Genomic DNA, 53,835 nt, shown 5'->3' on the forward strand with positions numbered 1-53,835 from the left:
CGACAGTTAGTTGTATAGGGTGCAATAAGGGGTCGTCTATAGGAATGGTTACTTCTTTTTTGATTGAGGTATAGAGGAGTGCAGCCTCGCAAGCTCCATTACCACTTTCTTCTGTGGTGTAATACACCATTTTTGAGGTAGGTACAAATGATAGTTTTTCATTGTTTTGCAACTTTAAAGTATAATCAAAAGAATCGTTTTTCTTCTTTCCTTGTGGTAACAAAAAAGTATGTTCTACCACCCCTTCTGGTAACTGAAATACTTTTTTCACGCCTCCTAATGAAAATATAGGAGTAATACCTTTAGGTAATTGCACTTTTAAATACGATTTTTCACCCGTTTGGAATGTTTTATCTTTTGTATTTATTATAGCCTTGCCTTTATATAGTACTTCATCAGTTATTTTTCCAGTTATTTTTCCTTTTTGGTAGGACAATTTGTTTAATACTGTATAGTTAGAAACTATCTTTTTAGTTATTTCACTAACTTGAAAGAAACCTTCAGTTGAGAAATCACTTCCCCAATAAACTTGATATTGTATAGGGGTTGATGAAAAACAATTGTCAATCTCATATTCTTGAGCGAGAGAGAGTTCAGCATCCTCTTCTTTTTTCAATAGTTTTACATTTATTTTGTACAAATACAATCCTTTTTTAGCAAATTCTTTAGGGACTGCTGTTTCAGGAGTGAGCAGATGGTAGTTAAGTCCTTTTTTGTAATAAAGAGCTTTGTTTTTTATGTTATCGGGATATTGTATAGACAGGTAAAACTCCTTTATATAACCCTCACCTAGATTTTTCACAGTCAATCCTCTTCTATTTTCTCCTTTGGAGCCTACCTCTATAGGATCTATTGCTGTGGTTAATTTTGGGAATTTGAGCTGGTAAAATTCTGAGGTTTGTTTTTCTACTGTTTTACCTCCAAGTATAGCTTCTACTACATCACTATAATTTACATTGGCTTTTACTTGTTTATTAAAATTTCTATGAATTAAAATTTTCACAACACTTTCGGGGGCAGCTGTAATTATAAAAATAGGTTGATTAGCTGTAGAAGTTGTTGTTTTTTCTATCTTGACAGAAGTTTTTTCTTGTTGAGGTATTTCTATTTTTGAATAGCTTATCCCTTCGGGAAAAGAAACTTTTAAGCCCACTGAGGTCTCTCCTTTAGGTATTTTTATTTCAACCACTAAAGGAGTGGCAAACTTTGACATAGCAATATGAATAGATGTATTAACAGTGAGTTTATTGATAATATTCTGGCTATGAACAGTGCTTATTAAAAAGAAAAGCAGTAGAGTGTTCATAAATATTTGCATTTTCCTACACATTTTCTCGTATCATTTAATAAATACGGTGCAAATATAGGAATTTTTCATTAACAAAACAACAAAAAACATTAAATATTTTTTATCAATATTTAACAAGTATTTTTTAATCAACGATAAACTCTACGCGTTTATTAGCCTGATGTTCTTCTTCGGTACAAGGTACCCCTTTTTCACAACCATTTACCAACTGGGTAGCCCCATAACCTTTGGCGGTGATACGATGGGAAGCAATCCCTTGTTTGATAAGCCATTGTTCAATAGATTTGGCTTGTGTTTCAGTGAGTTCTCTGTTGTATTTATCGTTTCCTCTACTATCAGTATGTACTTTTACAATGATATTTAAGGACGGGTTTTCTTCTAAAAAAGCGACTATTTTAGCCAATTGTACAGCGGCATCTTTACGGATATTAGTATGACCAAAATCGAAGTGAATATTATCAATATTGAATATATTTGCGAGATTATCACCTTTGTTCACCTCAAAAACATTAGGGAACAAGGTATATACTTTTTGTTGAGCTGTAGTTAAAACAATAGGCTGACTCATCAGTTCGTAGTTAGGTTTTTGTATTTCGATATAGGCTTCTTGGAAGTTAGGATATATTTTATTAACAGAAAAGACGAAAAATCCATTTATATCGGTAGTATCGGTGAGAGTTTCGCCATCAGCATTTATCAAGAGGATTTGTGCCCCCTCTACTATAGTTCCTTTCTCGGCATCAGTAACTAATCCCATTAAATCATTAGGGGTAGTATTGGGATGTTTAGTAAAAAGCAATTGCATTTTATCATCAAAGATATTCATTTGCTTTTTAGCTTCACTATTTTTATTAGTTTTTTGCAACAATACAGCATAGCGATAATGCTCTATAGGTTCTAATTGATAACCTATACCTCTCATCAATTTTTGGTAGTATTTAAGTGCTTGCGCCTCGTTATGAGTACTGTAGTAGTAGTTCGCTAAACGCGTAACTACTTCTTGAGTTTCATAACCACACTCTACTACTTTTTGATATAGTTGAGCAGGAATCACTTGAACTTGGGCTGTAGCCAAAGTAATATTGACCAATAACAGCCATAAAACTTTTGTTTTCATATTATTATATCTTTCTTTCCGACTACAAATATACAAAAAATAAATGAAAGTTGTATCTATAAAAGTAAAAAACACCTCTAAAAGTATTAATTTAGAGGTGTTTTTTGAAAAATTTATTAAGGTAAGCCTTATACTTTTAGAAAAGTATGTAAGTTAAACCAAATGTTGCATGACTTCCAAAGAAATTGTTAAACTCATTAATGTTTACCTTAAATTCATTAGAAGCTTCTCCATCTTTTGGTTTAGTAGTATTGAATGATACTACATCAGCTAAACCAAAGTTAATAGCAAGTTTAGGAGTAACAAAATAATTAATACCTAACCCAGCTCCTACACCAAAAGTTGTTGCTTTAGCTTTATCTGTACCACTTCCCGTTTGAAGAGAAGAAAAATCTAATGCTACATTTCCTTGTCCATAGACTTTAAAACGTTGACCTAATTCAAGGAAATAATAACGTCCAAAAAATCCAAAACCAAAATTATTACTTTTGCTTGTTTGGTTTCCTGCTACTTTAATTTTTTCACTACCAACGCCAATTCCTAATCCTACTGCAAATTTATCGGATAAGAAATAACCTGCTTGAGGTGTAAACTCAAAAGTGTTAGTTTTTTTCTCAGTACCACTTGTATTCTCAGTTACTGAACCAAGTTTCAAGTTACCTTCTAAAAAAAGGTTACCTTTTTTAAAGCCAAAATCGCCGTCTTGAGCTGAAGCAATGCCAAAAGCAAATACGGCCACTAATGATAAAATGATTTTTTTCATCGTATAAATGTTTTTAGTTAAAATTTATAAGGCAAAGATAAATCTTATTTTTATATCTACCAAATAAAATGTGAAAAATTTTACACCTTTTTTATAAAATGTTTGAGATACAACATTTTAGAATTACACAATAATTATTTTTTTTTACATTTTTTAATAGGCTTTAGCAAATAGTACACGTTTAGCAGAGGGTTTACCAGAGTAAATGCACACGCCTGCTTCTTCTTTGGCATCCAATGGAATACAACGTATTGTCGCTTTAGTTTCCTCTTTGATACGTTCTTCGGTTTCGGGGGTACCATCCCAGTGAGCTGAGAGGAAACCGCCTTTAGTTTCGAGCAATTCCTTAAACTCATCATAGCTATTTACCTCAGTAATATGAGTGTTGCGGTATTCTAATGCTTTCTTGTAAATATTGTCTTGTATATCCTCTAACAGTTGCTCGATATGAGCAACAATTTGGTCGCCAGCTACTGTTTCTTTGGTAAGTGTATCGCGGCGGGCTACTTCAAAGGTATTGTGTTCTATATCACGTTGCCCTACAGCTAAGCGCACGGGTACCCCTTTAAGTTCGTACTCGTGGAATTTAAATCCTGGTGATTGAGTATCGCGATCATCGAATTTTACACTAATACCGCGTTTTTTAAGTTCTTCGACTAAAGGTTGGATGTGAGTGCGCACTTTCTCTAATTGTTCTTCACCTTTATAGATAGGTACAATCACTACTTGTATAGGAGCTAATTTAGGAGGTAAAACCAATCCGTTGTCGTCACTATGGGTCATAATCAAGGCACCCATTAAGCGGGTTGAAACACCCCAAGAGCTCGCCCATACGTATTCTTGTTTACCTTCTTTGGTAGCATATTTCACTTCAAAGGCTTTGGCAAAATTTTGACCTAAGAAGTGTGAGGTTCCTGCTTGCAAGGCTTTACCATCTTGCATCATTGCCTCTATACAAAATGTTTCATCAGCACCTGCAAAACGCTCACTTTCAGTTTTTAGTCCTTTTATCACAGGCACTGCCATAAAGTTCTCTACGAAAGTAGCATAGACGTTCATCATTTTTTCAGCTTCTTCAAGAGCTTCGGCTTTGGTAGTGTGAGCGGTGTGTCCCTCCTGCCATAGGAACTCAGCAGTACGCAAAAACAAGCGGGTGCGCATCTCCCAGCGCACTACATTTGCCCATTGGTTGATGAGTATTGGCAAATCACGGTAAGACTGAATCCAGTTTTTATAAGTACTCCAGATAATTGCCTCGGAAGTAGGACGTACAATTAGTTCTTCTTCTAATTTAGCTTCGGGGTCTACTATCAATTTACCTTTTTCATTAGGGTCGGTTTTGAGACGATAGTGGGTTACTACCGCACATTCTTTAGCAAACCCTTCAGCATTTTTTTCTTCAGCTTCAAAATAACTTTTGGGAACAAATAGCGGAAAATAGGCATTGGTATGCCCCGTTTCTTTGAACATACGGTCGAGTTCTGTTTGCATTTTTTCCCAAATAGCATAGCCATAAGGTTTGATTACCATACAGCCACGCACGCCTGAAGTTTCGGCTAAATCAGCTTTTACAACCAATTCGTTATACCATTTAGAATAGTCTTCACTACGTGATGTTAAATTCTTGCTCATATATTTTTTAAACTCTTTTATAGATTAGCAGTTCTTCTTCTTGTTTTTGATTTGTGAGGAGTAACGTTAGTATGCTTTGTTTTGTAGTAATACAAACATTTTTCTATGTAAAAATCATTTTGATTGCGAATGAGCCCCGCTACATTATCGTTGAACCAAATTTCGGCTAAACTCGCTTTGAGATATTTGGAAATATCGGCTATATTTCTGTTAAAATCTATTTGGATACGCCTATTTTTCAAGAAAGCGGCAAAGGCTTTTAGCATTTCTTTTGATATTTTATAATCGGTGATGAAATACGCTTTAGAGGGTCGTCTGTTTTGTGATGGATGTTTATCTAAATACTCAAACAAAAAGAAATTGGTAAGCCCCGAATTGAGTACCTCGTTCACCATATAAGTTTCGGGTTTCATATCTATAGGGACATACACATCGGGGTAAATTCCTCCACCTCCATATACCACTTTCCCTTTAGGAGTGATAAACTTCAATGAATCGGGGATAGAAGCTTCATCTATTTCAAAACTTCGGCGCTGGTGGCGCAAGTTATAAGGTTTTTGGATAGAACGCCCTGTAGGGGTGTAGTAACGGGCAGTGGTGAGACGTACTGCTGAACCATCGGGTAAGGGCATTTCGCTTTGTACCAATCCTTTACCAAAAGTTCTGCGCCCTACAATCACTCCCCTATCGTTATCTTGCAAAGCTCCCGCTACAATCTCACTGGCAGACGCACTATTTTCGTTTACTAAGACGAATAGAGGTTTATTTTCAAAAAGACCGCCATCGGTGGCATAAGTTTCTTCAATTTCTTTGCGATTGTTTTTAGTAAATACAATCATCTTGTTTTTATGCAGAAACTCATCGGCAATTTGTATACCTACATTGAGAAAGCCTCCAGAATTGTTTCGCAAGTCTAAAATCAAACTGTTAATACCTTCTTTTTCTAAGGCTTTCAAAGCAGATGTAAATTCATCGGTAGTGGTTTCGGCAAAGCGATTCATACGAATATAGCCCAATGTATCATTCACCTTGTAGAAGCAATCTATACTCCTAATAGGGATAAACTTACGCTCTATAGACAATTTGAAAATACTATCACTGCTTTTGCGGTAGATTGTCAAATCGACTTTAGATTCCATTTCACCTTTAAGGATATTTTTGATTTTATCGGTGTTTAAATGTTTTTTAAACAGCGTATCACGTCCAGCCATCAAGATACGGTCGCCAAAGCGGATACCTTTGTGCATTGCATCGCTCCCCTCAACAGGTTTGATTACAGCAATTGTATCATTATACATATAGAAGCTAATGCCTACGCCAACGAACTTACCACTCATTGTTTCGGCTACCTCTTGAATATCGTTTTTAGAGATATAGGTAGAATGAGGGTCTAACTTGCGCAAAATGCTATTAATTGTAAGATCGACGATACTATCGGTATTTACCTTATCCACATAATCTTCCTCAATATAGTCTATAAGTTTACCGAGTTTTACCTTATAAGGATTTTCGGGTACCGTATCTATATCGGTGATAGGCATAGGCACGGGAGGAGGCGGTTTGGGAATATAAAAGTTCGCTAACTGACGACCTAATATAAGCCCCAATGCCAAACTTAAACCTATAAGAATTGGGAGTATGTAGTGTTTGTTTTTCATTAAATGATATTATTTGCCAAAGGCATTTATTCCGCTGTGTAGCCAAGAGCTAAACTTTTCTACGTCGGGGGTATAACCTACGGGGGGTACTAAGTTTTGTTCGTCGTGCCCCATTAACACGTATAGGGGTTGTGAGTTAGAATGGTAACGCAAGGCTTGGAACTCACTCCATTTTTGCCCTATTGTTTTTATCATTTTACCTTCTCGTATTTTAGAAGGTTTTACTTCATTTTCGGGCAGCTCGTTTTTGTCATCAACTAATAGTGAGATGAGTACTACCTTATTTTTCAAGATGTTCAGTACTTCAGGTTTGCCCCATACATTATCTTCCATCTTACGGCAGTTCACACACGACTTACCTGTAAAATCTAATAACACAGGTTTCCCTACTTGTTTGGCATATTCCAATCCTTGCTGGTAATCATTAAAGGTTACAATGTCATAAGGTTGGAATAAGTGAGCACCTTGTGGCAATTCTTCAGAAGAGGTAACTGTTGTAGCCGTATTGCCTTTGTGTCCCACACCGTAAGGAGATTCGCTGTAATATTGTGGAGGTGGAAACCCGCTGATAATACTTAAAGGGGCACCCCATAAACCAGGGATAAGATATACAGTAAAGGATAAACTTACCAACCCCAATAATAGTCTGCCTACTGAAATACGGTCGGTAGCATCGTCGTGAGGCAAGCGTATTTTTCCAAAAAGGTAGAGCGATAAAGCTCCGAAAATGGCAATCCATATAGCGATAAACACCTCACGTTCTAACCAATGTAAATCCCAAACCAAATCGGCTATGGAGAGGAATTTGAATGCTAACGCCAATTCTAAAAAACCTAATACCACTTTTACGGTGTTCATCCAACCACCTGATTTAGGCAAGGAGTGCAACCAACCAGGGAAGGCTGCAAACAAGGCAAAAGGTAAAGCAATAGCCAATGAAAAACCAAACATTCCCATAATAGGAGCTATCCCCCCTTGTGAAGCTGCTTGTACTAATAACGAACCTACAATAGGGCCTGTACACGAGAAAGATACTATGGCTAACGCCAACGCCATAAAGAAAATTCCGATAAAACCACTGCGGTCGGCTTGGGCATCAATCTTAGTACTCCACGAGCTGGGCAAGGTGATTTCGAACGCACCTAAAAACGAAATAGCAAATACTACCAATATCAAGAAAAAGATAAGATTAAACAAGGAGTTACTCGCTAAAGCGTTTAGCACATCTGCCCCAAAGATAGCTGTTACTACCGAACCTAATAATACATAAATCACAATGATAGAAATACCATAACTTATTGCATTTCTGATGCCTTTAGCTTTTGTTTTGCTCTGTTTGGTAAAATAGCTCACCGTCATAGGTATCATAGGAAAAACACAAGGAGTGAGCAAGGCAGCAAAGCCAGAAAGGAAAGATATAAAGAATATTGTCCACAGACCTTGATGTGAGATAGGGGTAGTAGCAGGAGCTTTTGGCGTTGTTTGGCTTACAGTAGTTGCAGGAACTGTATTATTTGCATCGGTGTTATTACCAAAAGTAAACTGAGGAGTTGCCCCTTGGTTAGCTGTAGCTGTTCCTGAAAGGAAAAATTCTAAATCCACAGTATCGGGAGGCAGACAGTTGCTATCGTCACAACTCATAAACTCAACTTCTGCTTTGATAGAGATAGAAGTAACTTCACCCAATAGTTTAATGCGTTGTTTGAAGACTGCTTGTCTATAGAAATAAGCAATTTCCATATCAAACACCTTATCGTGTTTTACAATAGGTTTAGATTCTTCAGTTTTTCCTACCAACTCAAAAATAGGATCTTGGGTATATTTAAATGAAGTAGGTACCGGTCCGTTAGGCGGGATATTTTGTCCGTAGAGTTTCCAGCCTGCCTCAATGGAAGCTGTTGCTACCAAATAATATTCGTTATCGTTGATTTTTTCAACCGCTGTTTTCCATTTTACAGGGTTGTGTATTTGAGCATTTGCTATAGTTGAAAAAGCAATAAGCAGTAATGTAATGAGTTTTTTCATTCAGTCGTTTTATTTAAGAGTGCAAAATTACAACAAAATAATGATTTGTACAACATTTAAAAATCTCTCAAATTTTCAAATATTTCTTCTTTTTCTTTTATGGTCAGAGAAGTGAGTTCTCCCAAGATATTGAAAGCATCCCAAATCTCTTCTCTTTCCAAAGTATCGATATGATGTTTCTCATCTATTTCATTGAAAATGGCTATGAAATTTTCTAATGTTTTCAAAGCTTCGTCCTTATCTTTGTTAGCTGATAGTTTTTTATAAGCATCAGTATATGCCTTCATTGCTTTTTTAGCTACCGAAGGTTTAGTACCCTCTCTGCCATCCCAGTCTCTTAAGGGATTATCTAAGTTGGCTTTTATCCATTCATCAGTACGGGCTTGTTTAATATCCAGCTCATCAATGCCTTTAAACTCTTTTTTAACCTTATCGGCTACTACTTTGGGTACAGACCATAAGGTGATAGAGCTCAAATTAGGCATTTCAGTTTTCTTTACAAAACTATCAAAATCATAAAGATTTGAAAGCCAAAGTGATTCCAAGTTTCGTAACTTAGTCAAGGCTTCTACGTTTTTTAAAGTGGCATTCTCTCCGTTAATCATCAAGTACTCTAATTTAGGGAAAGCATCAGCAATTTCGGCTATATCTACACTATAATTTTTATCAGAAAATATATTGAGAGATCTAACTTCTCGAAGCCCTTTGAACTTTAGATAGCCACTATTAAAATTTGAAAAGCGAAGGTGCAAAAGTTCTCCCTCAAAAGGACATACAATTTCTTTAATTGCTGAAAAATCACCAAGCGTACAAAGCGTTTGTATATAGCGATTTAGCACTATTTTTTCTATATGACTATCTCGTATGACTATCGAGTATATACCACTTGCTGAAATATCAACAATTGCCTCATTGACTTCTTCAAGTTCTAAATCACTTACTTGTTGGTTTTCTTTCAGAAAAGACTGTAGTTGAGCATCAAAAATACAACTTTCAACCTCATAGGCAAGAGGCTTTTCTTGTAATAAGGCAGTGTAAAAATCCTTATTCTCACTATGAGTGATCTTTATAGTTTTGTTTCGAGGTCTCTGTTCTTTAAAGCTATTTTTAAAATCATCTGGCAATTGATTCCATTGGTATTGCAAAGAAAATTGCTCCATACCAGAGGTATTAAAATGTTCATTTGTAGGGGTTTCAATAGGTGTGCTATTACCTATAAAAATAGGATTGAAAGCCCATAACTCACCTGTGTAGAGGTAAAAATTTGTTGTATGCCAATAGTGGTGGTCTAAAACAAAGGGGTTAGCCTTCTTCAGGGCATCAAGTGTGGGAACTTCTTTGCTGAAAATATCTAAAAGAACAGCTATGGTTCCTCTGCTATCATCTTTTACAACTATCTGTGCCGACACGTAAAAATTCCATCTCTTTAAGTAGAGAGAATATATATCACCTATTTTCAGTTCGTTAGTATTTTTCATATCAATATAGTAAAATCCATAGTTAAATAATTTAACGTGAGTTCAATATAATTAATCACTTAACAATCAGCAAAATATTTTTAATCTCCCACAAAGCCAGCGAGGGCTCACAGCTGGGTATGTGAACACGAATTTACACGAAATTTGGGACTGCATAAAACTCTTCACTTTATATTATCTCACGAATTTTCACCTTACGGTGAATTATTTTGTGAATATATTGTGATACTTTAAAAGTAATTGATTATCAAGGCAATCAACTTTGCCAAAGGTCGTAGCACGACGAGCAATTAAAACTCTGGCAGAGTGTAGCGATGCAAAAGGTTTATAATAGTAGGGCTAATTGCCTTTAGCCCCTACAACATACCTAAAAAGCGAGCCTTGCCATATAGAAGCCATCGTAACCTGATTGATGTGCAAATATCACTTCTTCAGCTTCTAAGCGAAAATCTTTTCCGGCTTCCGAAGCTAAGAATTTCTCTACTTGTTGATGGTTTTCACTCGGCAATATAGAACAAGTTGCATAAACGAGTTTGCCTCCTTTCTTGAGTAATTTACTATATTGTTGCAAGATTTCTTGTTGGGTAGCACGTATCTCGTCTAAAAACTCAGGGCGTAATTTCCATTTGGCATCGGGGTTACGGCGCAATACTCCCAAACCACTACAAGGGGCATCAATAAGTACACGGTCGGCAGTGCCTTGCAAGCGTTTGAGCTGTTTAGGGTCTATCAGTTTGATTTCTATGTTGAAAGCCCCATTGCGGCGCGCTCGGCGTTTGAGTTCTTGCAACTTCTGCTCATAGATATCCATTGCAATCACCTGACCTTTATTTTGCAATAGGTTGGCTATATGGAGCGTTTTGCCTCCTGCCCCAGCACAAGTATCGATTACACGCTTCACGTTGCTATCTATCATCATAAAAGGAGCAACTTTTTGAGAGGAAGCATCTTGCACTTCAAAGAGACCATCGGCAAAGGCTTGAGTTTTAAAGATATTGCCGCGTTCTACTAATTGCAACGCATTAGGATAGTCACGCAAGGGATAAGTAGCCACTCCTTCTTGTTGTAAAAACTGTTGCAAGCGTTCTAAAGAAGTTTTAAGGGTATTGACACGCAACACTACAGGTGCTAAACTATTGAGAGCGTGGAGTTCGTTATTCCAAAGGGTTTCGCCTAACTCTTGTATTCCCAAGGTATCTAACCAATCGGGGACTGATTCGCGGAGTTTTCTCACCTTAGAAAGCTCATCAAACTTGCCTTTGATACGACGGGCAGGGGTATCCTCAAAGTAATTTCCCCAATCGGGCAAAGTAATACTTTTTAGGGTTGCCCACACGGCAAACATACGGCGCAGGTTATGTACTGTAAAGGGTTCGTGTACTTCGGCTATTTCGGCATAGAGGCGTTTCCAACGCACGATGTCATAAATAGTTTCGGCGATGAAAGCTCTATCGCGAGCGCCCCAACGTTTATCTTTTTTGAGTTGTTTTTCAACTACTTTATCGGCATATTGCCCTTCATTGAAGATAAAGGTAAGCCCCTCTATCACGGCATCAACTAAGTTTCTGTGTAATTTCATTATACTAAAAATGAGACGGCAATTTTTTTATTACCGTCTCTTTTTTGAAGGGCGAATTACAATTCGCCCCTACAATATGATACAAAAGTAATTCTAATTTATTTAATTAAAAGAGCTGAGCAGTAAAGGTAAACAAGAAGTTACCATAAGTAGATTTGATTTGAGCATTATCAGTAAGTACACGATCGTACATTTGGTATAGGTTAGTTTGTTTAGCAATATCATAAGAGGCATCTAAACGAATACCACCTAAAGTAACTCCTGCTCCAAACGAATAACCTGTAAGGTCACCTACAGTAGCTATAGCTTTGCGATATGGACTTTGCTCGTAACGATAACCTGCCCGAAGGCTTACATAGTTAGTAGTTGCTGGATTATCTTTGAGCAGTTGGAAAGGAATACGGAACTCTCCTCCTATGCGCAAAGTAGAAGTGTCACCTAAATCATTATTGAAAGCTGTGTTATAGCCTTTCATATTATTACTTGTGTATTTCAGGTTTTCATAAGCTTTATAAGTATAATCTACACTCAGGATAGCTCTTTTCATTATAGTATAAGCAATACTTCCCGTCCAAGCGCTGGGGGTGCGGAATTTATATTCTCGTTCGTACCAAATTTCATCACCATAGCGATTTATAAGGTCTATATCGGTATCCATTTCCTTCCCAGTATTTGTATTGAGTACTGTTGCTTTCAATTCTTGGTGAGATTCTTCTTTCATTGTATACCACGTAGGTGATTGGTAACTAACTCCTAAACGCAAATTTTCAGTAGCTTTTATAATTGTTCCTAATTGTAATGAAAAGCCCTCTCCTTTTGTATTGATATATTGTTGATGATTTGCATAGCGCAAAAATGGATTAGCTGCTTGAAAATCATTATCTCTTAAACTATAAAAAGCTTTTTCATTGATATTGTGAAAATTCAAGTTTAACCCTAAGTTAATAAAATCACCCAACTGTGAGGCAAAGTTGAAATTATACTTATTAGCATAACCAGAACGCTCTACTTCATAGAGCTGTAATCGTTCTAAAGCATCGCCATTTGCGTGATAGGCAGTTTCAGTAGCAGCTCCAGAGTTAGGCGATATCACCTGACTTAAAATTCCTAAATAAGCCATTTGAGCTGCATAACCTTGTCGTTTACCTAATGTAGCGAAGAATTCTCCTATATCTCTTTGATTATTTGCTGTAACGCGGTCGGGACCACCAGAAAAAGTGCCTAAAGGAAAAGGATTTCCGTTGTTGCCATTTGTAGCATAATCAAAAAAGTAGTTATCTATTCCTCGACGATTATAGGCTGAATAAGAGAATTTATCATTATCTAACACTTTTGTTTGTAGATAATTAAATCCGAAGCTTATTTTTTTCCAAGTTTCTGAAACATTAGGTAGTACAAGCACTATTCCAAAATGATTTAGATTAAAATCATTTTTTGTTTGTTTACTACTTCTATCAAGAAAAGTAATATTTCTCTTGTGATTATTATTAGTTAAAGAAAATGAAATTTCTGATCCACTAAAAATAGTACTCCCCGCAGGATTGACATTAATAGCTGAAAAATCACCTCCTAATGCTCCAAAAGCACCACTCATAGCTTTAAAACGAGCTGTTCCTGTAAGATCTTCTGTTCCATAACGAAAGATATCGGTATATTCTTGTGCTTTTACATTAGCTACTAACAAAGAAGCTCCTAAAAATAATATGTAATTAATTCTTTTCATTTGTTTAATAGTATTTATCGACGGTTAGAACTTCTGTATCCTTCATTAGAAGAAGAGCCACTACTATAATTACCTCCTCCACTACTGTAATTACCACTTCCCGAGTTACCATAGTTAGAACTTCTAGCAGAATTCATTCCTGAGTTCATAGAGTCGTAATTTCTTCTGTTTTCATAACCTGTAGGAGGTGTATTGTATTGTTGTTGATTTTGGTAAGAGGGTCGTCCGCTATAATTATTGTTGTTATTGTAGTAACCTTGACTTTGTGAGCGATTATAAGAGCCTCTACCTTCTTCATAACGATTAGCATTACTTCTGTAATTGTCATCTCTTATAATAGCGCGCCCTCTACCACTATATTCTCTTCCATAAGAGCCTTCAGGTTCATAATAGTAATCTCTTGGACGGTAATAGTAATCATAATATCCTCTGTAATAAGGATAATAACCGTAAGGATAGCCATAATAAGGATAATAGCCATAACTATACCCATAATAAGGATAATAACCATAATAAGGGTAGTAGCCATAGTAAGGATAGTAGTCACCATAGTAGTAGTAATTATCCCAATAAGGATCATAATAGTTACCCCAGCCCCAGCCTAAGGATATACTCCAACCAGAACGATAAGGACGGTAGTATGGATAATTATAATATCCATAGTAAGGGTTTGTCCAACTGTGATTGTAGACATTTACATTCACTTGTGAAGGGTTAGAACCCCAACCGCCATAAGAAGAAGTTCCTGAAGCATAGGCATTAGAACGGTAGCTATTTACATCGGTAAAATGGGTAAAACTGCTATCGACAGCAGGATTTTCATACTGTTTGGCTTTATCTCTAAAATAGCTATTATAACCATTGTCGGCATAGCGATTTTCGGGTGGATAATCATAACGTTGAGGAGGCATTTCTCTCTCTACATAACGTGGCCTTTCGGGCACGGGGTCGTTATAAATGCCATCGGCATAGTAGTAGCCGACGCAAGAAGTGAATGTGAATGAAACTACGATTGCCAAGACAAGTTGTTTCACTACACTTGTAAGTTTTGCATTCTTTTTCATAGTCATTTTTATTTTAGTTAATAGAGATGAGTTAATAGTTTATAGTCACAAATCAATTTTTATGCCAAATTCTTTTTGTTTTCAGTCTTCAGTTTTCACTTCTTTGAGCTGAGTTCCCCAAAAAAGAACTTTCTCTCCAAAAGTTTCGGCAGCTTGTTGTAAAAGTTGAGGGATAGTATCTTCAATAAAATGCATTAACTGAGCCGGAGATGAGGTTTCGCAATGTACTGCATAATGTTTTTCGGGAGCGTCTAACAGTTTAAATACTCGTACTTTTTCTATAGTTCCTGAGGTTTTTACTATTGGTAAATAAACGGATTGCAGCCAGTCTTGCCAAGATAAAAACACCTCATCATTCACTACCATCGTTAAATTGTATACATACATAACTGATTTATTTTTTGCAAAGATAAGAATTAATTTGTAACTTTGCCGGCAAATCACCAATAAATTAAAAACGTATGGCAAGCATTCGCATTTTAAAAAAAGAGATCAACTATGTGTTGGGAGATATCATTGACGCTGTGTATTTCACTGGCAAGATGGGCACTGAAGAAGGTAAAGCTCTTGTAGGAGAAATACTAAATGATTTTGACTCACTTATTGATAAAGTAGCTGATAAATCAGTAGAAAACAGAGGCGCTCATCTCAAAAAAGTAAGAAGAGAGTTTGAAGAAAAAGCAGCTATCTTGATTGGAAAACTCAACGCCTTAGCGTAATTTCACTTTGCTAAAGTCGTAATCTACCTTTAGCAAAGTTTTAATTTAAAAAAGAAAACAATAATGAAAAAAACTTTACAATACATTCTTATCAGTGGTGGTGTAGTACTGCTTTCAGGGTTCTTAGTAAACGCTATGTCGGTTAAGAAAGAAGACCAGAATATTTTTGAGCAAGCTGAAGCTGAACTAACTGAAAATCCTCTTGCTGTTGAAGATGCTGCTCACCACAAAGATGATTTTTTTGATAATTATAGAGTTTACGCTATTGACTTACCTGAAAAGTTAGATTTTGCAGGTGAAAAAGTGCCTATGGATGACCCTGATGTATACGAACGATTAGACCGAGAATTTCTCGTAAATGTTTATTGGCAGTCCAACAGTTTATTGTTATTCAAGCGCGCTAACAAATATTTCCCCATTATAGAGCCTATACTCAAACGCAACAATATTCCTGATGATTTTAAATACTTAGCTGTTATAGAAAGCGGGCTCACCAATGCTGTATCGCCCTCAGGAGCTAGTGGTTTTTGGCAGTTTATGAAAGCTGCCGCCCAAGAGTACAGTTTAGAAGTAAGCGATCAAGTAGATGAACGTTACCACTTAGAAAAAGCGACACAAGCAGCTTGTGATTACCTGAATAAAGCTAAACGTAGTACGGGTTCGTGGACAATGGCGGCAGCTGCCTACAACGCTGGTGTAGCAGGAATGAATAAACAGACTACTTTTCAGCAAACAAACAACTACTACGATTTGTACTTAAACAGTGAGACTTCGCGCTATGTATTCCGTATTTTGGCAGTTAAGGAAATAATGAAACACCCCAAAAAGTATGGATTCATTTTTGATAAAAAACACTTATACAACGAATTTCCTACTTATAATGTAATGGTAGATAGCACCATAGAAAATCTTACTGATTTTGCTAAAAGCCAAAACGTAACTTACAAAGAGTTAAAAAATTACAATCCTTGGCTACGCGATAGAAAACTTGACAACAAAGATGGCAAAACCTATTACATCAGGATTCCTAAAAAATAGGAATTAAGAGTTAGAAATTAGAAATTTGTAAGTTTTCTAATCCCTTTTCTTTGGGGGCAAATTGTTGTAATACTTCTGTATTACCATTGGCAAGCCAAAGGTGTTGTGGTATTGCTGTTGTATCTTCGTTGAGCAAATGGTGTTGCAACAGTATATTTCTCGTTTGTTTAGCAACAGCATAGCCCGAATCTATAACTTTGATATGAGCTGGAATGAGTTGTTGTATCTGTGGTAACAAATAGGGATAATGGGTACAGCCCAATACTAAATAATCAATTCCTAAGGCGACCATTGGCAAAAGGTGGCGGCGCAACAATTGAGTCATTTCGGGGCTTTCTATACGTCCTGCTTCTATAAGGTCTACCAGCCCCTCGCCTACTTGTTCTATAATTTCGACTTGTTCTTCTTGTTTTAGATGCTCGCTTGTTTTGGCAAAAAGATCGCTCGCAAGAGTGCTACGGGTAGCTAAAACCCCTATTTTTTTTGTTACACTCTGTAAACTTGCTGGTTTGATAGCAGGTTCGATACCAATAAAAGGCACATCCTTATACTTATTCCTCAAATATGAAATTGCATTAGTAGTACCAGTATTACAAGCTACTACTATAATTTTAGCTTTTTGAGCCAACAAAAATTGAGTATTGGCATCACAGAGTGCTATGATTTCTTCCTTAGTTTTTTCTCCATAAGGAGCATTCTTATTATCAGCTAAAAAGAGAGTACTTTCATTAGGCATTAGGGCATTAACTTCCTTCCAAATAGTAGTTCCTCCTACCCCTGAATCAAACAAACCTATAGGAGCAGTACGAAATGTAATCTCATTCATTTTTCTATTATTTTATATCTATGATAGTGCAAAAATAGAAAAAAGTGTTCAGATAGAGAACACTTTTTTCTGTAAAATAAAACCATTTGTAATATGTAATTCTTCGATTAGAAGCCTAATTTCTTTTTCACACTGCTGTAGAGGTCTTCACCAGTAGCAACAATCACGCTTGAACCAGCACTTGAATCTAACACATATTGCAAGCCTTTTTCTTTAGCGATATTTTCGATAGCAGTTTTTACTTTTTTAAGCAATGGTTCTACGAGTTCTTGTTGTTTTTTTTGCAAGCTTTCAGCAGCTGTTTGTTGAGTTTTACGGATATTTTCTTCCATTGTTTTTATTTCCTCAGATTTTTTAAGGAACTCAGCCTCTCTTGCTTTTCTTTGAGCTTCGGAGAGAGCAGCATACTCATTGTCGTATTTTTGAGCTTTAGCTTGCAATTCTTTGATAGCAGCTTGAATGTCGTTCATATAGCCTTGCTCTAATTTTTTTAACTGAGCTTCAACTGACTTTCTTTCAGGCATTTCTTCCAAGAGTTTTTGCACATTTATATGGGCAACTTTCACTTGTGCAGTGAGCATTGTAGTAGCTCCAAAAAATAGAGCCAATGCAATCATCAATGTTCTAATGTTTCTCATCATCTTGTTTGTAATATTAGTTATTTTAAAATTTTTACTTAATTTGTAGTGCGCGTTTGAGTTCGCACTTCTTGTTGTTTTTGCAAGCGTTCTGCTTGTTCTTTTTCGCGTTGTGCTTTTAGTGCTTCACGCTCTTGTTGCATTTTCTGTACACGCTCAGCTTGTTCTTTTTCGCGTTGAGTTTTTAAAGCTTCACGCTCTTGTTGCATTTTCTGTACGCGTTCTGCTTGTTCTTTTTCGCGTTGTGCTTTTAGTGCTTCACGTTCTTGTTGCATTTTCTGCACACGTTCTGCTTGTTCTTTTTCGCGTTGAGTTTTTAAAGCTTCACGCTCTTGCTGTGCTTTTTGCTGGCGTTCCGCTTGTTCTTTAGCGCGTTGTGTTCTAAAGGCTTCGCGTTGTTGTTTCATTTCCTCTGTTTTGCGCAAACGCTCTTGTTCATACTGTACGCGGCGTTCTTCACGTGCTTTTTCGGCTTCTTTGCGTTTTTTCACACGTTCTTCCACAAACTCAAAATCATAACTTTCTTTCAAGAGTTCTGCCATATCCTTATTACGGTCGGCAGCATTATCTTTTTTCTTCAAGGCACGGAGTACTACTTTGCTAAGATTGTGTTGTTCATTAGAGAACAACATAGTCGCATCGCTTTTTTCAAATATAAAGTCGTACTTACGCATTTTTCCTATTTCTTGGACTATATTGAACACTTGGTCTTGAATAGGTTTGGCGAGCAAGAACTTTTGATTGATATACTCTCCATTTTTAGCGTCAAATTTCTGTTGTTTATAAGCATTGAGATTATATTCCATCAAAGCGATTTCCTCTTCCTTATCTTTTATCAATTCGGGGGTGAGCAAAGCTTTTTCAGCTTCTAACTTATCTTTTTCAGCTTGTATTTTAGTTTGTCGTTTTTCTATTTCTGCCTGCCATTGTTCTACTTGCAATGCAAACTGTTGGTTTGCAACCTTGTAGTCTTCCAAATTAGCCAAAATATAGTCCATATCCACATAGCCTATACGTGAAGGCTTCTGTGCGAATGAAAGTGTTATTGTTGCCAATAGCACTACAAAAAGAACTGGTAACTTTTTCATAGAAAATATCGTGCCAAAAATTAGAATTGTTGTCCAAAAATGAAATGGGTTTGCCAACCACTGCGGTTTGTACTATTGGCCGGATTATCAAAACCATAGCCAAAATCAATACCTAACATACCGAATTGAGGCATAAAGAGTCTCAATCCTAAACCAGCAGAACGCTTGAGTTGGAAAGGATTAAAGTTTGAGAGACCATCGTGTACATTACCACCTTCGGCGAAAGCTAACCCATAGATAGAAGCCATTGGTTTTAGGGTGATAGGGTAACGCAACTCTAATGAGAATTTATTGAATACAGTTTCACCACTATCAGAGGAGAGAGCATAATTCTCATAACCGCGCATTTGTATGTTCTCACGACCATCCATAGAATAATAACCTAAGCCGTCGCCTCCCATAAAGAAGCGTTCAAAAGGTACTATACCGCGATTGTTGTTATAAGCACCGAGATAACCAAAATCGGCACCAAATTTCAATACAAACTTACTATACAAATTAGTGTACCAAGCTGAAGTGAATTTGAGTTTATAGAATTCCAACCAACGGAAACGTTGTTGGTCTATAGAGGCTATCTTATCACTATCGTTGTTAGCAATAGCTTGTGTACGTTCGTCTAACAATTTAGCATAATCCACTCCATTGAACAGAGAGTAAGGAGGAGTAACCTTTGCACTGATGTTGAAACTACTTCCCGTCATAGGGTAGATAGGGTTAGGGCCACTAGAATTACGCGATAGAGCAATAGTGTAAGCAAATGAGTTAGACGAACCATCTTTGAAAGTAAAGAGTCCTAAATTAGGATAGTCTTTCAAGTCGTAGTGTTTATAGGTGAGAGTGTGAGCTATTTGGAAATAGTCGTCGGGGACTCTAAGTCGTTTTGCCAAACCGACGTTAAACTCGGTGATGTATACGCGGCGGCTTTTATCGACATCATAACTTCTGTAACTATAGCCAAATTGTTCAGTACGGCTAAAGGATACTGAGAACTGCACTGGCTGTTTACCTCCCATCCAAGGTTCGGTAAAAGAGAATCCATAAGTGCGATAGTATCTACTCACTTGTAAGCTGAGTGATAAGCTTTGACCATCACCCATAGGTACAGGTCGGTAAGCTTTTCTATTAAATATATTTTTGATAGAGAAGTTGTTGAATGACAGAGCTACTGTTCCGATGAAAGAGCCTCCCCCATAACCACCTTGTAATTGTACCTGACTTGAACCTGTTTCGGTGAGGTTATACTCGATATCTACTGTTCCTGCATTAGGATCGGCGTTTTTAAATTCGGGGTTGATATTTTGTGCATCGAAGAGTTGCAACTGTCCTAACTCACGTACGGTACGCACAACAGCATCCTTACTATATAAGTAACCAGGGCGGGTACGCAATTCGCGATAAATCACATAGTCGTTAGTTTTTTCGTTACCTTTTACTGTTATCTTATTGAAATAAGCAGGTTTTCCTTCTACGATACGAATTTCAAAATTGATAGTATCGTTGACCACTGAGGTTTCTACGGGGTGTACTTGAGAGAAAAGATAACCACTATTTTGGTATAAGTTGGTAATATCTTCGGCATCGGGTTTGGTATTGTCCTGCACACGTTTTTTAAGTAAGACTCCATTATACACATCGCCTTTTTTGATTCCTAAAATTTGGTTAAGTACACGGTCGTTGTAAACGGAGTTTCCAAGAAATCGGATATCACCAAAATAGTAACGTTTTCCTTCTTCCACAGCAATATTTAAACTCACATTACCGTCTTTTTCTTTAATAAGAGAATCACTTACTACACGGGCATCTCGGTATCCTTTTTCTTTATAGAAATCGATAAGATTCACGAGGTCTTCATCGTAATTCTTTTTAACATATTTAGAGCGTTTCCAGAAACGACCGAACTGTATTTGTTTAGTTTTTTTGAGTTTTTTGCGCAACTTAGCAGAAGTGAATTGCTGGTTGCCTTCGAAAACGATTTTGTCTATTTTTACTTTGTTACCTTTATCGATATGTATAAGCATATCGACTCCGTTTGCATCGGTAGTATCTATTTTAGTATCAATAGTTACTTTAGTATTTAGGTAACCGTCTTTTCGGTATTTATTGGTGATATAGTTTCGGGTATTTGCAATCAAACTCTCATTTACTTTCACACCTTTTTTAATATCGGCATCTTTGAGGAGAGTTTCACCTTTTTTCTGACTAACACCAGATATTTTCACATCGACGAGAGAAGGAGTTTCTCTAATAGCTAATTCCAAAAATACAGTATCACCTTCTACCTTTTTAATATAGATATTGATATCGCTAAACAACTTATAGCTCCATAGTTTATGGATAATAGCGCTAAATTTTTCACTGGGAATTTCGATTACATCGCCCACTTTCAAGCCAGAAGTAGTGAGGATGGTTTGTTCGTTATAACGTTTAGCACCAGTAACTTCGATGCCTCCTATGGTATATTTTTTTCCTTGTCCTAATGATATTCTTTCTTCTTCTTGTGCATTCACAAGGCTTACCAAAGCCAAAAAGGCGAGTAATATAATTTTTTTCAGCATAGTTTTACGTAAGTTGTTCGCTTGTTTTTCCAAATCGTCTTTCTCTATTTTGATAATTAAGGAGCGCTTCCTCTAAGTGTTTTTTAGTAAAGTCTGGCCATAGAACCTCAGCAAAATAGAGTTCGGCGTAGGCTATTTGCCATAACAAAAAGTTACTAATGCGGTATTCACCACTGGTACGGATGAGCAAATCTACATCGGGTAGATTATTAGTATACAAATGTTGTTGTATAGTTTGCTCAGTGATTTCATTGGAGGTTAGGGTACCATTTTTCACCTCAGTGGCAATCTGTTTAACAGCGGTGAGCAATTCCTCTCGTGCTCCATAGCTAAGGGCTAAGGTAAGGATAACCCCCGTGTTGTTTTTTAGTTTATCAATAGTAGCGAGCAATGTTTCACGGGCTTTGGGTGGAAAGCGGTCTAAATTGCCTATTGTATTCAATTTTACATTGTTTTTCAGTAGGTTTTCCATCTCTTTTTTTAAGAACTTCACTAATAGTTCCATTAAGGCTTTTACTTCTAAGGCGGGACGGTTCCAATTTTCAGTAGAGAAAGCGTATAAAGTAAGATAAGGGATTTGATGTTCAACACAATATTCCACTACTTGCCTTACTGTTTGTACACCTTTTTCGTGACCGAAAGCTCTGAGCAAACCTTGTTTTTTTGCCCAGCGCCCATTGCCATCCATTATAATAGCCAAGTGTTTCGGGTATTTGGTTATTTCCATTTAAATTTCACTAATTTCTACAATAACAAGGCCATTCTCCAAAAGTATAGGTAAGAGTGAGTCCTGAAAGGGTATACCAATCATAACTTCTACCTATATTGCCAAAAACAAAGGGGCGGTTTTTAGGAGCTGTACCATCTAAGTTGTTGGTAAGGGTAAAGTGGAACATCACCTCACCTGCCAAGATCAATCGGTTTGTAATTTTAGCTTTTACGCCAAAAGCTACAGGTACGGCAAAATCAAAATCTCGTCGTGAGGTATCAATAGCGTCTGTAGGTTTAGGGTAAGCAGGATCAAAATACAAATCGTCGTGCCAAAATCCTGTAATTCCTCCAAAGATATAGGGGGTAATGGGGCGATCGAGCAGGTTTTTGATTTTGTAGCTAAAGAAATGCCATTCGACACCAGCAGTCATATCGGTAACATCGGTACGGAAGGCAAACTGACGATTGCGTTTCCCTGGGATATCTGATTGAGCATCATTACCACTGATAACTGTTTTAGTAATCTGCACACGAGCAGACATACGTTCGTGGAAGTTCCATTTGAACAATCCTCCGAAAGCAAATTCATTAGGGTAGACGTAGTGAGTGCGACCAATATCAGCAATAGGGTTACTTCCTCCTAAGAAGACCCCTAACTCATATCGCTGTGCTGAGGCGAGTTGCGCCACCAATACTATAAATACGATGTATAACTTTTTGTACATATATACTATTCTATGCAAGGCGCAAATATAGGTGTTTTATGCGACATAACACTCATCATTTGTTATTTTTTTGTTTTATTTAACATTTACAACTCTTTAAAAAATACAGTTATACAACTGATTGTTAAATACATACAAACAAAAACTACTCCTTTACAAAAAAATCGCACTACAAGAGTTTGCTACCAAGATTGTGCCAAAATAACAAAATTGGGATATAAAAATGAAAAAAGGTGAGATGGTTACAATTCAATTTTGCCAAAATTCGCATCATAATGGGTGATAGAACTTTGGCAAAATTTTGTGTTATTATTATTTTACGCGTGGATAGCACGATTTTCGGTAGCTGCTAAGGCGGCTTCTTTTACAGCTTCGGTGAAAGTGGGGTGTGCGTGGCAAATACGAGCAATATCTTCGGCACTAGCACGGAACTCCATAGCTGTAACGGCTTCGGCTATCATATCGGCAGCACGAGCTCCAATGATATGTACTCCTAATACTTCATCGGTTTGGGAATCTGCTAAGATTTTCACAAAGCCATCGGTATCCATACTAGCACGCGCACGCCCTAAGGCACGAAATGCAAACTGACCTACTTTATAAGCAACTCCATCGGCTTTGAGCTGTTCTTCAGATTTTCCTACTGAGGCAACTTCAGGCCACGTATAGACCACCCCTGGTATGAGATTATAGTCGATATGAGGTTTTTGTCCAGCGAGTTGTTCTACTACTAATACCCCTTCTTCTTCGGCTTTATGAGCAAGCATAGCGCCACGTACCACATCGCCTATAGCATAGATATTAGGCACATTAGTTTGCAAGCGGTCGTTTACTACTACCCTACCCCGTTCATCTTTTTGTACACCAGCAGCTTCGAGATTGAGTCCACGTGTATAAGGAAGACGTCCAACGGCTACCAAACAGTAATCACCTTCTAAGCTAATAGTTTCTCCTTTAGGAGAGTTTGCTTTTACAGTCACTATATTACCGTCGCGAGTTACTTCGGTTACTTTATGGCTTGTATAGAGATTAAATCCTTGTTTTTTTAGCACTTTAGTAAGCTCACGTCCTAAACCTCTATCCATTGTAGGGATAATACTATCGGTATATTCCACTACGGATACTTTAGCCCCGAGACGGCTGTACACTTGTCCTAATTCCAAGCCAATCACACCGCCCCCTATTACAATAAGATGTTTAGGTACTTCGTTGAGTTTAAGAGCTTCGGTAGAGGTAATCACACGTTCTTTATCGAGTTTGATAAAAGGCAAAGTTGCAGGTTTAGAGCCTGTAGCTATGATGGTATATTTAGCTTCGATAATTTCGGGAGTACCTTCTTTAGGAGTAATTTTAATTTGGGTAGGAGATTCAAAACTACCTACGCCTGTAAAAACATCTACTTTGTTTTTTTCCATTAAGAATTTTACTCCGGTACAGGTTTGTTCAACCACAGCCGCTTTGCGTTCAATCATTTTCTCTAAGTTGAACTTCACTTCACCTGTAATTTCGATGCCGTGAGCCTCAAGATGTTGTGTTGCTTCCTCGTAATGATGGGAGGAGTCAAGTAAGGCTTTAGATGGAATACAGCCTACATTGAGACAAGTACCCCCCAAAGTGTTGTATTTTTCTACAAGGGCAGTTTTGAAGCCCAATTGTCCGGCGCGAATTGCAGCCACATAGCCTCCTGGACCAGAACCGATGATAACGATGTCGTACATTTTCATAATAGTTGATATTTATTTGTCAATTAGTTTTTTACAATTCTATTTGGTACTGCAATATAAAGGTACCTAAGCGAGTACTCACCTTTTTGTCAGTAGCACTAAAAACAGGACGGTTCTCATACGCTAAAGAAAGTTTGCTTTTTTGTCCTTTGAAATAAGTATTTACACCAACAGAATATATATTTATATTGTTATTAAGAGTTTTATAACTTGCAAAACGCCAACTTGCATTAGGCTGTAGACGGATATCAGAATTTTCCCATTTAGGAAGCAGATAACCCAATTGCAAGAACAAGCTCCTGCCTGTACCTACTGCAGGAGAGGCATTACCGGCACCATTGAGTGAAGTTCCTCCTTCAAAAATGCTATTTGCTCCTACAAATCTCACATAATCATTACCAAAATAGATATTATTAAAACCTACATAAGCTGTAATAGCATCATTTCGTTCGGAAATAGGGGTATCCATAAAGAAATCGACTCCTAAATTGAAATAATCGCGATAAGAAGTATCAGTAGTATTGGTAAAAGTTCTCGCTTTAGCTTGATATTCATACCCCAAACCGAGATTCATAATATGTTTATTACCTATATAAGTGCCATTTCCACCACTAGAAGGCAAAAGATTTCCCTCATTATCCCAAAATTCGTATTTTAAGTAAGCTGATGTAAAGGGTTGAGGATGCCCTTTACTATAGCTGAATGAAGAAGGAGGTATAGTTGAGTTTTGCAAGGCCGCAAAATACTCGAATTTACCTAACTGACCTTTGGCATAAACACCTATTCTACGCCCCATATCATCGAAGTGATTGAGTGTATTGAGGTAATAAACTGAAGGGTCGAGGGTGAGCATAGATGCATTAGAAAATCCGTTAGAATAACGCCCTGCACCGAGGAAAGTAGTTTTGGCTATACCAATACTTAATTTTTCGCTAAAAGTATACTGAGCAAGAGCATCGAGGAGACGCAAATTAGCAGTGCGAAGGGTGCTCTGGTTGAAGTTGTTATTTCCTAACAACACATAGAACAACCATTTCTTTTCTACTTGGGCATAGACTCCTAAACGGACACGGCGCACTGAAAAGTCAAACACATTGTTCACCACTTCACCATTCACAGCGGTACCAGGGTTGGTTTCGGTATAACGCGCCCAAAACTGAGCACGAGCGATACCTTGAATGAAAGTATTGCCCTCGTCGTCGAAATTATGACGTAACAACTGAGCTGAAGCAGGCATTACCATCCATAAGGCCACTAAAAACAAAAATACTATCTTTTTCATATTTATGTATTGGGTTAAAGTTATCATACACCCCGCAAAGATATAACTTTTTTCTTATTTATCACATTCTATTTGCAATTATTTCTTATTTTTGCGCTCTAAACGGATTTTACCTCTCATTGAATGAATTACATAGAATACACTTTTACCATTGCCCCTATGGGGGTTGCTTCTGAAATATTAGTTGCCGAACTCGCCGAAGTAGGCTTCGAGAGCTTTGTAGATACCGAAACCGGTTTGCAGGCTTATATACAAGAATCCTTTTGGAATGCTAATATACTCTCTGACATACAGATACTTCACAGCGAGGAGTTCCAAATTACCTACACACATCAAACTATTGAACAGGTGAACTGGAATGAGGAATGGGAAAAACACTTTGAGCCTATCACCGTAGACGATGAGTGTACTGTACGTGCTACCTTCCACCCCGAAGCACATACCCCTTATGAAATTGTTATCGACCCTAAGATGAGCTTCGGTACTGGTCATCACGAAACTACTTATATGATGTTGCAATTCCTTTTAAAGGAAGAACTCAAAGGCAAAAAAGTGCTCGATATGGGTTGTGGTACAAGCGTACTCGCTATTATGGCAGCCAAACGCGGTGCTACTGAGGTACTCGCTATTGATGTAGACGAATGGTGTGTAGAGAACTCTATAGAAAACGTAGAACACAATGGTTGTGAGCACATCAAAGTACAGCTGGGAGATGCTTCCTCACTGGCTAATGAAAAAGACTTCGACCTTATTATTGCCAATATCAACCGTAATATTCTCTTAAACGATATACCGCAGTATGTACCAGCTCTCAAAGCAGGAGGCACTCTCTTGCTCAGTGGTTTTTACAAGGAAGATATACTTCTTATCCGCGAAAAAGCGGAAGCATACGGTTTGCAATACATCGAGAACTTAGAACGCAACAACTGGGTAGCAGTAAAATTCAAAAAACAAGCCTAATGAATACTTTTGCCGATAGAATTATCAACTTCAACACGCATTTAGAGTACAACCAATCCTTGCCTAAAGATTTTGATGTGCTGAATCCTTATATGGATAACCCTGAAACTATGGAGGTAATGCGTGCTTTTTATCACAAATTCTACAACGATAACCGTCAGCGGAAATTCATTATAGGTATCAATCCCAGCCGACACGGGGCAGGGGTCACAGGCGTTCCTTTTACTGATACCAAGCGATTGGAAAGCGAGTGTGGTATTGCAATGAAGTCGGCACATACTCACGAAGTATCATCTGTTTTTATGTATGATATGATAAAAGCATACGGTGGAGTTACTAAGTTCTACAATGATTTTTATATCAATTCTCCTTTTCCTTTGGCTATTGTGCGAAAAGCCTCGGACGGCAAATGGCTCAATGCTAATTATTACGATGAAGAGGCACTCTTCAAATCACTAAAAGACTATATGATAAAAACTTTAAAAAAGCATATCGCCTTAGGAGTAGATACTCAAAAGGTGTTCGTATTAGGCAAAAAGAACGCTACTTTCTTACAAAAATTAAATAAAGAAGCTACTTTATTTGGTGAAATGGTAGTATTAGAGCACCCTCGCTTTATCCAACAGTATAAATCAAAAGAAAAACAGCTGTATATCGATAAGTTTTTGACGAGTTTTGGAATATAGACAATGAAGCAATACGATGTTTTGGTGATAGGTAGCGGACTCTCGGGGCTCTTTTCGGCTTTGCTCTTGGCTAAAGCAGGAAAGAAAGTGTGTATATTGGAGAAAAATGAGCAGTATGGGGGTAACCTGCAAACTTTTGTGCGCAATAATACGCTGTTTGATACAGGAGTGCATTACATAGGAAGTCTCGCAGAAGGTCAGGTGTTATACGAATATTTTAAAGATGTAGGTATTGCCACTCATCTTTCGGTAGAACGCCTTGATATAAACGGCTACGACCGTATTTGTTTTGGCGATACACCTAACGTGATGTATCCTCACGCTCAGGGTTATGAGAACTTCGTGCAACAACTCCTCTCCTACTTCCCCAATGAAAAAAAAGCCTTAGAAGAGTACACCCACACGATGCAATCTATTTGCGATAAGTTTCCACTCTACCGCCATAAGCAAGCAGTAGCCGATTACGATGTGCATACGCTTTCTTTGAAACTCTTAGACTTCCTCAACGATATTACTACCAACAACCGACTCAAAGCGGTACTCTTAGGCTCTAACTTTCTCTATGGAGGCGCTGATGAGCAGACACCTTTATACGTGCACGCGCTATCGGTCAATTCATATATAGAAAGCGCTTGGCGACTCACACAAGGTGGTAGCCAAATCACCAACTTGCTCATTGAAAAATTGCGCCAATATGGTGCTGACCTTTTCAACCAAAGGGAGGTCATAGGGTTTGAATACAGTGAAGGGAATACTATCAACACAGTACTCACCAAGCAAGGAGAGCAGTTTGTCGCAAAACAAATCATCTCGGCTATAGATGTAAAGCAACTACTCAACATCACAGGCAAAACACCTTTTAAGCCTTCTTTTTGCAAACGCGTGCAGGGCTTACAACCTACGGTTGCTGCCTTTTCATTGCATTTGGTACTCAAGCCAAATGCTTTTCGTTACTTGCCCTATAATGTGTATTGGTTTAAGGATAATAACAGTGTTTACCACGCTACTAATTATCCTACTAACAACTTCCCGCTTTCGTATATGCTCTCTATGAATCCTCCAAAGGACAGCAGGGAATATACTGATAATGTTACTATCCTCACCTATATGAACACTGATGAACTGCAACGCTGGCAAAATAGTTTCACGACCAATACCGAGGGTAACCCAAGAGGCAACCAGTATGAAGTTTTCAAAAGTCAGCGTGCTATAGATTTATTAGATGTAGTTGCTCAACAATTTCCTACACTCAAAAGTGCTATTGCTCATTACTACACCTCTACACCGCTTACTTACCGCGATTATATAGGCAACCCCACGGGAGCATTGTACGGCTACAAAAAAAACGCTAACCATATAATGGAAAGCGTTTTTATGCCACAAACTCACATCAAAAATTTGTATGTTACAGGGCAGAGTGTTGCAATGCACGGATTAGTAGGAGTTACTATCAGTGCGGTGCTCACCTACCAAATTTTGATGCGGTCTTCAGGTTTTTTATAAAGTTTATCACCTTCTTTTACATCAAAGGCTTTATACCAAGCGTCTACATTCACAAGCGGACCGAATGAACGGAAATATCCTGGGCTATGAGGGTCGGTTTTTACTTGGTTTGTAAGATATTTATCAGTAGAAAGCGTACGCCATACAGTACCCCAAGAGATAAAGAAACGTTGATCTTGAGTGAAATTACTTATTTTACCTACATTACCTTTGTCTTTTAAGTACATTTGCAAAGCATCAAAAGCGATGTTCACCCCACCGAGGTCGGCTATGTTTTCACCACTGGTGAAAGTACCATTTACAAATACACCTTTTACAGGTTCGTATTGGTCGTATTGTTTAGCAAGGGCTTTGGTAGCGTTCTCAAAGTTCTTTTTATCTTCAGGAGTCCACCAATTTTTTAGATTACCATCGCCGTCAAATTCAGCGCCACTATCGTCAAATCCGTGTGTCATTTCGTGACCTATTACAGCACCAATACCACCGAAGTTCACCGCAGGGTCGGCTTCGAAATTGAAGAAAGGAGGTTGTAAGATAGCCGCAGGGAACACAATTTCATTATACAATGGATTGTAATACGCATTCACTGTTTGAGGCGACATACCCCATTTAGTTTTATCTACAGGCTTGCCTACTTTTTCCAAACTTTTTTGGTAAGCCCATTCACTCACGCGTTGCAAGTTAGCAAAATACACCGTTTTAGCAGCCGGTTCAATGGTCAGTTTAGAGTAGTCTTCCCACTTATCGGGGTAACCTACTTTCACAGTAAATTTATTGAGTTTAGCCAAAGCCTTTTCCTTAGTAGCATCTGACATCCAAGTTACATCTTTGATATGTTGTGCAAAGCTCTTTTTCAGATAATCTACCAAAGTAACCATTTCTTCTTTAGCTTTAGGTGGAAAATACTTTTCTACATACAATTTACCAAAGGCTTCACCCAAAATACCATTGATCACACTTAGAGCGCGTTTGTTCATCGGACGTTGTTCTTGTTGTCCTTGCAACTCCTTGTTGTAGAAGTTAAAAGAAAGCTCATCGAGTTCTTTGGTAAGGTTGCTCGCATTATCAGCTACTAATTGATATTTAAGGTAATCTTTGATAAGAGGCAAGTTCTTTTCGTTGATAAACTTATCATATTGTTTGTACAAACGAATTTCAGAAACAACTACTTTATCAGTGTTCACCCCTACGTTTTTAAGAAACTGAGGTAGATTGAGGTTCTTCACTAATTTGCTGAGCTCAGCCATTGTTTGAGGGTTGTAGCTAAGGTTAGGATTGCGGTCTTCCTCATTGGTGAGCATCAATTTAGCTACCGAGCGTTCAAAATCTACCATTTGTTTAGCTTTCTCAGCGGCTTTATCGTCTTTAAGCACTTTGAAGATAGCCTTTACATAATCTTGATACTTTTGTAAAGCCTCAGTATTCTCCTTGTTATCTTTTTGGTAGTAATCGCGCCCCATACCGATGCTAAAGTTGCCGAGATACACAGTATTCATATTAGAATCCTTCATATCGGCATATACCCCCCAAGCACAGATAGGGTTTTCGCCCTCACGAGTTACCTCTTCCAAATACTTTTGAAGGTCTGTGAGGTTTTTAATAGCCTCAATCTTATTCAAATAACCTTCAATAGGTTTAAGCCCTTCGGCATCGCGCTTTTTCCAATCGATAAACGATTCGTAGAGGTCTTTTATTTTCTGACCTTCAGTACCTTGAGCGAAGTTTTCCTTAAGGAGATTATCCAAGATGAGCAAGCAATTCTCATCGGTTTTCTCGCGCAAAATATGAAAAGAGCCCCACGTAGGTTTATCGGCTGGTATTTTGGCAGTTTTAGCCCACGTACCGTTCACATAGTTGTAAAAATCATCTTGCGGACGTACCGTAGTGTCCATTTCAGCAAGGGAAAGCCCCTTGTCAGCATTTTTGTCTATCATTGCATTTTCTGATTTTTTGTTATTTCCGCCACAAGCAACGATGAGTGCTGCCGACGAAAACAACAGTGCGGTTTTTACTGTTTTTCTCATCATCTTGTATAATGTTTTTGTTTAATGAAGCAAAGGTAAAAAATAATTAGCAATTAACAATAAAGAATATAAAAAAAGCTTTGCTAAACCTTGTAAGAGTTTTAGCAAAGCTTTCTTTTTTCTTATCTTAGATAAGCCATTACTTAATACTGAAATTCAAACCTTTGTGTTCTCCCAATCCGTAATAATGTTTAAAGTTATAGATAAGAGGTTCCCACTCTAATGGATTGATTTTATTACCTTCCATTACCAAATGGTCTTCAGCGTGTACTTGCACAAATTCCAATTCCACAAGTACATAAGCATCGCGGTCATTCACGTTTTTCACTTTAGCTTCTGCCTGAATAGGACATTCGGCAATACGCGGAGGGCGTACTTTTTCTGAAGGTAATTGAGTAAATCCTCCAATACTAAACTTGTCATCAGTATAAGTGTATTTACCCATTTTTTGAGGAGGCACAGGGTTTTGAGCGGTATAAGGGGCAATTGCCTCTACTTTTTCCCACATAGCTGCCGTAGGGAGGTTAAAAACTACCTCGGGCACTTCCATCACATTATGATAAGCCTTGTTTAGTTTTACAAGCGCTATCACAGCATTCGCACCTAAAGTAAAGGTGCTTGAAATAGGCGTTACATCGGCGTTTCCATCTTTATCGGTAGTAGTAAGAAGTACTACAGGAAACCCGTAATAAAACATAGTTGGTAAAAAAGACTTCATACTATTTTTTTATTTGATGGCACAAAAGTAAGAAAAAAACAACAATTGACAATGAAAAGAAAAAAAAACTTTGCCAAAGTTTCAACTTTAGCAAAGTTCATCATTCCTAACTCGTAATTCGTAACTCGTCATTAAAAAAATGCTGCTTTTACTTTTTCAACGAAATCTAATTTTTCCCAAGTAAAGAGCTCTACTTCTATCGTTTTCGTCTTGTGATAAGGCGATGAGAATACTTTGGTTACAACCTCAGGAGTACGCCCCATATGTCCATAAGAAGCAGTCTCGCTGTAGATAGGATTGCGCAATTTTAGGCGTTGTTCTATATCATACGGACGCAATGGGAAGATTTCTTGTATTTTTTTAGCTATTTCACCATCAGTGAGGTTCACTTTGGCAGTACCATAAGTATTTACATACACACCTGTAGGCTCAGCTACCCCTATGGCATAACTCACTTGCACCAATATTTCATCGGCAACGCCTGCTGCTACTAAGTTTTTGGCGATGTGACGCATAGCATACGCCGCACTGCGGTCTACCTTGCTCGGGTCTTTACCAGAGAATGCTCCCCCACCGTGTGCTCCTTTACCACCATAAGTATCTACAATAATTTTGCGACCAGTGAGTCCTGTATCGCCGTGAGGACCTCCAATCACAAAAATACCTGTAGGGTTGATGTGATAAATAATTTTATCGTCAAAGAAAGGTGCGTATTGAGGATACTTTTTAATCACACGCGGAATGAGAATTTTCACGATGTCCTCTTTAATTTTTTGGAGCATTTTCTTTTCGGTATCAAAGTCGTCGTGCTGGGTTGAAATCACAATAGTGTTCACACGCACTGGCTTGTTGTCATTGCTATACTCAAGAGTTACCTGACTTTTAGCATCGGGGCGCAAATAGGTAATCTCCTTGTTTTCACGGCGTAATGCAGCCAATTCTCTCAACAAAGCGTGTGAAAGGTCTAAAGCGAGTGGCATATAATTTTCGGTTTCGTTTACCGCATAGCCAAACATCATACCTTGGTCGCCAGCACCTTGATCTTCAGGTTTTCCGCGATCTACTCCTTGATTGATATCGGGTGATTGTTCGTGAATAGCCGAAAGCACCCCACACGATTTGGCTTCAAACATATAGTCGCTTTTGGTATAGCCAATTTTCTCAATCACGTTGCGCGCGATTTGTTGTACATCGATGTAAGTGTTAGATTTTACTTCACCAGCCAATATAACCTGACCGGTTGTTACTAATGTCTCGCAAGCCACTTTAGAGTGGGGGTCGAAAGCGAGGAAGTTGTCGATAAGTGCATCGCTAATTTGGTCAGCGATTTTGTCTGGATGTCCTTCTGAAACGGACTCAGAGGTGAATAAATATCCCATTGATAATTATGATTTAGCAGGGGACGCCATTGTAAAGAAGAACTGTTTTAGCATTTTTTGGGAAATACCCCAAGAGGTTGCAATCAGTACAAATTTGTCCTCTTTGTTATTAATTGGCGGCAAAATTACAAAATAAAAAACAATAGACAAATAACAACGAACAATTTTTAGTTGCCAAAACTCAGACTTCTTTGAAATCCTATCTTCTTCTAAATTTGTTAATTCACTAATTATTTACTACCTTTGCGCCCTCAATTACTGATAGTTGTGGCATATTGCCTCGTAATAACAACTATTAACTAAATTGCTAACGACTAATTTATACAATGAAAAACATACGTAACTTCTGCATTATTGCACATATCGACCACGGCAAGAGTACTTTAGCCGACCGTTTGCTCGACTTTACCCAAACCGTTACTGAACGCGAAAAACAAGACCAACTTTTGGACAATATGGACTTGGAACGCGAGCGCGGTATTACTATCAAAAGCCACGCTATCCAAATGGAATATGTGTACAAAGGCGAAAAATATATCCTCAACCTTATTGATACCCCAGGTCACGTGGATTTCTCTTACGAGGTATCCCGTTCCATCGCTGCTTGCGAGGGGGCTCTCCTGATCGTAGATGCTGCTCAAAGCATTCAGGCACAAACGATTTCCAACCTCTACTTGGCTCTCGAAAACGACCTTGAAATCATTCCCGTACTCAACAAAATAGACCTACCGAGTGCTAACCCCGAGGAGGTGAAAGACGACATTGTAGATCTTCTTGGCTGCTCACCTGATGAGATTATCCCAGCGAGTGGTAAGACAGGCTTGGGCGTAGAGGCGATTTTGGAGGCTATTATCGAGCGTATTCCTGCCCCTACTGGCGACTCTAAAGCACCGCTACAAGCGTTGATTTTCGACTCGGTGTACAACTCTTTCCGCGGAGTGGAAACCTACTTCCGCGTGATGAATGGCGAAATACGCAAAGGACAGAAAATCAAGTTTATGTCCAACGGCAAAATCTATGATGCCGACGAGGTGGGAACCCTCAAACTCAACCAAGTACCCAAGCAGGTAATTAGCACTGGCGATGTGGGGTACCTTATCACCGGTATCAAAGATGCACGTGAGGTAAAAGTGGGTGATACGATTACCTCGGCAGTAGACGGTTGCAAAGAAGCTATTGATGGTTTTGAGAACGTAAAACCAATGGTCTTTGCTGGAATTTATCCGGTAGACACCGAAGATTACGAAGAGTTGCGTGCCTCAATGGAAAAACTCCAATTGAACGATGCTTCCTTAGTGTTTACCCCCGAAAGTTCTGCCGCTTTGGGCTTTGGCTTCCGCTGTGGATTCTTAGGAATGTTGCACTTAGAAATCGTACAAGAACGCTTGGAACGCGAATTTGGTATGACCGTGATTACTACTGTACCCAACGTAAGTTACCACGCCTTTACCAAAAAAGAACCCGAAAAAGCGATTATTGTAAATAACCCTTCTGACCTTCCTGACCCGTCGAAATTAGACCGCGTGGAAGAGCCATATATCAAGGCGAGCATTATCACCAAATCGGATTTTATAGGACAGGTGATGTCGCTCTGTATTGAAAAACGTGGTGTCATCACCAATCAACACTACCTCACCCCTGAGCGTGTAGAGCTGAACTTTGATATGCCACTTGCCGAAATCGTGTTCGACTTCTATGACCGACTTAAAACAGTGAGCAAAGGCTATGCTTCGTTTGACTATTCACCTATTGGGATGCGTGCTTCTAACCTTGTGAAGGTGGATATCCTTATCAACTCACAATCGGTAGATGCCCTCTCTGCCCTTATCCACGCCGATAATGCTTATAATATAGGCAAAAAGATGTGTGAAAAACTACGTGAGCTGATCCCGCGCCAGCAGTTTGACATTCCGATACAAGCGGCTATTGGGGCTAAAATCATCTCCCGCGAGACTATCAAAGCGCTCCGCAAAGACGTTACTGCCAAATGTTACGGAGGGGATATATCTCGTAAACGTAAGCTCTTAGAGAAACAGAAAGCCGGTAAAAAACGTATGCGCCAAGTGGGGAATGTAGAGATTCCACAAAGTGCGTTTATGGCGGTATTGAAGTTGAATGATTGACCGTAGCACGGTCAGGCAATTATTTTTGCATCTCTACACTTTGCCAAAGTCCCAAAACTTTGGCAAAGTTGAATAGAAAGAAAGTAGAACATATCTTAGGAATTTTGTAATCCTTAATAAATGAAAATATGGGCACACAAAATGTAGAAAACAAAGAAAATATAACATACATAAAAAGTGTAAGTGATTTTTTAAACGAGATAAAAGAGATAGAAAAAAAAGAGATAAGAGAAAAAGAAAATACTTTATTCTATAGGGGACATACTAATGAAACTTATGAATTAAAACCTTATGTTTATCGAGAAGAAAAATTCATTGAAAATGAACATAACATTTATAGGGATATGATTTCTAATGTACCTTATGATTTTAAAGGAAAAAGCACTGTAGAATCATTAGCATTAATGCAACATTATGGAGTTCCTACACGGTTATTAGACTTAACAACCAATCCTTTAGTAGCTTTATATTTTGCTTGTGAAGAATCTAAAATGATCAAAAGAGAAATAGATAAGAAAGGGAGCCCTAAATTCAATAAGGAAGGAGAGTCTCTTTATAAAGAAGAAGATATAGATGGAGAGGTTATAGTCCTTAATATTCCTAACGAAAATATTCGTTACTTTGATAGTGATAGAGTTACTATTTTAGCTAACATAGTAAAGTGTAATGATATTTTTTACACAAATGGAGACTTAGAAAAATACGAACAATATAAAAATGAGTTAATTTTTTTAAAAACAAAGATTGATTTCCTTAGCTATGATTGTTTAAAGGAATTACTTAATTTAACAAACAAAGAAAATTTAAATTCTATTAACATAGACTCTCAAATAAATAATTTTGTGAATCTGGTAAAAAAAATAGATATTTTAACTCATACTGAAACAAATAACAAAATTAAATGTTTTATATCAAATGCCAAAGACACTATAAAAATTAACCATGCTCTTTTTCCTAAAAAAGAAAATATTAATTCCTATTTTGTTGGTAATAATAGCTTTCATTCTAAACTTGAAGATAAAATAATCTCTGCTATTAATGAATTTAATGTAGTTAAAGAGTTAGAAACTCTTCTTGTTCGTAAGAAAAACTTAAGTTTTATTACTAAACTTGAAGATAAAATACTTTCTTTTATTAATGAAGAGATTTCTTGGATTAATATGCGTTATTTTGAAAAATTATTAAATTTTGTAAAAGAGGACAAACCTTATTTTATTTCTGCAATAGACCCAAGAGATATAAATAAAGTTTTTGCAATTAAACCTAAATTAGATAATCCTCGCATCGTAAGACAACAAGGAGCTTTTCTAATATTTGGAATAGAAAAAAAAGAAATTCCTTATTGGGATAAAACCCCAAAAAAAATGTCAAAAGTTCCTTCTGAATGGGTAATAAGAGGAAATGTAGAAATTGAAAAAAACGAATTTGATGAGTTGATAGATACCTCTTCTGAGTCTGGCAAACAGCGAGAAGTCAAAAAAAGATTTATAATTAAAAGTTCACATAAACAAAATATTAAAAATGAATTAAGCAAATTAGGTATAAACAAAAGCACTTTATTCCCTGAAATAGATAAAGTAGCTGATTATATTAAAGAAAAATATACTCAAAAGTAATCTTTCTTGTAAAATAATGAATATGAAAAACTACATTATAGAATTTGAGAATTACGAAGATTTCACACTTGGTGACTTTATTGAAGTAATCAAAAAAATAAAAGGAATTCCTTTAAATGAATTGAAGGTTAAAGACTTAACTTATTGTAATGACGAGTTTATTGAAGGAGGATGTGGAGTATATATTTTTAAAGAAAAAGAGGATATTATTTTGGTAGGAAAAGCTGAAACAGTTTCTTTTACTGAAAGGATAGCTAAGCATTTTGATTTGAGAACAAATGCATGGTTTAATAGATTGCTATATGTAATTTCTATGAAAAAATTAGGTTTTGGAGCAAAAGATGAAAAAGGTTATAGAGAGGCTTCAAAATATGCCTTTAATAATTGTTCTCTTGTATTAATTAATATAAAAAATAATTCTAACACTCAAAAACCTTCTAAAATTAGTATATTAGAAACCGTACTGAGAGGTTCTGCAACCCCACTTAATAAGTTCAAAAATAAAACTTTTGATGCTAATAAGAAGTTGAAAGATATGTTAGGCTGTTAATTAATTTTTTAGAGTATTAAAAAAAATCAAATAGCAAAGTTAAAGATTAATTCATAATATTAAAAATTTTACATAAATATTTTTAGAAATGAGAATTATTAAAAGAAATAAGCATTATACTTCTATAGGTAGCTCTTTATTAGAGAAAAATAGAAATAAAAAAAACATTAATCAACAAAAAATTGATTGGACTCTAATGAGTATCATATCTATACCTATTTTTATTCTTATAGGCTTTATATATTTAGCTTCTTTTTTAGGTGAATTTGGTATTTCTTACGAAATGTACTTTAATATTAATGATTGTATAAAAGTTCTCTATATTAAATTACTATTATACTATTTTCTAATATCAATTGTAGCACTTTTTTGTACCTCACTTTCTTTAGTTATTTTTATTCAAATGGGTAAAAATAGCGTAAGGAATAAAATAACAATTATTAGTGTAACCTTATTAATAATCATTTTTCTATTTTATTTATATTTTCTATACAATTCTAAGCTTTTATCATTGCAATATATAGGAATAATAATTCTATCTTTTGTATTTATTTTTGCCGTATGGTATTACTTAGGAAATGTTTCAACTATTATAATAATAATATCTGCTTTTACTATTTTTTCATATGAAATAGGGATAGAAAGTGCTAAAAATGTAAAAAAAGAAAAACTTACTTATAATATTATATTAAAAGATGGAACTCAAATTTTAAAAGAAGGGGATACTTGTAAATATCTCATTTATAAAACAAGTGAAAATCTTTTTATCTACAATGAATATATAGAGCAAGTAGAAGAATACCCAATTTCTGAAATTCAAAAAAGTTCATTTAGCTTTAAAAAGAATTAAAATACAAAAAAAGTTGTGTAAGTTAATTTCAACCATATTTTATATGCCCATCCTCATTGGCAATAACCTTTTTATCGAAGAGCTCCCAGTAGATTACAATGGGAAGCTGTTAGATCTCGACCCTTATATTGCACCGCTAAATACATTTTTTGATAAGTTAGAGGTAGAATGTGTTAGGGAGTGTAAGTATTTTTGCGACTATTAGCGCATATTATAAAAACCATTGAATCACAATAAAAACACATTTATTTTGTAGAGTGTGTTTTTTTTTTACATTTGCACCATTATTCACCAACAACTATTGTACAATGAAAAGATTGAGTTTCTTATTGTGCCTGCTATGCACACTCACAACCCTTTCTGCACAAACACAGTACACCGTAAAAGGTTTTGTGCATAACGCTTCACTCGAAGGCATTGCCAATGTGGCTATCAAAGTATTAGATGCCGACACAAACTTTATTGTAAGTGAACCTCTTACCGAAGCTAACGGACTCTTTAGCTTTACTTCTTCCCCTCGCAAATTGCGTATTTATATTGAAGGTACTAACGACTATCTGTCGTATACAGGCGAACCTTTTCAGCTGAACAAGTCTATTGAAATGCTTGCTATCGAACTAAAAACATCAGTTGATTTAGAAGAAGTAGTCATTACAGCTCCTCAAAAGAAAGCTGCTGTATATATGGAACAGGGCAAGATTGTGTTTTCACCTAAAAACAGCCTAACACACGCCTCTGGAACGGCTCTCGATGCACTAAAAAGCACCCCAAATGTAGTAGTAGATAGCAAAAATCACCTGAGCATTGGCGGAAAAAGCAATGTATTGGTGCTCATCAATGGGAAACCTACCTATATGCAACCCGACGATTTGGCGAGTTATCTGAAATCTATCCCAATGGCGCAAATCAAAAAAACAGAATTATTGCTCAACCCTCCTGCCGAGTACGAGGCTCAAGGGGGAGCTGGTGCGGTGAACATTGTATTAGATAAAAAAACGGTGGAAGGTACCTTCTTCTCATTGAACAATGGGCTGTCGTATTGGTGGAATCTGCGCCAAAATACGGAACTCCAACTGCAACACAGCGTAAATAAAGGCATATTGCGTTTGGGTTACAATCATCAGTTAGGGCATTACGCAATGGATTACGGCAGCGAGCGCCTACAAAATGGCTTGCGTTATGAAAGTCCCACCGATGATACCGAAAAACGCAAAACTATTGCAGGACATATTGGCTATGACTATTTGCCTGATGAACAACATACTTTAGGCGTGCAACTCTCTGCCAACACGCTATTTGGCAAAGGAACTACTAGCACAACCACTCGCTTTTTCAATGCTGCCAATGTATTGGAAAAAACATTATCGGGCTACAACGATTACTTTATGCAAAAAGCGAACCGCTACAGTGCCAATGCTTATTATACTTTTGCTCCTTCCGATAACGAACGTTACCAGTTAGATATAGATTACGCTTTTTTCGATGGTGGTTCAGGGAATTGGCAACCTAATACTTACCGTTCACCTGCGGGCAATGTGCTTTCTCACGAGTTATATCTTTCCGAAAACGACCGCAAAATACATATCTTCGCTACTTCTTTTCGTTCGGAATTACCGCTATGGGGAGGCAGCCTTACAGCAGGAGCTAAGTACTCACAAGTGTTTTCGGACAATAGCTTTCAGTTTTACAGACACTTGGCTCCCCATAACATTATAGATGTAAACCGCTCTAATGCATTCGACTTCAAAGAGCGTATTTTTGCCGTTTATGCTCAATATCGCTACCCTCTTACCGACCGTTTGTCTGCTGAGGTAGGGGTACGCAACGAAACTACTTTTTCTAACGGACTTTTATTGCCTATTGAGGGCAGTGGAAACAGCCAACAAGAGCATAAAAAACACTATACTAACTTCTTCCCTACCCTGAGTTTGCAATACCAATACAATGATGACCTACAGCTATTTGCAGGCTATAGCACTCGCATCAACCGACCTGAATACCAAAATCTCAACCCGTTTGAATACCTTTTAGACGAATTGTCGTATTGGAAAGGAAATCCGTTTTTAGCTCCTGAAAAAATACAAAAAGCTACCCTTTCAGCTTCGTATAAAAAAACTTCTTTCACAATGACTTACAGCTACTCTACCGACTTTTTTAGCAGTATCAGTGAACCTTTTCAAAGCAACAAAATCATTTCAATTCCTAAAAATATAGGCAGTCAGCACCATTTGCTCTTTTCACTCTATCAAGAACTGAATTGGGGCAACGGCTGCCAAACAACCCTTACCCCTAATCTCAGTTATATAGAGAATAAAGGCACTGTATTAGAAGGTAGCGAGTTACACCTCAATCGTTGGCAGTACAGCCTAACAATGCAAAATTACTTTCGTTTGCCTTGGCAACTCAAAGGCGAGCTCACAGCGGTTTACAATTCGCGCAGATTAGCAGGTATCAACGAGATAGCCAAATCTTCAGGAGGTATAGACCTTGGTTTACAGCGTATTTTCTTAAACAATCACCTTACAGCCACCCTTAGTTTTACCGATATTTTCCACACCCAGCGCTGGGATAGCGAGAGCCATTTGCCTAACTTAGACCTTTATGCTTATGGCAATAGCGAAAGCCGGCAAGTCAAACTAAACCTCACTTATCAATTTGGAAAAGCCAAAGAAGTCCATACAAACGAACTTGAAGAAGTAGAGCGATTATAATTTTTTGGTGTTTTATTTCGGTATAATGGTAAAAAGATATATCTTTGCGGTTGAAATCATCCCTTGAAAAATAAATTATCAGTATATTTCAAGCAAATAAGATAAACCGATGAAAAGAACACTTTTTACCATCATTGCCCTATTGTTCACGGGCTACATTTTTGCACAGACCGATACTTCGGGTAGAAGTCTTTACCGTGCGACTCCTGAGAAGAAAACTGCCTTGAAGCACACCAAGTTAAAGGTAAGTTTCAACTTCAACAACCAAACCCTCAGCGGAGAAGAATGGCTCACCGCTGCCCCTTATTTTTATGCTACCGATAGCCTTATTCTCGATGCCAAGGCTATGCTCATTCACAAGGTAGCCTTAGACCAGAATGGCAAACAACGGGGGCTTTCTTATAGCTATAAAAACAATTTGCTAAAGATAAAACTCAACAAAACCTACCAGAAAGACGAAGCCTATACCATCTATATTCGCTACACTGCTCAGCCTGAGAAAGTAACTGAAAAAGGAGGAGAAGCAATTACCGATGCCAAAGGGATCTACTTTATCAACCCTAAAGGAGAAGCCGATAAGCCTATGCGCCAAGTGTGGACTCAAGGTGAAACCGAAGGCTCTTCTTGTTGGTTCCCCACTATCGACAAACCTAACCAAAAAACAACCCAAGAAATTGAAATCACTGTACCCGAGAGCTTTGTCACCCTTTCTAATGGTCTGCTAAAAAGCAGTGACAAGAAAGGCAATATGCGCACCGACTATTGGGTGATGGATAGACCTCACGCTCCTTACCTCTTCTTTATGGGAGCAGGAGAATTTGCCGTGGTTAAAGATACCCCTTGGCGTGGTACAGTGCCTATTGAATACTATGTAGAAAAAGAATATGAATCTGTTGCTAAACAGATATTTGGCAATACAAGCGAGATGATTACTTTCTTCTCCGAACGTTTTGGCTACGATTTCCCTTGGTCTAAATATGCCCAAATGGTAGTACGCGAATTTGTGAGTGGTGCAATGGAAAATACTACAGCCGTTAGCCACGCCGAAAGCGCTTATCAAACTGCAGGTGCTTTAGCCGACCAAAATTATTGGGAGCCTATCATCGCTCACGAGTTGGCACACCACTGGTTTGGCGATTTGGTAACTACCGAAAGCTGGTCAAACCTCACTGTAAACGAGTCGTTTGCTAACTATAGCGAGTACTTGTGGTTGATGCACAAATATGGCAAAGATGTCGCTGAATACCACTTGAGCAACAACACCCTCCAATACCAACACCGCCCTAACGATTTTGTAAAAGATTTAGTGCGTTTTGGTTACGACTCCCGCGAAGATATGTTTGATTTAGTTTCCTACAACAAAGGGGGAGCTATCTTGCATATGTTGCGCAATTATTTGGGCGATGCTGCTTTCTTTGCAGGACTTACCGATTATCTCAAAACCAATGAATACGGTACTGGCGAAGCTCACCAATTACGCCTTTCATTAGAAAAAGTGAGTGGTAAAGACCTCAACTGGTTCTTCAACCAATGGTATTTCGGCAATGGTAACCCTACTGTAAATATAGAAAAGAACTTCAAAAGAGGTAAACTCACCCTAAAAGTGATACAAACACAAAGTGAAGACCTCTTGTTCCAATTCCCATTGGATATAGATTTGTACATCAACAATCGCGTGATGAGACACACCGTTTGGGTAGATGCTCGCAAAGAAAACGTTTTCACCTTCCCAATGAGAAAAATGCCTACCCTCATAGATATCAACCCTGAAGGAGTGATATTGATGAATGAACAATACCAAAAATCGTGGGCAGAGTACTTGTTCCAAATACAACGCGCTAAATCACTTAAAAGCAGATTACAAGCGGTAAGTGCTCCTACCGAATCTGAAGGTAAAGATATTCTAATTGCGGCTCTCAAAGATCCTTTCTTCCAAATACGCGTACAAGCCTTGCAAAAACTCGCTAACTACGATCTCAACGCCAAAGAAATGGCTATGGTAGAAAAAATTGCCTCTTCCGATCCTCAAAACTTAGCTAAATCGGCAGCAATGTGGGTATTAGCAACCTCTAAGGACAAAAATAAATATACTCCTATATTCGAGAAAAACCTTGAATCTCCTTCAGGGGCTATTAAAAATGCAGCTATCAATGGGATAGCTCGTACTGATCCCGCACGTGCTAAGAGTATTCTTGAAAAAGGAAACATCAAAGATTTCGATACCGATCAATTAGCGGGATTATCAGGCGTTATTGTCGATAACCAAATGGAGCAATATCTCCCCGCAATACTTCCTTATTTTGTATACTATCCTTTCTTTGAAAAAGACACTCCCGACACAGCTGCTAACTTTAAAAAAGGCTATGAATGGGCAATGCATTTAGATAATACCTCACACGTAGAATTATTAACTAAATCACTCAAAGAAATCGCTAAAGATATGGAAAATCCTGCAGCTAAAGAAATGCTAAAAAGCGTATTAGATGAAGGTATTACTATCAAACGCGGCTTAAACCAAACTGAATCTGTAAAAAAACAAATTAAAATGTTAGAAGAGATTAAAGGTATGTTCAAATAATGATTAAATAATTGTTACATACTTTTGCCAAAGTTGACTCATTTAAAGATGCTATTATATCAAAATTAGATATAAAACTTCTTTTGTTAGTAGAAATAAATGAGGTAGAAATTTGGTCGTAGAATCTTTTTATTTACCAATTCTAATTGAGTAATCCATATATTTTTGATTTTTAGTACAATATCATATAAAATATTTGGATTACTCATTTTTTATAAGTTTAAATTACTTCCCTATTTTTTACTGCTTTTTTCAAAGGTCATTCTTCGTCATTCGGTTTTTGTCATTAGTTTTGCGTTTTCTTCAGTAAAAAAACATCTAAAACTAACAATCTTTCAAAAAATATCCTTACAGCGGGTTCTATTTTGATATTCTCTTAAAAATCAAGAATGTTACAAAAAAATGTTAAAAGGTTAATCTTTGTTAATATTTAAACTTTCTCTTGTTCATTACGAAAGATATTGATACTTTTGAGCCGTTAAAACAAATAAAAGTATGAATAATACACGTAAAATCGCTTCGTTTATCTTCTGTTGTCTTTTCCCTTTTTGGCTTGTAGCACAGGAAATAACTATCAAAGGTACCGTAAAAGATCAGGACGGTCTCGAATTGCCTGGAGCAGCTATCGTTATCAAAGGTACTAACAAAGGTATAGCTACCGATGGAAATGGAGCCTTTGAAATTAAAGCTCATCAAGGGGATATTTTAGTATTCTCAACTATCGGCTATGCTCCTAAAGAGGTAAAAGTAGGTAAGGAACGCAACCTAAACATCGTTCTATCTGTTGATGTTCTTCAGCTCGAAGGTACTGAGGTGGTAGCAGTAGCCTATGGTACTACCGATAAAAAATCGTTTACTGGCTCTATGGCTACTATCAAAGCTGAAACTATTCAAGCTAAACAATCTTCCGACGTAGCTAAAACCTTAGAAGGCGCTGTAGCAGGAGTACAAATCTCCACTTCATCGGGGCAACCTGGGAGTAATTCGGCTATTCGCATTCGAGGTATTGGCTCTATCAACGCCTCAAGTGCTCCACTTATCATCTTAGATGGTGTACCTTTTGAAGGAACGCTCAACGCTATCAACAACAGCGATATAGAGAGTGTAAACGTACTAAAAGACGCTTCTTCTTCAGCACTTTATGGGGCACGCGGCGCTAACGGGGTGGTACTCATCACTACCAAAAGTGGTTCTAAAGGGCGCTTATCCATCACTTTAGATAGTAAGCTGGGCTTCAACTATCGCGGTATCCCTGAGTACGATATCATCAGCAGTCCAGGGGAATATTACGAAACCCTTTGGTCTGCTCTTTACAACCAAAACCGCTATGCCCAAAACCAAGCCGACGCCTTAGCGCGTACCAATGCGAGTCAGTCGCTTATTAACAATGTAGGTACAGGTTATAACATCTACAATGTTGCTGATGATCAAGTGGTACTCTCTAACGGCAAACTCAACCCTGCGGCTACTATCAAATATTCCGATGCAACGACCTTCAATCAATGGGAGAAAGCGCTCTTCAACAACCGTGTGCGCAAAGAACACAACCTGAGTATGACCAAAGGCACAGAATACAATAGCTTCTATTTCTCTTTTGGCTATTTAGGTGATGAAGGCTATAATATGAATACTTATTTCAATCGCTATGCTACTCGTTTTTCTTATAAGGGGGATATCACTTCTTGGCTTAAAACCAATGCTTCCTCTATGATTACTTATACTGAACAACAAGGAAGTACAGAAGATGATGGCTATGACAACCCTTTTGCGTGGACGCGCACCATCGCTCCTATTTACCCTATCTATGAACACGATGCCAATGGCAATCGCTTGAGTACTTACGACTATGGGATTACCCGAAAATTCAACGCTAATACCAATCCCGTGGCAACACAACGCGAAAACTTGAACTACAATCGCGATTACTATTTCAATCAGTCGCTTTCATTAGATGCAACGCTACATAAAAATCTTACCCTTTCTGCCAATGGTAATTTCTATGCCAATTTCTACGATGTGAATTACTTCACTACCCCATTAGGAGGAGCTGGCAAGAACTATGGCGGGGCATCTACTAAGTACAAATCGGATAATATAGTGCTAACATTCAACCAATTGTTGCGCTATAATAAGAACTGGGACGACTATGGTTTTGAAGCCTTTTTAGGACACGAAACTTATCTAAAGCGTTTTGGTACCATTGAAGGGTCTAAGAAAAATTTCGTAGATCCGCGCAATAGTGAGTTTAACAATGCGGCTGTACTCAGTTCACTCACTTCATACTCCCGTCGTTATTTTGTAGAAGGCTATTTTGGTCAGATAAATGCTAATTATAAACATAAGTATTATCTCTCAGGCAGTTTGCGCCGTGATGGTTCATCGGTATTTGCACCCGAAAATCGCTGGGGTACTTTTTGGTCGGTAGGAGCATCGTGGTTGCTTAGTGAGGAAAAATTCTTAGAAAAAGCAAAATTCATCGATTTGATAAAACTGAAACTCAGCTATGGGGTGCAAGGAAATGACGAACTTTACTTACCGGGTAGCTACTCACGTTCCTATGTACCTTATATGACACTCTATAGTGTGAGTACCAATGGCAATACACCTGGACTCGTAGCCAGCTATAAAGGTAATCGCAATATCACTTGGGAAGAGAGTGGCAACCTCAATGCAGGAATAGAATTAGCGCTATTTAACAACCGACTCACTTTAGAGGCTGATTATTTTATAAAGAAAACAAATAACTTGTTGTTCGATATGCCACTACCTGCTTCTACTGGTTTTTCTTCAGAACCACGTAACGTTGCCGATATGGTAAACAAAGGATTTGAATTTTCATTAGGTGTAACCCCAATACGCACCGACAAAGTGGAGTGGACTATCTCTCTAAACGGATTGCACTACAAAAATGAAATAACCCGCCTACCTGAGGAACTACGCGAAAAAGGACTCACTCGCGGCTACCAAATATTAAAAGAAGGCGGTAGTATCTACGATTTCTATATGGTAAAATGGGGAGGCGTAAATCCTGTTAATGGCGACGCGCAGTTCTACATCAAAAACACTACCACAGGCGAATACAAGCTAAAAGGTAGTGCCGATTATGATAGCACCAATAGCAAGCAATATGTAGGCACTTCTATCCCCGATTTGCAAGGAGGCTTTGGCACAACGCTCAGCGCCTATAACTTCGACCTTGCCATACAGTTCTCTTATCAATTCGGCGGTAAATTCTACGACTCTCAGTACGCTAACCTAATGCACTCTGGCGACTTGGGTAGAACCTGGCATACTGATATTCGCAATCGTTGGACTCCTGAGAATACTACCTCTGATATTCCCCGATTGGAGTTTGCAAACCAAAAGGTGCTTAGTCTTTCCGATCGTTTTATAGTATCATCAGACTATTTATCGTTGCGCAATGTAAGTTTAGGCTACACTTTCAAACAAGGAATTGTAGAAAAATTAGGACTTACTAAATTGCGTTACTACCTCACTGCCGATAATGTATATTTGTGGAGCAAACGCAAAGGATTAGACCCCCGCACCAGCTTGGCAGGTAGCAATGACTATGCAGTATATAGCCCAATCCGCACGGTATCAATGGGATTAACACTCAATTTTTAAAATCGTAAAAGTTATGAAAAAATATATACTTTCCACCGCTTTTCTATCACTGCTTATTACTGCTTGTTCTAAGAGTGATTTCGACCCTAAGGTAGACGAATACCTCACCGACCAGCGTAAAGAGGAACTCAAAACTAATGTAGAAACCAAAGCCAACTTGTTACAAGTAGAGCTCAACGGTATTTACAACAACAATGTAGCCGAACAAAGCAGTTATGACGATTCATTCGGACTCAAGTCTATCCATCTGTCATCAGACCTTACAGGGCTTGATATGGTGCAAGATTCGTATCATTGGTTCGGCCATGACTATTATTTCAATATGCGAGACGCTACCTATACGCGTACCAGTTTTATGTGGTCTTTTCTCTACCGACAAATCAGTGCAATTAACAAAGTGTTAGCCGATTATTTTACTGAAACACCTACCGAGCAAGTGCTTTACCAAAAATACGCCGAACTCAAATCGTTACGCGCGATTTACTATTTCTATTTGGTAAATTTATATCAACAATCATACAAGGGTAACGAAACAAAATTGGGCGTTCCACTAATGCTCAAACCTACCGATAGCAAACTGCCGCGTGCCACAGTAGCTGAAGTATACCGTCAAATGGAAGAAGACCTATCAGTGGTAGATGATGCCCAATTTACCATCACCGAAAGCAAAGAAGATGTAGATAAAGCTGTCGCCGCTGCTTATTTCGCCAAAGTATACGCTCATAAAGAGGAGTGGGCAAAGGTAGCCCAATACGCCCAAATCGTGCTCAACGCAAGCGATTTCAATTATACTTCTATGGCTGAAGTGCAAGGAGCTAAATGGGATATTAGTAACACCTCTTGGCTTTGGGGGTATGATATCACCCAGCAGACTACAAGTTCCTTTGGGTCTTTCTATTCGCATATCGATAATACCATAACACAAGGCTATGCTGGGGGTTCAGGAGCTTATAAAAATATGTACAGCAACCTCTATGCTAAGATAGCCGATACTGATGTACGTAAGAAAATATATATCAATAGTACACTTTTCCCCACCATTGCCGATAGGTATAACTTACCCGATTACGCCAATGTGAAATACGCTACCGACCAGCAATTTTTGAGCGATTATTGCTTCATACGTATAGAAGACCCTTTCTTTTTGTATGTAGAGGCTTTGGTAGAGCAAAACGATTTGACTACTGCCAAGACTACCTTAGAAGACTTTATGCGCAGTTATCGAGACCCTTCTTACACCCTCACTGCTACAACTCAAGCGGCTATGCGAGAGGAAGTACGTACACAGCGCCGCATAGAACTATGGGGTGAAGGCACTAGCTTCTTCGATTTCAAACGTTGGCATTTAGGGGTAAACCGAAATGAGGCTGGCAGCAACCATACCTTTATGATAACAGTACCCGCTGGCGATAAACGTTGGGTATACCAAATACCACAAGACGAAATAGAAGCAAACTCATTAATAGTACAAAACGAATAAAAAATAACACAAAAACCTAAATAGACACGAACTACCTAAAAAAGAATACTTTTTGGGTAGTTCTTTTTTATATTGCGCAAGCATTGGCTAATTAGCAAATTAGTCGTAACTTTGCCCCCTTGATAGTTAAAAATGAAAAACAGAGAAATTCTTATAAAGGGTGCTAAACTGCACAATCTTAAAAATATTACCGTGGGGATTCCCCGCAACAAGTTGGTAGTGATTACAGGGCTTTCAGGTTCAGGTAAATCATCATTGGCTTTTGATACACTTTACGCCGAAGGACAGCGCCGCTATGTAGAGAGCCTGTCGTCGTACGCGCGTCAGTTTTTGGGTAAGTTAGACAAACCAAAAGTAGACAATATCGTAGGGATTGCCCCTGCGATTGCAATTCAGCAGAAAGTAAACACCTCGAACCCACGTTCTACCGTGGGCACTTCTACCGAGGTGTACGACTACTTAAAATTACTCTTCGCACGTATCGGGAAAACGTATTCTCCTATTTCAGGTCAAGAGGTGAAAAAACATACCGTTACCGATGTGGTGGATGCAGTAATGCGCTATCCCGAAGGCACCAAACTGTTGCTTTTAGCACCTGTGAGTATCCCCAAAGACCGTACCGTAGAGCAAGTGCTCAAACTCCTATTACAACAAGGCTATGCGCGTATTCTATACAAAGAAGAAATCATCCGTCTTGAGGAAGACAATTTGCCTAAGAATCTCGACAATTTCCAATTGGTAGTAGATAGGGTGATTGTGCATCACGACGAAGACTTTCAGCACCGCCTTGCCGATGCCGTAGACACGGCTTTCTTTGAAGGGAAGGGTGAATGCTACATTCAAGAAATGGACGGAGTGGTACAAACGCATTTCAGCAATCGGTTTGAGTTGGACGGTATCACTTTTTTAGAGCCTAACGTACACTTGTTCAGCTTTAACAACCCTTATGGGGCTTGCCCAAAATGCGATGGTTATGGTGATACTATCGGACTTGATGAAGACCTTATCGTACCTAACACAGGTCTTTCGGTCTACGAGAATGCTATCTATCCTTGGCGTGGCGAGACGATGAGTTGGTTTCGTGACCAATTGGTGAATAACGCCTATAAGTTCGATTTCCCGATACACAAGCCTTGGTTTGAGCTCACCAATAAGCAGAAACAATTGGTTTGGGACGGCAACAAGTATTTCACAGGACTCACCGATTTCTTCAAAGAGTTAGAAGAGAAAAGTTATAAAATACAAAACCGAGTGCTCTTGGCACGCTATCGCGGAAAAACACGTTGTCACGAATGCCACGGCAAGCGTTTGCGCAAAGAGGCTAACTACGTGAAAATAGCAGGTAAAAGCATTTCGGATTTGGTAGAATTGCCTATTGAGGAACTACAACTTTTCTTTAAAGAACTCAAGCTCAACGATTATGAGCAAGAGGTAGCCAAACGATTGTTGTTAGAAATCAACAACCGCCTGCAATTCCTTGCCGATGTAGGTTTAGGCTATTTAACCCTCAACCGAAAATCGAACACACTCTCAGGGGGAGAAAGCCAGCGTATCAACTTAGCGACCTCCTTGGGCAGTAGTTTGGTAGGCTCTATGTATATACTCGATGAGCCCAGTATCGGCTTGCATCCACGCGATACCGAACGACTGATAGGCGTACTAAAATCCTTGCGCGACTTAGGCAATACAGTGATTGTGGTGGAACACGATGAGGATATTATGAAAGCTGCCGACTACATTATCGACATAGGTCCTGAAGCCGGAACGCACGGCGGTGAAGTGGTAGCGGCAGGCACTTACAACGAACTTCTAAAAGCCGATACCCTTACGGGGAAATACCTCAGCGGACGTTTAGCAATTGAAGTACCCAAAAAACGGCGCACCTCTCCGCAACACATCACTCTGGTAGGCTGTCGCGAGAACAACCTTAAGAACATAGATGTTACCTTCCCTTTGGATATGCTCACTGTAGTTACAGGGGTATCGGGTAGCGGTAAATCTACTTTGGTAAAAAAATTGCTCTATCCTGCCATTCAAAAAGAATTAGACTTAGGAGGAGAGAAAATCGGTCAGTTTACTAAGATAGAAGGCAAATACAAGCACTTGCAAAGTGTGGAGTTTGTAGACCAAAATCCTATTGGTAAATCGTCCCGTTCAAATCCTATTACCTATATCAAGGCTTACGACGATATCCGCGCCCTCTTTGCAAATCAGAAATTGGCAAAGATGCGCAATTTCCAATCCAAACACTTCTCGTTCAACGTAGATGGAGGTCGTTGTGAAGTGTGCAAAGGCGAAGGTGAAGTAACTATAGAAATGCAATTTATGGCTGATGTGCACCTCACTTGTGAGGCTTGTGGCGGCAAACGCTTCAAAAAAGAAGTGCTTGAAGTGATGTACGAAGGCAAAAACATAGATGACCTGCTGAACACTACTATCGATGATGCAGTAGCCTTCTTTCAAAAGCACAAACAAACGAAAATAGCTGAAAAGCTCAAACCTTTGCAAGATGTAGGTTTGGGGTATGTAACACTGGGGCAGTCCTCCTCTACCCTATCGGGTGGGGAAGCCCAACGGATAAAATTAGCGTCGTTTCTATCGAAATCGGATAGCAAAGAAAAAGTGTTGTTCATTTTTGATGAGCCTACCACCGGTTTGCACTTTCACGACATTCGCAAACTCTTAGACTCATTGCAAGCCCTTATAGAAAAAGGGCATTCGGTTATCATTATCGAACACAATACCGAGATGATCAAATCAGCCGATTATGTAATAGATTTAGGTTTAGAAGGCGGTGCCAAAGGAGGCAATCTCGTAGCGACGGGCACCCCTGAGGAAATCGCTAAAAACAAACAAAGCTACACAGGTAAATACTTAAAACTGAAGTAACAATGGACATTCAATTCAATACAAACGAAGATTACAATAAATTAGCCCTTAGCGAGTTGCGTAAACGCTTGAAAAAGGTAAAAGAAGGCGGGGGCAAAAAGAACCTCGAAAAATTACACTGCCAAGGCAAACTCTCGGCTCGTGAACGCATAGAATATCTCTTAGACAAAGATAAACCTCAAATAGAAATAGGCGCTTTTGCCGGTGAGGGAATGTACGAAGCACACGGCGGCTGTCCCTCGGCTGGTGTAGTGGTAGTGATAGGCTATGTTGCTGGTAAACAATGCGTAGTAGTAGCCAATGACGCTACCGTAAAGGCAGGTGCGTGGTTTCCTATTACAGCCAAAAAGAACCTACGTGCTCAAGAAATTGCAATGGAAAATCGCCTGCCTATCATCTATTTAGTAGATAGTGCGGGGGTGTACTTGCCTTTGCAGGACGAGATTTTCCCCGATAAGGAACACTTTGGTCGCATCTTTCGCAACAACGCCCTGATGAGCAGTATGGGTATCACCCAAATAGCAGTGGTAATGGGCAGTTGTGTGGCAGGCGGGGCTTATCTGCCTATAATGAGCGACGAGGCACTGATAGTAGATAAAACGGGAAGTATCTTTTTGGCGGGCAGCTATTTAGTAAAAGCTGCTATAGGCGAAAATATCGACAATGAAACCTTAGGCGGCGCCACTACCCACTGCGAAATCAGTGGGGTAACCGATTATAAGGCAACCGATGATAAAGATGCCCTCGACCGTGTACGCCGTACAATGGCTAAACTCGCCGATGCCGAAAAAGCAGGCTTTAACCGCACTGAAGCGCATAAACCACTAAAAGACCCTAACGAAATTTACGGTATCTTGCCTAAATTGCGCTCAGAGCCTTATGATATGAAAGATATCATCCTTCGATTGGTAGACAATTCAGAATTTGACGAATATAAAGAAGGTTACGGACAAACCATCCTCACGGGCTATGCGCGTATTGAGGGTTGGGCGGTAGGCATTGTAGCGAACCAGCGCAAGGTGGTGAAAACTAAAAAAGGGGAAATGCAGTTTGGAGGTGTAATCTACTCGGATAGTGCTGACAAGGCGACCCGCTTTATTGCCAATTGCAACCAAAAGAAAATACCTTTGCTCTTTTTGCAAGATGTTACCGGTTTTATGGTAGGCTCTAAATCAGAGCACGGAGGGATTATCAAAGATGGGGCTAAACTCGTGAATGCTGTTGCGAACTCAGTTGTGCCTAAATTTACAGTTGTGATAGGCAATTCGTACGGCGCAGGCAACTACGCTATGTGTGGTAAGGCTTACGACCCGCGTCTTATCGTATCGTGGCACAGTGGAAACATTTCGGTAATGGGGGGCGCACAAGCTGCTAAAGTGCTCTTGCAGATAGAAACCGCTAACCTAAAGAAAAAAGGTGAAGAACTCACTCCCGAAAAAGAAGCTGCCCTTTTTGCGCATATCAAAGAACAATACGACGAGCAAATATCACCTTACTATGCTGCTGCTCGCCTCTGGACAGATGCCATCATCGACCCATTAGAAACCCGCCAATGGATAGCAATGGGTATAGAAGCTGCCAACAATGCCCCCATAGAAAGAGCGTTTAACTTAGGAGTGATACAAGTTTAGACGTCTCATTATGATATACGGATACATTCGGGTGAGTAGTGACAAACAAACAATAGAAAACCAGCGATTTGAAATTACAAACTTTTGTGAGAAAAAAGGATTGTTAATAGACGACTGGATTGAAGAAACCATTAGCGGAACCAAAAGTTATAGCAAACGCCAATTGGGCAAATTGCTAAAAAAAGTAAAGAAAGATGATATTATCATTTGCAGTGAACTGTCACGGTTAGGGCGTAACTTGTTTATGATAATGGAAATTCTCAATATATGTATGACCAAAGAGTGCCGTGTATGGACTATTAAAGACAATTACCGCTTAGGAGATGACATACAGAGCAAAGTGCTTGCTTTTGCTTTTGGTCTATCAGCCGAGATTGAGCGCAACCTTATCAGTCAGCGTACTAAAGAGGCGTTGGCTCGCAAAAAAGCAGAGGGGGTGGTACTTGGTAGGCAAAGAGGTTTCCGCTGTAGGCTCAACCCAAAATGTACCGAGAAACACGAATGGATCGTCAAAGAATTGGAAAAGGGTACGCAGAAAAAAATCATTGCCAAAAAACTAAAAGTATCAAAGACAACCTTCTATCGTTACCTTGTATATACAGGGTTACATACCCCAATCAATTGTCAACAAGAAGGATGGAAAGAATATGGGATATACCATTGATTCTTGTGAGATCGCCCCTCTAAAGAGGGCTTCGACATTGTTATTGGAAACCCACCGTATTTAGAATCTAGAAGTCCCAATTTCCCTGAATCATTAAAGATAAGTTTGCAGAATGAAATTCAAAAGAGAAGAATGTCAGATTCGGGAGCCTTTCCTCGTGGACAAGATTTATTGATTTTCTTCTATAAATTA

General features: G+C 38.4%; 39 protein-coding genes and 1 pseudogene. 18 read left to right on the forward strand and 22 right to left on the reverse strand.

From position 1 onward, the window contains the following. The 11 genes from JMN12_RS07995 to JMN12_RS08045 all read right to left on the reverse strand — a co-directional run. On the reverse strand, nucleotides 1-1,306 hold a 1,306-nt coding region (locus JMN12_RS07995; RefSeq protein WP_203138489.1), incomplete at its 3' end, for a hypothetical protein. A 127-nt stretch (nucleotides 1,307-1,433) separates the two neighbouring features. Then, nucleotides 1,434-2,426 (reverse strand): OmpA family protein, encoded by a 993-nt coding sequence (locus tag JMN12_RS08000; RefSeq protein ID WP_203138491.1) that lies wholly within the window; start codon nucleotides 2,424-2,426, stop codon nucleotides 1,434-1,436. A 136-nt stretch (nucleotides 2,427-2,562) separates the two neighbouring features. Further along, on the reverse strand, nucleotides 2,563-3,189 hold the full coding sequence (locus JMN12_RS08005) for an outer membrane beta-barrel protein (protein WP_203138493.1): 627 nt from the start codon (nucleotides 3,187-3,189) through the stop codon (nucleotides 2,563-2,565). Nucleotides 3,190-3,342: 153 nt separating this feature from the next. Then, nucleotides 3,343-4,821 (reverse strand): proline--tRNA ligase, encoded by a 1,479-nt coding sequence (gene proS / locus JMN12_RS08010; RefSeq protein ID WP_203138495.1) that lies wholly within the window; start codon nucleotides 4,819-4,821, stop codon nucleotides 3,343-3,345. A gap of 17 nt (nucleotides 4,822-4,838) precedes the next feature. Then, nucleotides 4,839-6,479, reverse strand: a complete 1,641-nt coding sequence (locus JMN12_RS08015) for a S41 family peptidase (RefSeq protein WP_203138496.1) — start codon at nucleotides 6,477-6,479, stop codon at nucleotides 4,839-4,841. 9 nt (nucleotides 6,480-6,488) lie between these two features. Continuing rightward, nucleotides 6,489-8,504, reverse strand: coding sequence for a protein-disulfide reductase DsbD family protein (locus JMN12_RS08020; protein ID WP_203138497.1), 2,016 nt, complete (start codon nucleotides 8,502-8,504; stop codon nucleotides 6,489-6,491). A 56-nt stretch (nucleotides 8,505-8,560) separates the two neighbouring features. Next, entirely contained in the window at nucleotides 8,561-9,982 is a 1,422-nt protein-coding gene (locus JMN12_RS08025; RefSeq protein ID WP_203138498.1) for a hypothetical protein, read from the reverse strand. A 367-nt stretch (nucleotides 9,983-10,349) separates the two neighbouring features. Continuing rightward, entirely contained in the window at nucleotides 10,350-11,561 is a 1,212-nt protein-coding gene (locus tag JMN12_RS08030) for an RsmB/NOP family class I SAM-dependent RNA methyltransferase (protein WP_203138499.1), read from the reverse strand. 106 nt (nucleotides 11,562-11,667) lie between these two features. Then, nucleotides 11,668-13,284: an OmpP1/FadL family transporter gene (locus tag JMN12_RS08035; protein ID WP_203138504.1), complete on the reverse strand. Its 1,617-nt coding sequence runs from the start codon at nucleotides 13,282-13,284 to the stop codon at nucleotides 11,668-11,670. A 14-nt stretch (nucleotides 13,285-13,298) separates the two neighbouring features. After that, a complete protein-coding gene (locus tag JMN12_RS08040; RefSeq protein ID WP_203138506.1) occupies nucleotides 13,299-14,348 on the reverse strand; it encodes a hypothetical protein in 1,050 nt (349 codons plus the stop codon). Nucleotides 14,349-14,429: 81 nt separating this feature from the next. Beyond that, a complete protein-coding gene (locus tag JMN12_RS08045; RefSeq protein ID WP_203138507.1) occupies nucleotides 14,430-14,735 on the reverse strand; it encodes a DUF4286 family protein in 306 nt (101 codons plus the stop codon). A 74-nt stretch (nucleotides 14,736-14,809) separates the two neighbouring features. Here JMN12_RS08045 and JMN12_RS08050 point away from each other — a divergent pair, with 74 nt between their 5' ends. After that, complete coding sequence (locus JMN12_RS08050) at nucleotides 14,810-15,067, forward strand: hypothetical protein (protein WP_203084356.1); 258 nt, start codon at nucleotides 14,810-14,812, stop codon at nucleotides 15,065-15,067. 63 nt (nucleotides 15,068-15,130) lie between these two features. Further along, nucleotides 15,131-16,105 carry a lytic transglycosylase domain-containing protein gene (locus JMN12_RS08055; RefSeq protein WP_009412811.1) on the forward strand — a complete coding sequence of 325 codons (975 nt, stop codon included), beginning with the start codon at nucleotides 15,131-15,133 and terminating at the stop codon, nucleotides 16,103-16,105. Between the two features lie 10 nt (nucleotides 16,106-16,115). Here the strand turns inward: JMN12_RS08055 and murI are convergent, their stop codons facing one another. From murI to JMN12_RS08095, 8 genes are all read right to left on the reverse strand, one after another. Beyond that, nucleotides 16,116-16,931 (reverse strand): glutamate racemase, encoded by an 816-nt coding sequence (murI, locus tag JMN12_RS08060; RefSeq protein WP_009412812.1) that lies wholly within the window; start codon nucleotides 16,929-16,931, stop codon nucleotides 16,116-16,118. Between the two features lie 107 nt (nucleotides 16,932-17,038). Next, complete coding sequence (locus tag JMN12_RS08065) at nucleotides 17,039-17,572, reverse strand: OmpH family outer membrane protein (RefSeq protein WP_009412813.1); 534 nt, start codon at nucleotides 17,570-17,572, stop codon at nucleotides 17,039-17,041. Nucleotides 17,573-17,607: 35 nt separating this feature from the next. Continuing rightward, complete coding sequence (locus tag JMN12_RS08070; RefSeq protein ID WP_088593950.1) at nucleotides 17,608-18,657, reverse strand: OmpH family outer membrane protein; 1,050 nt, start codon at nucleotides 18,655-18,657, stop codon at nucleotides 17,608-17,610. 20 nt (nucleotides 18,658-18,677) lie between these two features. Then, nucleotides 18,678-21,212, reverse strand: coding sequence for an outer membrane protein assembly factor (locus JMN12_RS08075; protein WP_203138510.1), 2,535 nt, complete (start codon nucleotides 21,210-21,212; stop codon nucleotides 18,678-18,680). Nucleotides 21,213-21,216: 4 nt separating this feature from the next. Beyond that, nucleotides 21,217-21,939, reverse strand: a complete 723-nt coding sequence (locus tag JMN12_RS08080; protein ID WP_203138512.1) for an isoprenyl transferase — start codon at nucleotides 21,937-21,939, stop codon at nucleotides 21,217-21,219. Between the two features lie 10 nt (nucleotides 21,940-21,949). Continuing rightward, complete coding sequence (locus JMN12_RS08085; protein WP_198466940.1) at nucleotides 21,950-22,648, reverse strand: DUF6089 family protein; 699 nt, start codon at nucleotides 22,646-22,648, stop codon at nucleotides 21,950-21,952. A gap of 317 nt (nucleotides 22,649-22,965) precedes the next feature. Then, on the reverse strand, nucleotides 22,966-24,372 hold the full coding sequence (lpdA, locus tag JMN12_RS08090) for a dihydrolipoyl dehydrogenase (protein WP_203138514.1): 1,407 nt from the start codon (nucleotides 24,370-24,372) through the stop codon (nucleotides 22,966-22,968). A gap of 31 nt (nucleotides 24,373-24,403) precedes the next feature. After that, the gene (locus JMN12_RS08095) at nucleotides 24,404-25,654 is read right to left on the reverse strand and encodes a hypothetical protein (protein ID WP_203138516.1); all 1,251 of its coding nucleotides are present in this window, start codon (nucleotides 25,652-25,654) and stop codon (nucleotides 24,404-24,406) included. Between the two features lie 123 nt (nucleotides 25,655-25,777). Here JMN12_RS08095 and prmA point away from each other — a divergent pair, with 123 nt between their 5' ends. The 3 genes from prmA to JMN12_RS08110 are packed head-to-tail and all read left to right on the forward strand — an operon-like array spanning nucleotide 25,778 to nucleotide 28,803. After that, a complete protein-coding gene (prmA, locus tag JMN12_RS08100; RefSeq protein ID WP_203138518.1) occupies nucleotides 25,778-26,614 on the forward strand; it encodes a 50S ribosomal protein L11 methyltransferase in 837 nt (278 codons plus the stop codon). Then, nucleotides 26,614-27,300 (forward strand): SMUG2 DNA glycosylase family protein, encoded by a 687-nt coding sequence (locus JMN12_RS08105; RefSeq protein WP_203138519.1) that lies wholly within the window; start codon nucleotides 26,614-26,616, stop codon nucleotides 27,298-27,300. The genes prmA and JMN12_RS08105 overlap by 1 nt, the downstream gene beginning before the upstream one ends. Before the next feature lie 3 nt (nucleotides 27,301-27,303). Beyond that, on the forward strand, nucleotides 27,304-28,803 hold the full coding sequence (locus JMN12_RS08110) for a phytoene desaturase family protein (RefSeq protein WP_203138520.1): 1,500 nt from the start codon (nucleotides 27,304-27,306) through the stop codon (nucleotides 28,801-28,803). Here the strand turns inward: JMN12_RS08110 and JMN12_RS08115 are convergent. From JMN12_RS08115 to metK, 3 genes are all read right to left on the reverse strand, one after another. Beyond that, nucleotides 28,767-30,830 carry a M13 family metallopeptidase gene (locus JMN12_RS08115; RefSeq protein ID WP_203138521.1) on the reverse strand — a complete coding sequence of 688 codons (2,064 nt, stop codon included), beginning with the start codon at nucleotides 30,828-30,830 and terminating at the stop codon, nucleotides 28,767-28,769. The genes JMN12_RS08110 and JMN12_RS08115 overlap by 37 nt on opposite strands. 136 nt (nucleotides 30,831-30,966) lie before the next feature. Next, entirely contained in the window at nucleotides 30,967-31,545 is a 579-nt protein-coding gene (locus tag JMN12_RS08120) for a flavin reductase family protein (RefSeq protein WP_009412825.1), read from the reverse strand. Nucleotides 31,546-31,676: 131 nt separating this feature from the next. Beyond that, nucleotides 31,677-32,924 carry a methionine adenosyltransferase gene (metK, locus tag JMN12_RS08125; protein ID WP_203138522.1) on the reverse strand — a complete coding sequence of 416 codons (1,248 nt, stop codon included), beginning with the start codon at nucleotides 32,922-32,924 and terminating at the stop codon, nucleotides 31,677-31,679. Between the two features lie 326 nt (nucleotides 32,925-33,250). Here metK and lepA point away from each other — a divergent pair, with 326 nt between their 5' ends. From lepA to JMN12_RS15590, 13 genes and pseudogenes are all read left to right on the forward strand, one after another. Then, entirely contained in the window at nucleotides 33,251-35,047 is a 1,797-nt protein-coding gene (gene lepA, locus JMN12_RS08130; protein ID WP_203138523.1) for a translation elongation factor 4, read from the forward strand. 128 nt (nucleotides 35,048-35,175) lie between these two features. Beyond that, the gene (locus tag JMN12_RS08135) at nucleotides 35,176-36,663 is read left to right on the forward strand and encodes an FRG domain-containing protein (protein ID WP_203138524.1); all 1,488 of its coding nucleotides are present in this window, start codon (nucleotides 35,176-35,178) and stop codon (nucleotides 36,661-36,663) included. 22 nt (nucleotides 36,664-36,685) lie between these two features. Then, nucleotides 36,686-37,213: a hypothetical protein gene (locus JMN12_RS08140; RefSeq protein ID WP_203138526.1), complete on the forward strand. Its 528-nt coding sequence runs from the start codon at nucleotides 36,686-36,688 to the stop codon at nucleotides 37,211-37,213. 88 nt (nucleotides 37,214-37,301) lie between these two features. Next, a complete protein-coding gene (locus JMN12_RS08145; protein WP_203138528.1) occupies nucleotides 37,302-38,063 on the forward strand; it encodes a hypothetical protein in 762 nt (253 codons plus the stop codon). 43 nt (nucleotides 38,064-38,106) lie between these two features. Then, nucleotides 38,107-38,268, forward strand: coding sequence for a hypothetical protein (locus JMN12_RS08150; protein WP_203138543.1), 162 nt, complete (start codon nucleotides 38,107-38,109; stop codon nucleotides 38,266-38,268). 103 nt (nucleotides 38,269-38,371) lie between these two features. Continuing rightward, nucleotides 38,372-40,774 (forward strand): TonB-dependent receptor, encoded by a 2,403-nt coding sequence (locus JMN12_RS08155; protein WP_203138530.1) that lies wholly within the window; start codon nucleotides 38,372-38,374, stop codon nucleotides 40,772-40,774. 109 nt (nucleotides 40,775-40,883) lie between these two features. Next, nucleotides 40,884-43,352: a M1 family aminopeptidase gene (locus JMN12_RS08160; RefSeq protein ID WP_203138532.1), complete on the forward strand. Its 2,469-nt coding sequence runs from the start codon at nucleotides 40,884-40,886 to the stop codon at nucleotides 43,350-43,352. A gap of 495 nt (nucleotides 43,353-43,847) precedes the next feature. Then, a complete protein-coding gene (locus JMN12_RS08165; protein ID WP_203138534.1) occupies nucleotides 43,848-46,979 on the forward strand; it encodes a SusC/RagA family TonB-linked outer membrane protein in 3,132 nt (1,043 codons plus the stop codon). A gap of 13 nt (nucleotides 46,980-46,992) precedes the next feature. Then, nucleotides 46,993-48,459: a RagB/SusD family nutrient uptake outer membrane protein gene (locus tag JMN12_RS08170; protein ID WP_203138536.1), complete on the forward strand. Its 1,467-nt coding sequence runs from the start codon at nucleotides 46,993-46,995 to the stop codon at nucleotides 48,457-48,459. Between the two features lie 132 nt (nucleotides 48,460-48,591). Further along, nucleotides 48,592-51,348 (forward strand): excinuclease ABC subunit UvrA, encoded by a 2,757-nt coding sequence (gene uvrA / locus JMN12_RS08175; protein ID WP_203138541.1) that lies wholly within the window; start codon nucleotides 48,592-48,594, stop codon nucleotides 51,346-51,348. A 2-nt stretch (nucleotides 51,349-51,350) separates the two neighbouring features. Beyond that, a complete protein-coding gene (locus tag JMN12_RS08180; RefSeq protein ID WP_203138542.1) occupies nucleotides 51,351-52,979 on the forward strand; it encodes an acyl-CoA carboxylase subunit beta in 1,629 nt (542 codons plus the stop codon). A 10-nt stretch (nucleotides 52,980-52,989) separates the two neighbouring features. Then, on the forward strand, nucleotides 52,990-53,643 hold the full coding sequence (locus JMN12_RS08185; protein WP_203084372.1) for a master DNA invertase Mpi family serine-type recombinase: 654 nt from the start codon (nucleotides 52,990-52,992) through the stop codon (nucleotides 53,641-53,643). A gap of 33 nt (nucleotides 53,644-53,676) precedes the next feature. Next, a pseudogene (locus JMN12_RS15590) lies at nucleotides 53,677-53,835 on the forward strand (hypothetical protein); the annotation flags it as partial.

The organism is Capnocytophaga genosp. AHN8471, from assembly GCF_016806945.1.
GTDB lineage: Bacteria > Bacteroidota > Bacteroidia > Flavobacteriales > Flavobacteriaceae > Capnocytophaga > Capnocytophaga periodontitidis.

Excerpts from the sequence above, each read along its gene's own strand:
- JMN12_RS08000 (WP_203138491.1), bottom strand. The coding sequence starts at position 2,426 with ATGAAAACAAAAGTTTTATGGCTGTTATTGGTCAATATTACTTTGGCT.
- JMN12_RS08005 (WP_203138493.1), bottom strand. The coding sequence starts at position 3,189 with ATGAAAAAAATCATTTTATCATTAGTGGCCGTATTTGCTTTTGGCATT.
- proS (WP_203138495.1), bottom strand. The coding sequence starts at position 4,821 with ATGAGCAAGAATTTAACATCACGTAGTGAAGACTATTCTAAATGGTAT.
- JMN12_RS08015 (WP_203138496.1), bottom strand. The coding sequence starts at position 6,479 with ATGAAAAACAAACACTACATACTCCCAATTCTTATAGGTTTAAGTTTG.
- JMN12_RS08020 (WP_203138497.1), bottom strand. The coding sequence starts at position 8,504 with ATGAAAAAACTCATTACATTACTGCTTATTGCTTTTTCAACTATAGCA.
- JMN12_RS08025 (WP_203138498.1), bottom strand. The coding sequence starts at position 9,982 with ATGAAAAATACTAACGAACTGAAAATAGGTGATATATATTCTCTCTAC.
- JMN12_RS08030 (WP_203138499.1), bottom strand. The coding sequence starts at position 11,561 with ATGAAATTACACAGAAACTTAGTTGATGCCGTGATAGAGGGGCTTACC.
- JMN12_RS08035 (WP_203138504.1), bottom strand. The coding sequence starts at position 13,284 with ATGAAAAGAATTAATTACATATTATTTTTAGGAGCTTCTTTGTTAGTA.
- JMN12_RS08040 (WP_203138506.1), bottom strand. The coding sequence starts at position 14,348 with ATGAAAAAGAATGCAAAACTTACAAGTGTAGTGAAACAACTTGTCTTG.
- JMN12_RS08045 (WP_203138507.1), bottom strand. The coding sequence starts at position 14,735 with ATGTATGTATACAATTTAACGATGGTAGTGAATGATGAGGTGTTTTTA.
- JMN12_RS08050 (WP_203084356.1), top strand. The coding sequence starts at position 14,810 with ATGGCAAGCATTCGCATTTTAAAAAAAGAGATCAACTATGTGTTGGGA.
- JMN12_RS08055 (WP_009412811.1), top strand. The coding sequence starts at position 15,131 with ATGAAAAAAACTTTACAATACATTCTTATCAGTGGTGGTGTAGTACTG.
- murI (WP_009412812.1), bottom strand. The coding sequence starts at position 16,931 with ATGAATGAGATTACATTTCGTACTGCTCCTATAGGTTTGTTTGATTCA.
- JMN12_RS08065 (WP_009412813.1), bottom strand. The coding sequence starts at position 17,572 with ATGATGAGAAACATTAGAACATTGATGATTGCATTGGCTCTATTTTTT.
- JMN12_RS08070 (WP_088593950.1), bottom strand. The coding sequence starts at position 18,657 with ATGAAAAAGTTACCAGTTCTTTTTGTAGTGCTATTGGCAACAATAACA.
- JMN12_RS08075 (WP_203138510.1), bottom strand. The coding sequence starts at position 21,212 with ATGCTGAAAAAAATTATATTACTCGCCTTTTTGGCTTTGGTAAGCCTT.
- JMN12_RS08080 (WP_203138512.1), bottom strand. The coding sequence starts at position 21,939 with ATGGAAATAACCAAATACCCGAAACACTTGGCTATTATAATGGATGGC.
- JMN12_RS08085 (WP_198466940.1), bottom strand. The coding sequence starts at position 22,648 with ATGTACAAAAAGTTATACATCGTATTTATAGTATTGGTGGCGCAACTC.
- lpdA (WP_203138514.1), bottom strand. The coding sequence starts at position 24,372 with ATGAAAATGTACGACATCGTTATCATCGGTTCTGGTCCAGGAGGCTAT.
- JMN12_RS08095 (WP_203138516.1), bottom strand. The coding sequence starts at position 25,654 with ATGAAAAAGATAGTATTTTTGTTTTTAGTGGCCTTATGGATGGTAATG.
- prmA (WP_203138518.1), top strand. The coding sequence starts at position 25,778 with ATGAATTACATAGAATACACTTTTACCATTGCCCCTATGGGGGTTGCT.
- JMN12_RS08105 (WP_203138519.1), top strand. The coding sequence starts at position 26,614 with ATGAATACTTTTGCCGATAGAATTATCAACTTCAACACGCATTTAGAG.
- JMN12_RS08110 (WP_203138520.1), top strand. The coding sequence starts at position 27,304 with ATGAAGCAATACGATGTTTTGGTGATAGGTAGCGGACTCTCGGGGCTC.
- JMN12_RS08115 (WP_203138521.1), bottom strand. The coding sequence starts at position 30,830 with ATGATGAGAAAAACAGTAAAAACCGCACTGTTGTTTTCGTCGGCAGCA.
- JMN12_RS08120 (WP_009412825.1), bottom strand. The coding sequence starts at position 31,545 with ATGAAGTCTTTTTTACCAACTATGTTTTATTACGGGTTTCCTGTAGTA.
- metK (WP_203138522.1), bottom strand. The coding sequence starts at position 32,924 with ATGGGATATTTATTCACCTCTGAGTCCGTTTCAGAAGGACATCCAGAC.
- lepA (WP_203138523.1), top strand. The coding sequence starts at position 33,251 with ATGAAAAACATACGTAACTTCTGCATTATTGCACATATCGACCACGGC.
- JMN12_RS08135 (WP_203138524.1), top strand. The coding sequence starts at position 35,176 with ATGGGCACACAAAATGTAGAAAACAAAGAAAATATAACATACATAAAA.
- JMN12_RS08140 (WP_203138526.1), top strand. The coding sequence starts at position 36,686 with ATGAAAAACTACATTATAGAATTTGAGAATTACGAAGATTTCACACTT.
- JMN12_RS08145 (WP_203138528.1), top strand. The coding sequence starts at position 37,302 with ATGAGAATTATTAAAAGAAATAAGCATTATACTTCTATAGGTAGCTCT.
- JMN12_RS08150 (WP_203138543.1), top strand. The coding sequence starts at position 38,107 with ATGCCCATCCTCATTGGCAATAACCTTTTTATCGAAGAGCTCCCAGTA.
- JMN12_RS08155 (WP_203138530.1), top strand. The coding sequence starts at position 38,372 with ATGAAAAGATTGAGTTTCTTATTGTGCCTGCTATGCACACTCACAACC.
- JMN12_RS08160 (WP_203138532.1), top strand. The coding sequence starts at position 40,884 with ATGAAAAGAACACTTTTTACCATCATTGCCCTATTGTTCACGGGCTAC.
- JMN12_RS08165 (WP_203138534.1), top strand. The coding sequence starts at position 43,848 with ATGAATAATACACGTAAAATCGCTTCGTTTATCTTCTGTTGTCTTTTC.
- JMN12_RS08170 (WP_203138536.1), top strand. The coding sequence starts at position 46,993 with ATGAAAAAATATATACTTTCCACCGCTTTTCTATCACTGCTTATTACT.
- uvrA (WP_203138541.1), top strand. The coding sequence starts at position 48,592 with ATGAAAAACAGAGAAATTCTTATAAAGGGTGCTAAACTGCACAATCTT.
- JMN12_RS08180 (WP_203138542.1), top strand. The coding sequence starts at position 51,351 with ATGGACATTCAATTCAATACAAACGAAGATTACAATAAATTAGCCCTT.
- JMN12_RS08185 (WP_203084372.1), top strand. The coding sequence starts at position 52,990 with ATGATATACGGATACATTCGGGTGAGTAGTGACAAACAAACAATAGAA.